This is a genomic window from Kitasatospora sp. NPDC001132 (assembly GCF_053598415.1).
This window is the reverse complement of sequence record NZ_JBSFKF010000025.1, coordinates 55,212-111,648: the sequence shown is the minus strand read 5'-3', so window position 1 is coordinate 111,648 and position 56,437 is coordinate 55,212. Positions and strand designations below refer to the sequence as shown.

At 75.3% G+C, this 56,437-nt stretch carries 49 protein-coding genes; 27 read left to right on the top strand and 22 right to left on the bottom strand.

Going from position 1 to position 56,437, the window contains the following annotated elements; genetic code table 11:
* The first annotated feature begins 82 nt into the window (after positions 1 to 82).
* Both ACWDBE_RS28170 and nagB read left to right on the top strand, forming a co-directional pair.
* Positions 83 to 490 carry a hypothetical protein gene (locus tag ACWDBE_RS28170; protein WP_449793616.1) on the top strand — a complete coding sequence of 136 codons (408 nt, stop codon included), beginning with the start codon at positions 83 to 85 and terminating at the stop codon, positions 488 to 490.
* A gap of 297 nt (positions 491 to 787) precedes the next feature.
* Entirely contained in the window at positions 788 to 1,570 is a 783-nt protein-coding gene (gene nagB / locus ACWDBE_RS28165; protein ID WP_449793617.1) for a glucosamine-6-phosphate deaminase, read from the top strand.
* 242 nt (positions 1,571 to 1,812) lie between these two features.
* On the opposite strand, the gene ACWDBE_RS28160 is transcribed toward nagB, so the two are convergent.
* On the bottom strand, positions 1,813 to 3,423 hold the full coding sequence (locus ACWDBE_RS28160) for a YVTN family beta-propeller repeat protein (protein WP_449809448.1): 1,611 nt from the start codon (positions 3,421 to 3,423) through the stop codon (positions 1,813 to 1,815).
* Positions 3,424 to 3,688: 265 nt separating this feature from the next.
* Between ACWDBE_RS28160 and ACWDBE_RS28155 the strand changes: the two genes are divergently transcribed.
* From ACWDBE_RS28155 to ACWDBE_RS28135, 5 genes are all read left to right on the top strand, one after another.
* Positions 3,689 to 4,150: an RrF2 family transcriptional regulator gene (locus tag ACWDBE_RS28155; RefSeq protein WP_449790703.1), complete on the top strand. Its 462-nt coding sequence runs from the start codon at positions 3,689 to 3,691 to the stop codon at positions 4,148 to 4,150.
* Positions 4,151 to 4,223: 73 nt separating this feature from the next.
* On the top strand, positions 4,224 to 5,405 hold the full coding sequence (locus tag ACWDBE_RS28150; protein WP_449790702.1) for a globin domain-containing protein: 1,182 nt from the start codon (positions 4,224 to 4,226) through the stop codon (positions 5,403 to 5,405).
* Between the two features lie 187 nt (positions 5,406 to 5,592).
* A complete protein-coding gene (locus ACWDBE_RS28145; RefSeq protein ID WP_449809447.1) occupies positions 5,593 to 6,354 on the top strand; it encodes a (Fe-S)-binding protein in 762 nt (253 codons plus the stop codon).
* Positions 6,355 to 6,371: 17 nt separating this feature from the next.
* The gene (locus ACWDBE_RS28140; RefSeq protein ID WP_449809453.1) at positions 6,372 to 7,766 is read left to right on the top strand and encodes a lactate utilization protein B; all 1,395 of its coding nucleotides are present in this window, start codon (positions 6,372 to 6,374) and stop codon (positions 7,764 to 7,766) included.
* Positions 7,763 to 8,479 (top strand): LutC/YkgG family protein, encoded by a 717-nt coding sequence (locus ACWDBE_RS28135; RefSeq protein WP_449809446.1) that lies wholly within the window; start codon positions 7,763 to 7,765, stop codon positions 8,477 to 8,479. The genes ACWDBE_RS28140 and ACWDBE_RS28135 overlap by 4 nt, the downstream gene beginning before the upstream one ends.
* On the opposite strand, the gene ddaH is transcribed toward ACWDBE_RS28135, so the two are convergent.
* On the bottom strand, positions 8,466 to 9,293 hold the full coding sequence (gene ddaH / locus ACWDBE_RS28130; RefSeq protein ID WP_449790699.1) for a dimethylargininase: 828 nt from the start codon (positions 9,291 to 9,293) through the stop codon (positions 8,466 to 8,468). The genes ACWDBE_RS28135 and ddaH overlap by 14 nt on opposite strands.
* 336 nt (positions 9,294 to 9,629) lie before the next feature.
* On the opposite strand from ddaH, the gene ACWDBE_RS28125 reads away from it, so the two are divergent.
* Positions 9,630 to 10,412, top strand: coding sequence for an SGNH/GDSL hydrolase family protein (locus ACWDBE_RS28125; RefSeq protein ID WP_449790698.1), 783 nt, complete (start codon positions 9,630 to 9,632; stop codon positions 10,410 to 10,412).
* A 35-nt stretch (positions 10,413 to 10,447) separates the two neighbouring features.
* On the opposite strand, the gene ACWDBE_RS28120 is transcribed toward ACWDBE_RS28125, so the two are convergent.
* Positions 10,448 to 10,888 (bottom strand): ribosomal maturation YjgA family protein, encoded by a 441-nt coding sequence (locus tag ACWDBE_RS28120; protein WP_449790709.1) that lies wholly within the window; start codon positions 10,886 to 10,888, stop codon positions 10,448 to 10,450.
* A gap of 265 nt (positions 10,889 to 11,153) precedes the next feature.
* On the opposite strand from ACWDBE_RS28120, the gene ACWDBE_RS28115 reads away from it, so the two are divergent.
* Complete coding sequence (locus ACWDBE_RS28115) at positions 11,154 to 12,602, top strand: DUF2252 domain-containing protein (RefSeq protein WP_449790697.1); 1,449 nt, start codon at positions 11,154 to 11,156, stop codon at positions 12,600 to 12,602.
* Positions 12,603 to 12,621: 19 nt separating this feature from the next.
* On the opposite strand, the gene ACWDBE_RS28110 is transcribed toward ACWDBE_RS28115, so the two are convergent.
* From ACWDBE_RS28110 to ACWDBE_RS28100, 3 genes are read right to left on the bottom strand one after another with little or no spacing between them, the layout of a single operon-like run.
* A complete protein-coding gene (locus ACWDBE_RS28110) occupies positions 12,622 to 13,314 on the bottom strand; it encodes an alpha/beta fold hydrolase (protein ID WP_449790696.1) in 693 nt (230 codons plus the stop codon).
* Positions 13,311 to 14,867 (bottom strand): MFS transporter, encoded by a 1,557-nt coding sequence (locus ACWDBE_RS28105; protein ID WP_449809445.1) that lies wholly within the window; start codon positions 14,865 to 14,867, stop codon positions 13,311 to 13,313. The genes ACWDBE_RS28110 and ACWDBE_RS28105 overlap by 4 nt, the downstream gene beginning before the upstream one ends.
* Positions 14,864 to 15,427, bottom strand: a complete 564-nt coding sequence (locus ACWDBE_RS28100; protein WP_449790694.1) for a helix-turn-helix domain-containing protein — start codon at positions 15,425 to 15,427, stop codon at positions 14,864 to 14,866. Before ACWDBE_RS28100 ends, ACWDBE_RS28105 begins: the two co-directional genes overlap by 4 nt.
* A 231-nt stretch (positions 15,428 to 15,658) precedes the next feature.
* Between ACWDBE_RS28100 and ACWDBE_RS28095 the strand changes: the two genes are divergently transcribed.
* Positions 15,659 to 16,930 carry a DUF5685 family protein gene (locus ACWDBE_RS28095; protein ID WP_449809444.1) on the top strand — a complete coding sequence of 424 codons (1,272 nt, stop codon included), beginning with the start codon at positions 15,659 to 15,661 and terminating at the stop codon, positions 16,928 to 16,930.
* A 13-nt stretch (positions 16,931 to 16,943) separates the two neighbouring features.
* Here ACWDBE_RS28095 and ACWDBE_RS28090 read toward each other — a convergent pair whose 3' ends face one another.
* From ACWDBE_RS28090 to ACWDBE_RS28080, 3 genes are all read right to left on the bottom strand, one after another.
* Entirely contained in the window at positions 16,944 to 17,123 is a 180-nt protein-coding gene (locus tag ACWDBE_RS28090; RefSeq protein WP_449809443.1) for a hypothetical protein, read from the bottom strand.
* Positions 17,116 to 17,259, bottom strand: a complete 144-nt coding sequence (locus ACWDBE_RS28085; protein ID WP_392877974.1) for a hypothetical protein — start codon at positions 17,257 to 17,259, stop codon at positions 17,116 to 17,118. Before ACWDBE_RS28085 ends, ACWDBE_RS28090 begins: the two co-directional genes overlap by 8 nt.
* A 407-nt stretch (positions 17,260 to 17,666) precedes the next feature.
* Positions 17,667 to 18,200, bottom strand: coding sequence for a MarR family winged helix-turn-helix transcriptional regulator (locus ACWDBE_RS28080; protein ID WP_449790691.1), 534 nt, complete (start codon positions 18,198 to 18,200; stop codon positions 17,667 to 17,669).
* A gap of 84 nt (positions 18,201 to 18,284) precedes the next feature.
* On the opposite strand from ACWDBE_RS28080, the gene ACWDBE_RS28075 reads away from it, so the two are divergent.
* A complete protein-coding gene (locus ACWDBE_RS28075; RefSeq protein WP_449809442.1) occupies positions 18,285 to 19,610 on the top strand; it encodes an MFS transporter in 1,326 nt (441 codons plus the stop codon).
* 10 nt (positions 19,611 to 19,620) lie between these two features.
* Here the strand turns inward: ACWDBE_RS28075 and ACWDBE_RS28070 are convergent, their stop codons facing one another.
* A complete protein-coding gene (locus tag ACWDBE_RS28070; RefSeq protein ID WP_449790689.1) occupies positions 19,621 to 20,517 on the bottom strand; it encodes an alkaline phosphatase family protein in 897 nt (298 codons plus the stop codon).
* Positions 20,518 to 20,855: 338 nt separating this feature from the next.
* Between ACWDBE_RS28070 and ACWDBE_RS28065 the strand changes: the two genes are divergently transcribed.
* Positions 20,856 to 22,136 carry a serine hydrolase domain-containing protein gene (locus ACWDBE_RS28065; protein WP_449790688.1) on the top strand — a complete coding sequence of 427 codons (1,281 nt, stop codon included), beginning with the start codon at positions 20,856 to 20,858 and terminating at the stop codon, positions 22,134 to 22,136.
* A gap of 71 nt (positions 22,137 to 22,207) precedes the next feature.
* Here ACWDBE_RS28065 and ACWDBE_RS28060 read toward each other — a convergent pair whose 3' ends face one another.
* Positions 22,208 to 24,577 (bottom strand): ATP-binding protein, encoded by a 2,370-nt coding sequence (locus ACWDBE_RS28060; protein WP_449809441.1) that lies wholly within the window; start codon positions 24,575 to 24,577, stop codon positions 22,208 to 22,210.
* Positions 24,578 to 24,895: 318 nt separating this feature from the next.
* Positions 24,896 to 27,565 (bottom strand): BTAD domain-containing putative transcriptional regulator, encoded by a 2,670-nt coding sequence (locus ACWDBE_RS28055; protein WP_449809440.1) that lies wholly within the window; start codon positions 27,563 to 27,565, stop codon positions 24,896 to 24,898.
* Positions 27,566 to 27,840: 275 nt separating this feature from the next.
* Between ACWDBE_RS28055 and ACWDBE_RS28050 the strand changes: the two genes are divergently transcribed.
* Positions 27,841 to 30,738, top strand: a complete 2,898-nt coding sequence (locus tag ACWDBE_RS28050) for a BTAD domain-containing putative transcriptional regulator (RefSeq protein ID WP_449790685.1) — start codon at positions 27,841 to 27,843, stop codon at positions 30,736 to 30,738.
* Between the two features lie 37 nt (positions 30,739 to 30,775).
* On the opposite strand, the gene ACWDBE_RS28045 is transcribed toward ACWDBE_RS28050, so the two are convergent.
* The gene (locus ACWDBE_RS28045) at positions 30,776 to 31,408 is read right to left on the bottom strand and encodes a sigma-70 family RNA polymerase sigma factor (RefSeq protein ID WP_449809452.1); all 633 of its coding nucleotides are present in this window, start codon (positions 31,406 to 31,408) and stop codon (positions 30,776 to 30,778) included.
* A gap of 277 nt (positions 31,409 to 31,685) precedes the next feature.
* On the bottom strand, positions 31,686 to 32,063 hold the full coding sequence (locus tag ACWDBE_RS28040; RefSeq protein ID WP_449790684.1) for a hypothetical protein: 378 nt from the start codon (positions 32,061 to 32,063) through the stop codon (positions 31,686 to 31,688).
* A 520-nt stretch (positions 32,064 to 32,583) separates the two neighbouring features.
* Here ACWDBE_RS28040 and ACWDBE_RS28035 point away from each other — a divergent pair.
* The 7 genes from ACWDBE_RS28035 (at position 32,584) to ACWDBE_RS28005 (ending at position 41,226) form a co-directional block, all read left to right on the top strand.
* The gene (locus tag ACWDBE_RS28035; RefSeq protein WP_449809439.1) at positions 32,584 to 34,116 is read left to right on the top strand and encodes a flavin monoamine oxidase family protein; all 1,533 of its coding nucleotides are present in this window, start codon (positions 32,584 to 32,586) and stop codon (positions 34,114 to 34,116) included.
* On the top strand, positions 34,113 to 35,534 hold the full coding sequence (locus ACWDBE_RS28030) for a glutamate-cysteine ligase family protein (RefSeq protein ID WP_449809438.1): 1,422 nt from the start codon (positions 34,113 to 34,115) through the stop codon (positions 35,532 to 35,534). The genes ACWDBE_RS28035 and ACWDBE_RS28030 overlap by 4 nt, the downstream gene beginning before the upstream one ends.
* A gap of 176 nt (positions 35,535 to 35,710) precedes the next feature.
* Positions 35,711 to 35,950, top strand: coding sequence for a hypothetical protein (locus ACWDBE_RS28025; RefSeq protein WP_449790681.1), 240 nt, complete (start codon positions 35,711 to 35,713; stop codon positions 35,948 to 35,950).
* A gap of 138 nt (positions 35,951 to 36,088) precedes the next feature.
* Positions 36,089 to 37,291, top strand: coding sequence for an MFS transporter (locus tag ACWDBE_RS28020; RefSeq protein ID WP_449809437.1), 1,203 nt, complete (start codon positions 36,089 to 36,091; stop codon positions 37,289 to 37,291).
* Between the two features lie 254 nt (positions 37,292 to 37,545).
* Positions 37,546 to 38,283, top strand: a complete 738-nt coding sequence (locus ACWDBE_RS28015; RefSeq protein ID WP_449809436.1) for a class I SAM-dependent methyltransferase — start codon at positions 37,546 to 37,548, stop codon at positions 38,281 to 38,283.
* A gap of 299 nt (positions 38,284 to 38,582) precedes the next feature.
* Positions 38,583 to 39,908 (top strand): MFS transporter, encoded by a 1,326-nt coding sequence (locus ACWDBE_RS28010; RefSeq protein WP_449809435.1) that lies wholly within the window; start codon positions 38,583 to 38,585, stop codon positions 39,906 to 39,908.
* A 214-nt stretch (positions 39,909 to 40,122) separates the two neighbouring features.
* Positions 40,123 to 41,226 (top strand): NAD(+)/NADH kinase, encoded by a 1,104-nt coding sequence (locus ACWDBE_RS28005; protein WP_449809434.1) that lies wholly within the window; start codon positions 40,123 to 40,125, stop codon positions 41,224 to 41,226.
* 62 nt (positions 41,227 to 41,288) lie between these two features.
* On the opposite strand, the gene gndA is transcribed toward ACWDBE_RS28005, so the two are convergent.
* The 4 genes from gndA to ACWDBE_RS27985 all read right to left on the bottom strand — a co-directional run bounded on the left by gndA (position 41,289) and on the right by ACWDBE_RS27985 (position 45,227).
* Positions 41,289 to 42,728, bottom strand: coding sequence for an NADP-dependent phosphogluconate dehydrogenase (gene gndA, locus ACWDBE_RS28000; protein WP_449809433.1), 1,440 nt, complete (start codon positions 42,726 to 42,728; stop codon positions 41,289 to 41,291).
* 285 nt (positions 42,729 to 43,013) lie between these two features.
* Positions 43,014 to 43,415, bottom strand: a complete 402-nt coding sequence (locus ACWDBE_RS27995) for a pyridoxamine 5'-phosphate oxidase family protein (protein ID WP_449790676.1) — start codon at positions 43,413 to 43,415, stop codon at positions 43,014 to 43,016.
* Between the two features lie 88 nt (positions 43,416 to 43,503).
* Positions 43,504 to 44,145, bottom strand: coding sequence for an MBL fold metallo-hydrolase (locus ACWDBE_RS27990; RefSeq protein WP_449790675.1), 642 nt, complete (start codon positions 44,143 to 44,145; stop codon positions 43,504 to 43,506).
* Entirely contained in the window at positions 44,142 to 45,227 is a 1,086-nt protein-coding gene (locus tag ACWDBE_RS27985; protein WP_392915596.1) for an S-(hydroxymethyl)mycothiol dehydrogenase, read from the bottom strand. The genes ACWDBE_RS27990 and ACWDBE_RS27985 overlap by 4 nt, the downstream gene beginning before the upstream one ends.
* Before the next feature lie 689 nt (positions 45,228 to 45,916).
* Here ACWDBE_RS27985 and ACWDBE_RS27980 point away from each other — a divergent pair.
* From ACWDBE_RS27980 to ACWDBE_RS27970, 3 genes are all read left to right on the top strand, one after another.
* Positions 45,917 to 47,149: a cytochrome P450 gene (locus ACWDBE_RS27980; RefSeq protein WP_449809432.1), complete on the top strand. Its 1,233-nt coding sequence runs from the start codon at positions 45,917 to 45,919 to the stop codon at positions 47,147 to 47,149.
* Positions 47,146 to 47,403, top strand: a complete 258-nt coding sequence (locus ACWDBE_RS27975; RefSeq protein WP_449790672.1) for a ferredoxin — start codon at positions 47,146 to 47,148, stop codon at positions 47,401 to 47,403. The genes ACWDBE_RS27980 and ACWDBE_RS27975 overlap by 4 nt, the downstream gene beginning before the upstream one ends.
* A gap of 147 nt (positions 47,404 to 47,550) precedes the next feature.
* Positions 47,551 to 48,771 carry an MFS transporter gene (locus ACWDBE_RS27970; protein WP_449809430.1) on the top strand — a complete coding sequence of 407 codons (1,221 nt, stop codon included), beginning with the start codon at positions 47,551 to 47,553 and terminating at the stop codon, positions 48,769 to 48,771.
* A gap of 9 nt (positions 48,772 to 48,780) precedes the next feature.
* Here the strand turns inward: ACWDBE_RS27970 and ACWDBE_RS27965 are convergent, their stop codons facing one another.
* From ACWDBE_RS27965 to ACWDBE_RS27955, 3 genes are all read right to left on the bottom strand, one after another.
* The gene (locus ACWDBE_RS27965) at positions 48,781 to 49,695 is read right to left on the bottom strand and encodes a LysR family transcriptional regulator (RefSeq protein WP_449809429.1); all 915 of its coding nucleotides are present in this window, start codon (positions 49,693 to 49,695) and stop codon (positions 48,781 to 48,783) included.
* A gap of 19 nt (positions 49,696 to 49,714) precedes the next feature.
* Positions 49,715 to 50,953: a phosphotransferase gene (locus ACWDBE_RS27960; RefSeq protein WP_449809428.1), complete on the bottom strand. Its 1,239-nt coding sequence runs from the start codon at positions 50,951 to 50,953 to the stop codon at positions 49,715 to 49,717.
* 89 nt (positions 50,954 to 51,042) lie between these two features.
* Positions 51,043 to 51,900: a PhzF family phenazine biosynthesis protein gene (locus ACWDBE_RS27955; protein WP_449809427.1), complete on the bottom strand. Its 858-nt coding sequence runs from the start codon at positions 51,898 to 51,900 to the stop codon at positions 51,043 to 51,045.
* A gap of 181 nt (positions 51,901 to 52,081) precedes the next feature.
* Here ACWDBE_RS27955 and ACWDBE_RS27950 point away from each other — a divergent pair, with 181 nt between their 5' ends.
* The 4 genes from ACWDBE_RS27950 to ACWDBE_RS27935 all read left to right on the top strand — a co-directional run bounded on the left by ACWDBE_RS27950 (position 52,082) and on the right by ACWDBE_RS27935 (position 55,401).
* Complete coding sequence (locus tag ACWDBE_RS27950; protein ID WP_449809426.1) at positions 52,082 to 52,648, top strand: hypothetical protein; 567 nt, start codon at positions 52,082 to 52,084, stop codon at positions 52,646 to 52,648.
* Between the two features lie 111 nt (positions 52,649 to 52,759).
* A complete protein-coding gene (locus tag ACWDBE_RS27945) occupies positions 52,760 to 53,563 on the top strand; it encodes an MBL fold metallo-hydrolase (RefSeq protein WP_449809425.1) in 804 nt (267 codons plus the stop codon).
* Between the two features lie 7 nt (positions 53,564 to 53,570).
* Positions 53,571 to 54,002 (top strand): nuclear transport factor 2 family protein, encoded by a 432-nt coding sequence (locus tag ACWDBE_RS27940; protein WP_449790665.1) that lies wholly within the window; start codon positions 53,571 to 53,573, stop codon positions 54,000 to 54,002.
* 136 nt (positions 54,003 to 54,138) lie between these two features.
* Positions 54,139 to 55,401, top strand: a complete 1,263-nt coding sequence (locus ACWDBE_RS27935) for an NAD(P)/FAD-dependent oxidoreductase (RefSeq protein ID WP_449809424.1) — start codon at positions 54,139 to 54,141, stop codon at positions 55,399 to 55,401.
* A 30-nt stretch (positions 55,402 to 55,431) separates the two neighbouring features.
* Here the strand turns inward: ACWDBE_RS27935 and ACWDBE_RS27930 are convergent, their stop codons facing one another.
* Positions 55,432 to 56,430, bottom strand: coding sequence for a right-handed parallel beta-helix repeat-containing protein (locus ACWDBE_RS27930; RefSeq protein ID WP_449809423.1), 999 nt, complete (start codon positions 56,428 to 56,430; stop codon positions 55,432 to 55,434).
* Positions 56,431 to 56,437 lie beyond the last annotated feature (7 nt).

The window sequence follows — 56,437 nt, the reverse complement described above, 5'->3', positions numbered from 1 at the left end:
ACGCACACACGCGGCCTCCACGATGTGTGCAAGACTCATCTCAAGGAGTGAGATTCCCTTAATTTCCAAGGAGGTTCGCATCATGCGCGCTCGGATCGCAGCTGTGGCATTGGCGGCAGCAGGGATCACCGCCCTGGCCGCAGCTCCGGCGACAGCCGCCACCACCACGACCGGAACCGACGCCGCGGTCTGCGCGTCGGTGCTCAACCGGCCCTGCATCTCGCACCAGGCCGACGGCGAGGGCATCGTGGGCGTCGCCCAGGTCAGCGCCGACCCCGGTCAGTTGACGATGGTTCGGGTGGACGTCCGCACCCAGTCCGCCTGGGGCAGCCCGTGGGAGACGGTCGCCACCGCGACCACCGTGCAGTTCGGCTCCGCCAAGGCGGTCACCCCGCGGGTCACCGCGACCGCCCCGCGCGTGATCTGCGCGACCGCCGGCCCCGCGCTGGACGTCACCAAGCAGAGCACCACCTGTACCAACCCGTTCTGACCGCGGGGCCACCGAGGCACCGCACCCGCCACCCCCACCACGCCGTCCGTACGACCGGGCAGCCGTCCGGACGGCCCGGGGGCGGGAAGCAGTGAACAGCAGGACCAACGGGGCCGTTCGGCCGGGACCTCCCCTCCCGGCCGAACGGCCCCCACCGTTCCCACCAGGCAGAAGGCGCGACAGTCGGAAGATCACCCGGGTCCGGCCCCGGGTGGACCTGGGGCACCCCCACACGGCAAACTGGTCTAGACCTCGGAGGTCTAGACCTCAGACTCGCCTCAGAACGGTGGACCCAGTATGGAAATCGTGATCGTCCCTGACGCCCGTGCGGCCGGCGAACTCATCGCCGCGGCGATCACCGATCTGCTGACCGACAAGCCCGACGCCCTGCTCGGCGTGGCGACCGGCTCGACGCCGCTGCCGATCTACCAGGCCCTGGCCGAGCGGGTCCGCGACGGCCGGCTGAACGCCGCCGAGGCGCGCATCTGCCAGCTGGACGAGTACGTCGGCCTGCCCGCCGGCCACCCGGAGTCCTACCGCTCGGTGGTGCTGCGCGAGGTCGTGGAGCCGCTCGGCCTGACCGAGGAGTCCTTCCTGGGCCCGGACGGCAACGCGTCCGACATCGCCGCGGCGGCCATCGCCTACGACCGCGCGCTGACCGAGGCCGGCGGCGTCGACCTCCAGCTGCTCGGCATCGGCACGGACGGCCACATCGGCTTCAACGAGCCCTGCTCCTCGCTCTCCTCCCGGACCCGGATCAAGACCCTCACCCGGCAGACCCGCGAGGACAACGCCCGCTTCTTCGACAGCATCGACCAGGTCCCGCACCACGTCATCACCCAGGGCATCGGCACCATCCTGGAGGCCCGCCACCTGGTCCTGCTGGCCACCGGCGAGGCCAAGGCCGAGGCCGTCGCGCTCTCCGTCGAGGGCCCGCTGTCCGCGGCCGTCCCCGCCTCCGCGCTCCAGCTGCACCCGCACGCCACCGTGGTGGTGGACGAGGCCGCCGCCTCCCGCCTCAAGCTCGCCGACTACTTCCGCGACACCTACGCGGCCAAGCCGGCCTGGCAGAAGCTCTGATCGTTCCGACAGTCCTGAGCGTTCCGACGGCTCCGAGCGTTCCGACGCCGTGACGGCCGGGGCGCCGGCCACCGAATCCCCTCGGTGGCCGGCGCCCCGGCCGTTTGCCAGGTGCTTCGGCGCCTGCGGAGCCGGTCGGTGTTCGCCCGCCCGGCAGCGCCGGGCCGCGCCAGGCCGCGTCGGGCCCAGCCGAAAGGTTTCGGCGGGGCCCGACGCGGCTGCCCGGACGCGGCCGGTAGGCGCTACTTGCAGGTGACCAGCAGGCCGAGGACGGCGCTGCAGCTGCGGGTGGCCCGGCTGGTGGCGGGCGACGGGTCGGCGGGCACCCCGGCGGTGCGGGCCACGGTGACGTCCCAGCTGCGGAGCAGCGAGAACAGGCCGACCGTGATCGAGAAGTGCCGGGTGGTGCTCGCGCCCTTGGCCAGCGGCGCGGTCAGCGCGCAGCCGAGCTTCCCTCCCGCGATCGTGCAGTCGCCGGAGGTCGCACTCAGCCCGGCGGGCAGGTCGGCGGCGACGGTGGCCGTGGTCACCGGGTCGGGGCCCTGGCCGGTGAGGGTGAGGGTGTAGTCGACCCGGCTGGAGAGCAGCCCGGTCACCGGGGTCGCGGTGAGGGCGACGCCCAGGTGGGCGGCGGGGGCGGTGTAGGTGAAGCGGTCGGCGGCGACGACGGCGCTGGTGCCGCCGGGCGCGGTGACCCGGACGTCCACCGGCCCGGTGACGGTGGTGGCGGGGGCGGTCGCGGTGCAGCTCGCCTTGGTGCAGCTGAAGGAGGTGGCGGCGCCGGCCGCGCCGAAGGTCACGCCGGTGGCCCCGGCCAGGTCGGTCCCGGTGATGGTCACCGCGGTGCCGCCCAGCCCGGAGCCGCCGTTCGGGCTGATCGCGGTCACGTCCGGCACCGGGAGCGGGAAGTTCACCACGTCGACGGCGTTGCCGGTGAAGTCGGCGAGGTAGCCGTGCCGCCCGTCGGCGGTCAGGGCCAGGCTGTACGGGCTCGCGCCCACCGGGACGGTCGCGGTGACCGTCCGGCTCGCGGTGTCCACCACGCTGAGGGTGTTGTCGGCGTAGTTGGAGACGTAGGCCGCCGCGCCGTCCGGGGAGAGGGCCACGGCGTAGGGGCCGGAGCCGACTGCGACGGTGCCGAGGACCGTGCCGGCCGCGGTGTCGATCACCGCGGCGGTGGCGTCGTCACCGTCGGCGGCCCACAGCCGGGTGCCGTCCGGGCTGAGCGCGAGGCCGAAGGCGCTGTGGCCGACCGGGACGGTGCCGCTCACCGTGCCGGCCGCGGTGTCGACCACGGTGACCGCCTTGGCGCCGGAGGCGGCGACGTACAGCCGGGTGCCGTCCGCGGAGAGGGCCAGTCCGTGCGGTTCGGCGCCGACCGGGACGGTCGCGGTCACGGTGGCGGACGACGTGTCCAGCACGCTCACGGTGCCGGCGGCGGCGTTGCTCACGTAGGCGCGGGAGCCGTCCGGGGAGAGGGCGAGGCCCCAGGGCTGGGCGCCGACCGGGACGGTCGCGGTGACGGTGTCGGTGGCGGTGTCCACGACGCTGACGGTGTTGTCCAGGTGGTGCGTCAGGTAGGCCCGGTGCCCGTCGGGCGAGACGGCCACGGCGTACGAGCCCGTCCCGGCGGTGAAGGTACCGGAAACGGTGTTGCTCGCGGTGTCCAGCACGCTGACCGCGCCGCTGCTCTGGCTGGTCACGTAGGCGTGGCCGCCGTCCGGCGTCAGCGCGACTCCCGCCGGGTACGGCGCCACCGCCACGTGCGCGGCGACGCCCGGCGGCGGCGTGACGGCCTCGGCCGTCGCGGGCAGTGCCAGCAGCGCGGCCGTGGTCGCGGTTATCGCGGCCACGGCCGTCCGGGTACGGCGGGGTGTGCGGGCTGTTCTCACGGATCTCTCCAGCTGCTCGGCGGTACGAACGGTGCGGATGTGGTGGTGTTCGGAGCCGGGGGAAGCGTAAGAGCCGCCCTGACATTCCGTCAGGGAGTGATTACTAATGTCGCCAACTGTTCAGATTCGATCGCAAGCACCCCCGGCGAACCGGTGTGTCGAGGGTCTCGATCGAAGTCGTGCAGAAAATTGGAGTCGGAGACTCGCATTCGATAGCGTTTCGAACGTGAGGCTGACCAAGAGCACCGACATCGCCCTACGGATCGCCATGCGACTGGCCGTCCTGGACGAGGGCGACACCCCGACCACCCGCGAGGTGGCCGAGTCGGTCGGCGTGCCGTACACCCACGCGGCGAAGGTGGTCAGCCGGCTGCAGCACATGGGAGTGGTGGAGGCCCGACGCGGTCGCGGCGGCGGGCTGACGCTCACCTTCGCCGGGCGGACCGGTTCGCTCGGGCTGCTGCTGCGGGAGCTGGAGGGGGTCGGCGACGTGGTCGGCTGCGAGGACGATCCGCCGTGTCCGCTGCGGGCCGCGTGCCGGCTGCGCGGGGCACTGCGGGGCGCCCAGGAGGCGTTCTTCGCGGCGCTCGACCACCTCTCGGTCGCCGATCTGGTGGCCTCCCCCACCGGTCCGGTCCTGCTCGACCTGACCACCGCACCCACCGGGGCCGCCGGACCCACAGGCTGATCAGCCCACCCGGGGCCGCGTACCACCCTGCGGCCTTTAATACGCATCTCAGATACCAATGAGGAGCCGTCTGATGCTGTCCGCGAAGTCCGCCGAGGTCATCGAGGCCACCCTGCCCGTCGTGGGCGCCGCCATCGGTGACATCACCCCGCGCTTCTACGACCGGATGTTCGCCGCGCACCCGGAGCTGCTGCGCGACCTCTTCAACCGGGGCAACCAGGCCAACGGCAGCCAGCGCGAGGCCCTGGCCGGCTCGATAGCCGCCTTCGCCACCGCGCTGATCGCCGACCCGGACCAGCGGCCGGACGCGATGCTCGCCCGCATCGCCCACAAGCACGTCTCCGTCGGCATCGGCAACGACCAGTACAAGATCGTCCACGAGCACCTGTTCGCCGCCATCGTGGAGGTGCTCGGCGAGGCCGTCACCCCCGAGGTCGCCGCCGCCTGGGACGAGGTCTACTGGCTGATGGCCAACGCGCTGATCGCCATCGAGGACCGGCTGCGCGCCGAGGTCGCCGCCGGCGGTGACCCGGCCGACCTGTGGCGCACCTACACCGTCGTCGCCCGCGTCCAGGAGACCGAGGCCGTCACCACCTACCTGGTCCGCCCGACCGACGGCCGCCCGGTGCCCGCCTTCCGCCCCGGCCAGTACGTCTCGGTGCGCACCGAACTGGCCGACGGCGCCCACCAGATCCGCCAGTACAGCCTCTCCGGCGGCGCCGACGGCGCGCTGCGCTTCAGCGTCAAGCGCGAGGACGGCGGTGAGGTCTCCGGCCACCTGCACGACCACCTGAAGGCCGGCGACTCCATCGAGCTGGCGCCCCCGCTGGGCGACATCGCCCTGGCCGACGGCGACGGCCCGGTGCTGCTCGCCTCCGCCGGCATCGGCAACACCCCGATGACCGCCATGCTCGACCACCTGGCCGCCACCGGCTCCACCCGGCGGATCGTCTCCGTCCACGGCGACCGCGACCAGCTGAGCCACGCCTTCCGGGCCGAGCTCGCGCAGCTCACCAGCGCGCTGCCGAACGCCACCTCGCACGTCTTCTACGAGCAGCCGCTCGGCGAGTGGCCGGCCGAGCGCACCGGCCTGGTGGACCTCTCCACCGTCGAGGTCCCGGCCGGCACCACCGCCTACCTCTGCGGCCCGCTCCCCTTCCTGCGCGCCGTCCGCGAGCAGCTGCTGACCGCGGGCGTCCCGGCGGCGGACATCCACTACGAGGTGTTCGGCCCGGACCTGTGGCTCGGCGCCTGAGTCCCGGCCCCCGGGCCTGAGCCCGGGGCTCGGCACCCGAGGTCCCACCGCGGCACCGGTCCGCTCGGTACGATCACGAGCGGACCGGTGCCGCTCGGCGTCCGGCACCGTCCGTGCGCGCGTACGTCCGTACGTCCGCCGGGAGTTCGACAGGAGTTCGGCAGCAGTTCGGCAGGAGGGAGCCCGGATGCGGGTCGCGCTGTTCGCCACCTGCGTCAACGACGCGCTGTTCCCCGCCACGGCGGTGGCCACCGTCCGGGTGCTGGAACGGCTCGGCGTTGCGGTGGACTTCCCCGCCGGGCAGACCTGTTGCGGGCAGCCGCAGTACAACACCGGCTACCGCAGGGCCTGCGAGCCGCTGCTCCGACGGACGGCGAGGGCCTTCGCCGGGTACGACCACGTGGTGACGCCCTCGGGATCCTGCGTGGCGATGGTCCGGGACAACTACCCCCGGATCGGCGCCAGGGCCGCCACCGAGGGCCGGGGCACCGAACTCGCCGACCTGGCCACCGCGCTGGTGCCCCGAGTGGTCGAACTGACCGAGTTCCTGACCGACGTGCTCGGCGTCGAGGACGTCGGCGCGTACTTCCCGCACACCGTCACCTACCACCCGTCCTGCCACGGCCTGCGCCTGCTCGGCCTCGGTGAGCGCCCGCGCCGGCTGCTGGGCGCCGTCAGGGGCCTGGAACTGGTCGAGCTGCCCGGGGCGGAGGAGTGCTGCGGCTTCGGCGGCACCTTCGCGGTCAAGAACGCGGCGGTGTCGGCCGCCATGGCCGAAGACAAGACCGCCCACGCGCTGAGCACCGGCGCCCGTGTGCTGTGCGGCGCCGACAACTCCTGCCTGCTGCACCTCGGCGGCACCCTGCGCCGCCGGGGCGCGCCGCTGCGGCCGCTGCACCTGGCGGAGATCCTGGCCAGTACCGAGGAACACCCCTGGAGGCCGTCGTGAGTCACGCGTTCCTCGGCATGCCCGCCTTCCCCGAGGCCGCCGCCGGGGCCGTACGGGACGAGCGGCTGCGCACCAACCTGCGGCACGCCACCCACACCATCCGCGACAAACGGGCCCGGGCCGTCGCCGAACTCGCCGACTGGGGGCGGCTGCGCGCCGCCGGGAAGGCGATCAAGGACCACACGCTGCGCCACCTCGACCGCTACCTGGTGCAGTTGGAGGAGTCCGTCACGGCGGCCGGCGGCACCGTGCACTGGGCCGCCGACGCCGAGGAGGCCAACCGGATCGTCGCCGGACTGGTCAGGGCCACCGGCCGGACCGAGGTCGTCAAGGTCAAGTCCATGGCCACCCAGGAGATCGAGCTCAACGAGGCGCTGGCGGCCGAGGGGATCACCGCCTACGAGACCGATCTCGCCGAACTGATCGTGCAGTTGGGCGACGACCGGCCCTCGCACATCCTGGTGCCGGCGATCCACCGCAACCGCGCCGAGATCCGGGAGGTCTTCGCCGACCGGATGGCCTCCTGGGGCCGCCCGGCGCCCGAGGGCCTCACCGACTCCCCCGCGGAACTCGCCGAGGCCGCCCGGCTGCACCTGCGGGAGAAGTTCCTGCGCGCCGAAGTCGCCGTCTCCGGCGCCAACTTCATGGTCGCCGAGACCGGCACCCTGGTGGTGGTCGAGTCCGAGGGCAACGGCCGGATGTGTCTCACCCTGCCGCGCACGCTGATCTCCGTGGTCGGGATCGAGAAGGTCGTGCCGACCTGGCGGGACCTGGAGGTCTTCCTCCAGCTGCTCCCCCGCTCCTCCACCGCCGAGCGGATGAACCCCTACACCTCGCTCTGGACCGGGACGACGGCGGGCGACGGCCCGTCCGAGTTCCACCTGGTGCTGCTGGACAACGGCCGCACCGCCGCGCTCGCCGACCGGGTCGGCCGCCAGGCGCTGCGCTGCATCCGCTGCTCGGCCTGCCTCAACGTCTGCCCGGTGTACGAGCGGGCCGGCGGGCACGCCTACGGCTCGGTCTACCCCGGGCCGATCGGCGCCATCCTGACGCCCCAACTGCGCGGCACCGCGAGCCCGGTGGACGCCTCGCTGCCGTACGCCTCCTCGCTCTGCGGGGCCTGCTACGAGGTCTGCCCGGTGGCGATCGACATCCCCGAGGTACTGGTGCACCTGCGCGAGCGGGTCGCCGAGCAGGGCGGACACCCGCTGGAGCGGGCCGCGATGGCGGCCGCCGGGTTCGTGCTGGACCACCCGGCGGCGCTCACCGCCGCCGAGCGGCTGGCCGGCCGCACCCGGCGGCTGCACCCGCGCCGGCTGCCCGGGCCCGGACGGGCCTGGAGCGACACCCGGGACCTGCCGGAGGTGCCGGCCGAACCGTTCCGCGACTGGTGGCGGAGGAACCGCAGATGACCACGTCCGACCGCAATCCGCCCGAACGGCCCTCCACCTCCCGCGAGTTGGTCCTCGGCCGGATCCGGGCCGCGCTCGGCGACACCGCCGCCGTCGCCGAACAGCCACTGCCCCGCGACTACCTGGCCGCACACGTGCCGACGGACGACCCGGCGGCGCTGCTCGACCTGCTGCACCGCAACCTGGCCGACTACCGGGCCCTGGTGCACCGCTGCCCCGAGGACGAACTGCCCGGGAGGATCGCCGGGTTGCTGGTCGAGCGGGGCAGCCGGACGGCCGTGGTGCCCGCCGGGCTGCCGCCCGCCTGGCTCACCGAGGCCGAGGCCGAGGGGATCGAACTCCTCCCGGACGACGGGACGTTGACCGCCGCCCGACTGGACGCGGTGGACAGCGTGGTGACCGGCTGCGCGCTGGCCGTCGCCGAGACCGGGACGATCGTGCTGGACGCGGGCCCCGGCCAGGGGCGGCGGCTGCTCTCACTCGTCCCGGACCACCACGTCTGCGTGGTGCGGGTGCCGGAGCAGGTCGTCGCCTCGGTGCCGCTGGCGCTGCCACGACTCGATCCGGTACGGCCGCAGACCTGGATCTCCGGGCCGTCCGCCACCAGCGACATCGAGCTGGACCGGGTGGAGGGGGTGCACGGGCCGCGCACCCTGGAGGTGCTGCTGGTCACGGCGCCGGGAAGCTCCGGGCGGGCCCTCACTCCGGCCTGAGCTCCAGGGTGCAGCACTTCGCCCCGCCGCCGCCCTTCAGCAGCTCCGAGACGTCCACCGGGACGGGCTGGTACCCGTGCTCGACCAGACGGCCGGCCAGGTTCTTGGCGGCCTCCGGCAGCAGCACCCGGCGGCCGTCGGAGACCGCGTTGAGCCCGAACACCTCGGCGTCGGCGCGGTCGGCGAGGATCGCGTCCGGGTAGAGCGCGCGCAGCACCGAGCGGCTGTCGGCGTCGAAGGCCTCCGGGTAATACATGACGTGGTCGTCGCCGAGCACCGCCAGTGCGGTGTCCAGGTGGTAGAAGCGCGGGTCGACCAGGGTCAGGCTGACCACGGGGACGCCGAACAGCTCCCCGGCCTCGGCGTGCGCGGCGCGCGAGGTGCGGAAGCCCGTCCCGGCGAGCACCCGGCGGCCCACCACCAGGTGGTCGCCCTCGCCCTCGTTGACGTGCCCGGCGCGGCGCACCTCGCGGTAGCCGCGCTCGCGGAACCAGGCCTGGTAGGCCTCCGACTCGGCGGCCCGCTCCGGGTGGCGGAAGGTGGCGACCAGGGCCCGGCCGTCCAGCACGGTGGCGCCGTTGGCGGCGTACACCATGTCGGGCAGGCCGGGAACCGGGTCGATCAGCTCGACGGTGTGGCCGAGCCGGCGGTACGTCCAGTAGAGCCGCTCCCACTGCCGCAGGGCGAGCGCGGTGTCGGTGGGCTGGGAGGGGTCCATCCACGGGTTGATCGTGTAGTCCACGGTGAAGTGCGTCGGCCGGCACATCAGGTAGCGCCGCGGCCGGGCGTGGCGCTCCGGAGTCTGCGTGAGCATGGCTCAACCATCCTTGGATCGCGGGGAGTTCGTCGCACGGAGTTCGGGGCTCCCGGGGCCGAACACCTTCGTTCCCAAGGCGGCTGCCCCGGCGGAACCGTTCGCACACCCGGACGGGCGCCCCCGGCGGTCGCACGCCCCCGCGCACCCGGCGCAGGCACCGGCGCATCGGACCGCCGGGGCCGTTCCGCGGGCATCCGGTGGCAGCCGCCGTGGCCGGGCGGCAGCCGCCGGGCGCCCGGCGGAGAGGGCCGAGAGGTCACGTGGCCCATCTCACGTGCCGCCGGGGTCACCTACGGTGGCGTAGGTCACTTGATTGGGTGAACTATCTCCTTCATGCCGAATCTCCAGGAGACCCTTGACCTCGATTCGTATGCCGCCCTCGGGGACAGCTTCACCGAGGGCCTGAACGATCCCGGCGTCGACGGCAGGTTCGCCGGGTGGGCCGACCGCCTCGCCGGGCTCCTCGCCGCCGGACGCCCGCCGGGCGCCTTCCGCTACGCCAACCTCGCGGTGCGCGGCCGACTGCTGGACCAGATCACCGCCGAGCAGGTGCCGCAGGTGCGGCGCCTCCAGCCCGACCTGGTCACCTTCTGCGCCGGCGGCAACGACATCCTCCGGCCGGGCGCCGACCCGGACGAGGTCGCCGAGCGCTTCGAGGCCGCCGTCGTCCAACTCACCGAGAGCGCCGGAACGGTGCTGATCTGCACCGGCTTCGACACCAAGGACGTGCCGCTGCTGAAGCACCTGCGCGGCAAGATCGCCACCTACAACGGGCACATGCGCGCCGTCGCCGACCGCAACGGCTGCAAGGTGGCCGACCTGTGGTCGCTGCGCGCGGTGCAGGACCGCCACGCGTGGAGCGAGGACCGCCTGCACCTGTCCCCCGAGGGCCACCAGCGGGTCGCCCTGCTGGCCGCCCGCTCGCTGGGCCTGCGCACCGAGCAGGACCCGGAGGCCCCGTGGCCGAACGCCCGCGCGCTCAGCCCCGCCGACCAGCGGCGGGAGAACATCCAGTGGGCCCGTGAGCACCTGCTGCCCTGGGTCGGCCGGCGCCTGCGCGGCGAGTCCTCGGGCGACCACCTCGAGCCCAAGCGACCGGAGCTGCTGCCGCTCTGACGCCAGGTCAGGACGGTCGGCCCGGGCGGACCCGTTCAGGCGGCTCCCGCTCCGCCGGCCGCTGCGACCCGTGAGGTCCGCAGCAGCCGGTGGAGCAGGCCCGCACAGCCCGCGCCGACCAGGTACCAGAGCAGGTCCGGCGGGTTGAAGGTCGAGCCCAGCACCAGCCGGGCCGCCGTGCTGTGCCGCCCCCAGGCGTCCGGCAGACCGGTGAGCTGGAACAGTTCCACGGCCCAGCTGAGCGCGGCGGCCAGCAGGGCGGCCCGGCCGGGGCGCACCCTCGGCACGGCCAGCACCAGCAGGGCGTACAGCAGGACTGTGTAGAGCGCGTCCCCGGCGCACTTGGCGAACTCCCCGCCCGGCACCGCGCGCACGCCCAGCCCGGCCACCACCGTCAGCACGGCGGCGCACCCCGCCGCCAGGCGCGTACGCCGGTGCGCCCGAAGACCGTTCCCCCCGAGATCGTTCACCCGCACCACGCTACCCGGCACCTCCCCCTCCCCCGAACGCACGCTGCCCCGGGGGCCTTCGCCCTCTCCGCCGCGCCCGCAAGTCCTCCCCGCCCCCGCCGCACACCGCACACCGCACACCGCACACCGCACACCGCACACCGCACACCGCACACCGCAAGCGGACCGCCCTCCCCCGGAACCACCGCGCCACCCCGTACGTCCATCCCCCCGAACGAACGTCCGCGCAGGTCGCGGACGGGGTGAGGACCGGAAGGGACGGGCTGGGACAGTGGCGCACGTGGGTGGGGCCGAGGTGGTCGAGGCGCAGTCGGGACCGACGGCGGGGCGGGACGAGCGGACCCGGCGCGGGTTCGCGGTGGCCGGGTTCGCCTCGGCGCAGGACGGGCAGGCGCGGGAACGCGGCAAGGAGCTGCGGACACGGGTGCCCCGGGAGCGGCATGCGGAGTTCACGCCCGCGCCCGACCGGCCGACGGCCGTGACCGCGCTGGAGGCCTCCAACACCGGCCGAATAGCCCAGCTGGTGCCGATCCGGGTCGGCCGGATGGCCGCGACCCCGTTCGCCTTCCTGCGCGGCTCGGCCGGACTGATGGCCGCCGACCTCGCGGGCACCCCGGTGACCGGGGTGAACGCGCAGCTCTGCGGGGACGCGCACGCCGCGAACTTCGGCCTGTACGGCGATGCGCGCGGCCAGATCGTGCTGGACATCAACGACTTCGACGAGACCGTCCGCGGCCCTTGGGAGTGGGACCTCAAGCGGCTCGCCGCCAGCCTGGTACTGGCCGCCCGGGAGACCGGGGCGAGCGAGGCCACCGCGCGCGAGGCCGCCCAGCACGTGGCGGGCTCCTACCGCCGGACCGTGCGCACGCTCGCCAAGCTCCCCGGACTGGACGCCTGGAACGCCATCGCGGACGAGCAGTTGGTCTCCTTCGCCGAGGCGCACGACCTCGCCGAGGTGCTGCGGAAGGTCGGCGCGAAGGCGCTCGGCAACACCAGCGCGCGGTTCGCCGCCCGCAGCACCACCCGGACCGCGGACGGCGGTTGGCGCTTCACGGCCGCTCCCCCGGTGCTCACCGAGGTGACCGACGCGACCGCCCGCGCCGTCGCCCACGCGCTCGGCCCATACGTCGAGACGGTGCCGGCGGAAGTGCGCACCCTGCTGTCCCGCTACCGGGTGCAGGACGTGGCGTTCCGAGTGGTGGGCACCGGCAGCGTGGGCACCCGCTCGTACGTGGTGCTGCTCACCGACCACCGCGACCAGCCGCTGGTGCTGCAGGTGAAGGAGGCCCGTCCGTCCGTGCTGCTGCCGTACCTGCCGGCCGGGGCGCAGTCGGAGCCGGACGGGCACGAGGGCCGCCGGGTGGTGCTCGGCCAGAAGCACATGCAGGTGGTCAGCGACACCCTGCTGGGCTGGACGACGGTGGACGGACTCCCGTACCAGGTACGGCAGTTCCGTAACCGCAAGGGCAGTGTCGACCCGGCCGCGCTGCAGCCCTCGCAGTTGGACGACTACGCCCGGATCACCGGCGCCCTGCTGGCCCGGGCGCACTCGCACACCGTCGACCCGGGCCTGCTGGCCGGGTACTGCGGCAAGAGCGAGGCGCTGGACGAGGCGGTCGCCGCCTTCGCGGTGGCCTACGCGGACCGCACCGAGGCCGACCACGCGGACCTGCTGACGGCGGTGCGCAACGGGCGGCTGCCCGTCGAGCACGGCGTCTGATCCGCCCGGCCCCGGCGGTTCAGCGGGCCAGGAACGGCGCCACCGCGGCGACGAACTCCGCCGGCCGGGCCGCGTGCACCAGGTGCCCGGCCTCGACGGTGACCAGGCGGCAGTCCGGGATCAGCCGGGCGAGTTCGGCGATCCGCTCCTGCGGGATGTGGCTGGCCGGGCCGCCCGCCACCGCCAGCGTGCGGGCGGTGATCCGGGCCAGGCCCGCCCGCCAGGCCGGGTCGGGGTCGTCGAGCTGGGCCCGGACCGCCCGGACCATCGCCCAGTCGAAGTGCACGTCCGGGTCCGGGTCCTCGGGCAGCGCGCTCGCCGGGCGCGGGTACAGCGCGGGGATGTCCTCCAGGACCAGCCGGTCGATCCGCTCCGGCGCGGCCTGGGCGAGCAGGTAGGCGACGGCGCCGCCCATCGAGTGGCCGACCAGGTCGACCCGGGCGAGGCCGAGGGCGTCGAGGAAGGCCCGCACGTCGTCCCGCATCGCCTCCAGGGAGTAGGAGGCGGTGCGGGAGCTGTCGCCGTGGCCGCGCAGGTCGAGCGCGTACACGCGGTGGGCGGGGGCGAGGTCCGGCAGGACGGTGTCCCAGTCGGCGGCGCGTTCGCCGAGGGCGTGCAGCAGTACCAGCGGCGGTCCGCCGGGCCGTCCGCTCTCGCGGTAGGCGAGCGTCGCTCCGGGCAGGTCCACGGTCCGGTTCCGTACGTCGGTCATGCCCGCCACGGTACGGGCCGGTCTCGGCTAGCGGACCGGCGTCGCCCTCGGCTCACCGCGACCGGTTCGTCCTCGCGCTGCTCCCGCGCCGCGGCCCGGCCGGCGAACACCGAGGTCAGGACGGCGAGTCCGGCCACCGCGGCGCACACCACGCTCGCCGTCAGGTAGGCGGAGCGGTGCCCGCCGCCGCCGGCGGTCTCCCGCAGGTAGACCCCGGACAGTGCCGAGACCGCGACGGCCGCCGCGATCCGCTGGGCCATCTGCAGGATCGCCCCGCTCACCCCGGCCGCCTCGGCCGGCGCGTGGCGCAGCACGTACGCCTGGTTGGTGGAGCCCATCAGGCCGATCGAGGCGCCGCCGAGCAGTTGTAGCAGCGCCAGCAGCCAGGGCAGGACGGCGACGGACGCCCAGTGCGCGAGCAGCCCGCTGAGCAGTATGGCGAGCGCGGAGCCGGCCATCGCGGCACTGACGGTGCGCCGGCCGTGACGTTGGACGACCCGCCAGGCCAACGCGGAGGCCACGCCCATCGCCACGGCGGAGGGCAGCGCGACCAGCGCGGCTCCCATCGGGGAGAGGCCGAGGCCGTCCTGGAGGAACATGGTCAGGACCAGCGAGGCGGCCAGCGAGGAGCCGAACTGGGCCATCGCGGTGGCCGTCCCGAGCGCGTACGGTGCGGAGCGGGTGAGAGCCGGGTGGATCAGTGGCCGGCCGCCGGCCCGGGCGTAGCGGCGCTGCCACCAGGCGAGCGCGCCGAGCAGCAGCAGGGCGGCGGCGGCGAAGGCGAGCCAGCCGGTCCAGCCGGGCGGCCGGACGAAGGGCAGCATCAGGGCCAGGGTGAGCGCCGCGACCAGCAGCAGCCCGACGACGTCGAGGTTGGCGTTCCGCGCGCTGGGGCGGGGTTTCGGCAGGTGGCGGGCCGCCAGGGCGACGGTGGCCAGGCCGAAGGGGACGTTGAGCAGGAAGGTCAGCCGCCAGCCGTGCTCGGGGCCGGCCAGGGCCAGTACCGCGCCGCCGATCGGCGGGCCGAGCGCAAAGGCGAGGCTGCCGGTGACGGCGTACATGCCGAGGGCGCGGGCCCGCAGCTGTCCGTCGAAGACGTCCTGGAGGGTGCCGATCATCTGGGAGTTGACCAGGCCGGCGCCCGCGCCCTGCACCAGCCGGGCGGCGATCAGCACGCCGGGTTCGGTGGCGGTCGCGGAGACCAGGCTGACCAGGGTGAACAGGGCGAGGCCGGTGACGAAGAACCACTTGCGGCCCCTGACGTCGCCGAGCCGCCCGCCGGGGATCAGTGCGAGGCCGAAGGCGAGCGAGTAGCCGGCGACGATCCACTGGAGGTCGGCGGGCCCGGCGTGCAGGGTCTCGCGCAGGGCGGGGATGGAGGTGTTGAGGACGGACTGGTCGAGCAGCGTCGTGAAGCCGCCCGCGACGCAGACCAGCAGGACCCGGCGCCCGGCGGCGTCGAAGCGCTCCTTGGGCTGCTGGGAGTTCCCGGACCCTTCGGGGGCCCTGCTCCTCCCGGGCTCCTCGGCTATCGGGCCGGTGGCGGCGCTCACGGTTCGACCACCACCAACGCGTACCGGGCCTCGCCCGGGCCGAGGCTGCGGAAGCGGTTGGTGGCGCCGACGTAGCGCAGGCAGTCGCCGGGGCCCAGCGGCTGCGGTTCGCCGTCCACCGTCAGCTCCAGGTTCCCCTCGAACAGCCAGAGGTGGTGCTCCCGGCCGGGCGGGCAGGCGCGGTCGTAGGCGATGTCCGCGCCGGCCGGCAGCCGGCCCTCGATGATCTCCGCCCGCAGCGAGCCGTGCGGCGGCGAGACCGACCGGCGGACGAACCCGGTCGTCCCGTCCCGCCAGACCTGCTGCTCCCCGGCGCGCACCAGCCGGTCCGGGCCGGACTCCACCTCGGCCAGCAGCCGCGACATGGTCCGCCCGTACACGGCGCACAGCCGCCCGAGCAGCGCGGCCGTCGGACTGACCTCCGCCCGCTCCACCCGTGACAGCGTCGACCGGCTGACGTCCGCCAGCCGGGCCAACTCCTCCAGGGTCCACCCGTGTTCCAGTCTCAGCTCGGCGAGCCGCTGTGCCAGCCGCTCGTCGCCGGCCGTGTCGATTCCCATATTCGTGATGCTATCCCGGATCTGAGATCCACTCACCGGGCGAGGGCCGCCGGATCCGTCCGCCCGGAACCTCAGGAGTGACGCGATCCCCCGGAACCCCAGGAGCGGTGGGCGACCGTCGTCCCGCTCGAAGCCGCAGCTTGACGGGGCCTCGGCCCGCGAGGGGCGCCGATCATATGATGTGCGCCGAATCGTGGCCGGTCGGCGGCCCGTGAGGCGAGGGGGACCAGCGTGTTCGGCATCATCAGACCGTGTAGGCATCGATTGTCCGAGCGCCTCCAGACCTCGTGGATGGCCCACCTGTGCGGGCTCTGCCTCGCGCTGCGGGACGACCACGGGCAACTCGCCCGGACGGCGACCAACTACGACGGCCTGATCATCTCCGTGCTGGTCGAGTCCCAGGCCGCCCGGGAGGACTCCTCCTGGCGCCGCACCGCCGGGCCCTGCCCGCTGCGCGGCATGCGGACCGCCTCCGTCGCCAAGGGCGAGGGCGCCCGCCTCGCCGCCGCCGTGTCCCTGGCACTCGCCTCGGTCAAGATCCGCGACCACGTCGAGGACCGTGACGGCGTCTTCGCCCGCCGCCCGGTCGCCGCCGGGGCCCGGGCCGTCACCCGGCGCTGGGACCGGAAGAGCGCGGGCAGCGCCTCGATCGTCGGCTTCGACACCGCCGTACTGCTCGACGCGGCCTCCCGGCAGGGCGAGCTGGAGCGCTCGCTGCGGCCCGGCGGCTCCGTCCTGCTGGTCACCGAGCCCACCGAGACCGCCACCGCGGCCGCCTTCGCGCACACCGCCGTGATCGCCGGGCGCCCCGGAAACGCCGCCCCGCTCGCCGAGGCCGGGCGGCTGTTCGGCCGGCTCGCCCACCTCCTGGACGCCGCCGAGGACCAGGCCGCCGACGTGGCCTCCGGCGCCTGGAACCCGCTGACCGCCACCGGGACCGACCGCGCCGAGGCCGAGCGGCTCTGCCGGGACGCCGTGCACGGCATCCGGCTCGCGTTGGGCGAGGTCGAACTGACCGACCGCGCGCTGGTGCACGTCCTGCTCGCGCACGAGACCGAGCGCGCGGTGGAGCGGGTCTTCGGCCCGGCCCGGCACGGGGCGAGCTGCCGCCGTCCGGGCTCGGCGGGCGATGCCGCGGCCACGGGTGCGGCGGGCGGCACCACGGGCGAGCACCCGCACCAGGCTCCGCCGCGGGAGACGCCCCCCGGCCAGGCGCCGGTTCCGCCGTGGGTGCCGCAGGGCCCCGGCTTCACCCCGCCCGGCGAGAAGCCGCCGAACCCGCGCAACCTGCTCGCCGGGTGCGCCGTGTGGGCGCTGATGGCCTGCAGCTGCCAGTTGCTCTGCTGCGACCACAACGACCCGTTCAGCCGCGAGCGCCGCGAGGGCTTCTGCCAGCGGCACGACTGCGACTGCTCCGGCTGCGACTGCTCCGGCTGCTGTGACTGCTGCAACTGCTGCGACGGGGACTGCTGCGGCGGGTGCGACTGCGGGTGCGACTGCTGACGCGGCCGGCCGGTCAGCCCCGCCGGGCTGCGTCGGCCTCCCGCTCCTGACCGGCCGCCACCGGCCCGGGGTGCCCCCGCAGCACTCCGGGCCGGTCCGCGTTCCGGTCCTGCCCGGCCTCGCCGCGCCGCCAGAGCGGCAGGACGGCCACCGGCATCACCGCCGACGGGCACAGCTCGGCGCACTCAGGCATCGCGCCCCGCCGCCTTCCGGTCCACCGCCAGCGAGTCCTCCAGCCGCGCCAGCAACTGCCGGAACCGCTCGGTGTCCTGCTCCGTCATCCGCCCCTCGGGCAACGCCCCCGGCCACTCGGCCGCTCTCTCGTCCATGGGCCCGAGGCTAGGCGGCGACGATCAATGGGAGATAAACGCGTGTTGACGCGAAATGTGCTTGCCCGTGCGGTCCGCCCCGAACGCAGGGCGGTTGTCCGGGGCGGCCGGGCGAGGTCCTACCGGGCCGTCGTCGCCTCCAGCAGCAGCCGGGCGGCGTTCCATGAAACGGCCGCACACCGAGCACAGCCGCTCCAGCGCGCAGTCGGCGCTGCGCCCGCGGTCGGTCAGCGCGAACTGCGGCACGTCGCCCTGCCAGGGCGTGATCGCCGGCACCGGGTAGCCCCGCCCGTCCCGGGGGCCGCGCCCCCACGTCGTCGGGCACCGGCACGAGTTCGAATCGCACGCCCCTATCGGCACCAGGGACGGCCCCCGCCGGTCGACCCCGGCCGCCGGGGCGGGTGCCGCTACTCCTCGCCCTCCTGAGCGAGCATCACCTTCCGCAGCAGGTCGGCCAGGGTGCGCCGCTCATCCTCGGACAGCACTCCGAGCAGCCGCCGTTCCTCCCGGCCCACCACCTCCAGGGCCTCCTGCCAGGCGGCGCGCCCGGCCTCGGTCAGCACGATGTCGACCTTCCGGCGGTCCTCCGTGGACGGCGTGCGCAGGACGAAGCCGCGGCGCTCCAGGGTCTCCAGCCGGCCGGTGACCGAGGCCGGGGCGAGGTTGAGGTCGGCCCGCAGGTCGGAGGGGGCGGCGTGGCCGCCGCGCCCGGCGAGCACGTGCAGGGTGTCGAACTCGTGCTTGTGCAGGCCATAGTCGGCGACGCCCTGTTCGCGGACCCGGCCGAGGTGGCGGGTGAGCCGGGACATCCGGGTCACGGAGGCCTCGATGTCCGGGTCGAGGCCGGGCAGCACCGGCTGCCAGCGGTCGACGTGACCGTCCGTCCAGTCGCGGGACGCGGCGGGCTTCTCGGTTGGGCGCTCGGGAGGATGCTCGGCCATGCGAGGAGTCTACAAACCACCACAGAAACGACGGCATCAAAATATTCGTTGCCGAAATTTCGCTGCCGAAATAAAGTGCGGAGCGTGACACGACACCCCTTGCGCCTGAGCGGCTTCCGCCTGCTCTTCATCGGCCGGACGGTCTCCACCCTCGGCGACGCCGCGGTCCCGGCCGCCCTGGCCATCGCCATCACCCGCGCCACCGGCTCCTCCGCCGCACTCGCCCTGGTCCTGGGCTGCGCGATGGTGCCCAAGCTGCTCCTGCTGCCGGTCGGCGGGGTGATCGGGGACCGCTACAACGCGCGCCTGGTCGCCCTCGCCACCGACCTCGTCCGGGCCCTCGCCCAGTTGCTCGTCGGCCTCGAACTGCTCGGCGGACACCCGAGCCTGCCGCACATCGCGGCCGCCTCGGCCGTCGGCGGCATCGCCTCCGCCTTCGCCATGCCCACCGCCTCGCCACTGGTCGCCGCCACCGTCCCGGGCGAACTGCGGCTGCGCGCCAACGCCCTGCTCGGCACCGCGACCGGAGCCGCCCGACTCGGCGGACCGGCGCTCGCCGGCCTGCTGGTGTACACCACCGGGCCCGGTTGGGCGTTCGTGCTGGACGGCGCGTCCTTCGCGCTGAGCGCCGCGCTGCTCTCCCGCCTGCGCGTCGACCACGTGCCCGCCGAGCCGCGCTCGCTGCGCCGGAACCTCGTCGAGGGCTGGAGCGAGGTGCGCTCCCGGGACTGGTACTGGACCAGCCTGATCGCCCACGGGGTGTGGAACGGCGCGAGCGCCGTGCTGCTCACCCTCGGCCCGCTGATCGCCGCCACCCGGCTCGGCGGGGACGGCGCCTGGATGGCGCTGACCCAGGCGGGAGCGGTGGGCCTACTGGTCGGCTCGCTGATCGCCGGACGGCTGCGGCCCCGCCGCCCGGTCCTGGCCGGAAACCTCGCCCTCGCGCTGTTCGGGCTGCCACTGATCGCGCTCGCCCTCCCGACCCCGGCGCCGGTCGCGGTGGCCGCGCAGGCGGTGGCGATGGCCGGGCTGGGCTTCCTCAACCCGCTCTGGGAGACGGTGGTCCAGCAGGACTTCCCGCCGGGGACGCTGGCCCGGGTCACCTCGTACGACTGGCTGCTCTCGCTGGCCGCCGCCCCGCTCGGGTACGTCCTGGCGCCGCTGGCCGCCGACGCCTGGGGCGAGCGGGCGCCGCTGCTGGCGACGGCGGCCCTGGTGACGCTGTGCTGCGCGGGCACGGCGGCGGTGCCCGGCGTCCGGCGGTACGGCGCCCGGGCGGCGGCCGGAGCCGAGCCCGTGACCGCACCCGGGCCGGTGGCCGTCCGGCCACCGGCCCGGGATCGGAACCCGGCTCAGCCCCAGGCCGAGGCCCAGCCCCAGGCCGGGGCTCGGGCCGGGATCAGGTCCTGATCGCCGCGGGTCAGTTCCAGATGCCGGTGATGTCGGCGGCGGAGGCCGCGTTGCCCGCGTGGCCGGTGGTGCCGACCAGGTCCTCCAGGGTGCGCAGCACGTTGTAGTGGTTGTAGGTGGTGGAGCTGCTGCTGCCGGGCGTCACGTGGGCACCGTAGACCACGGTCGGGATCCGGTTGCCGGACAGCGAGTTGTCCTCGTCGAAGGTGACGACCAGCAGGCTGTTGTGGGTCTGCGCCCAGGCGGCGTACGCCCCCAGGTTGTTCTTGATCCAGGTGTCGCCGGTGCCGACCGAGCAGTCGTGCATGTCGCTGCAGAGGTTCGGCACCACGAAGGAGACGTTCGGCAGGGTGCTGTAGTCGGCCGGGAACTGGGCGAAGGTCTTGGCCGAGTTGAGCGGGACGTTGCCGAAGCCGAACCAGGGGTTGTGCTTCTGCGCGTACTTGCCGCTGCTGCACACGGTGCTGCCCTCGCTGGGCAGGGTCTCGTTGTAGCTGGCCCAGGTCTTGCCGGCGGCGATCACCTCGGACGCCAGGTTGGCGCTCTGGAAGCCGCCGACCTTCACGCAGCTGTCGTCGACCCGGCCCTGGGTGGAGCCGGAGAACAGCGCGTAGTAGTTCGGCTCGCTCGGGTGGGTGATGCCGTACGACTGGGTGAGGTTGGCGCCGCCCGCGATCAGGGTGTTGTTGAGGTACGGCGCGCTGCTGCTGCCGACGACCTGGGAGTAGGCGTGGTTCTCCATCACCACCACGACGACGTGGTCGGGCGTGGGCAGGGCCGCCGCCTGCGCGGTGGTGGCGGTCGCCGCCCAGAGGCCGGCGGAGGCGGCCAGCAGGGCGACGGCGGAGCCGATCGCGGTCGCAGTGCGACGGGAGCGGGGGCTCATGGCTTTCGTGGACGAAGTCATGACAATTCCTTGGGTGGGAGACGGCCCGGTGAACGGGCCCGGGACGGGAGGTGCCTGCCGCCGGGATGCGGCGTTCCGGTGCGGCGCCTGGGGTGCGACCGGCGCGAAAGGCGCCCGAACAGCATGGGGCTCCGCCGCCGACATGGGTAGTCGGCGGCAGGTGAAACCTTGGCCCCGGCGTGGGAAACGGACGGTGAGACCGGTCGGGCCGCCGCTGACAACGGAGAATGCGGGCGAATCGGTTCACATTGCCACCGGCCGCCGGGACGGTGATAGTGATCTCCGACCGACGCGGTCCGACACCGCGTCAGCTGACGAGAGAGCCGAGGAACATGGCGATGACCAGCCTTCTGCGTCCGCTCGCGGTGGCCGCCGCCGGCGCCGTCCTCGTGGCGACCGGCGCCCTGCCCGCCGCGGCGGCCGGCCGGGCCACCACCGACGCGACCGCCCCCGACCTCGCCGGCGTGCGCGCCGCCCTGGAGGCCACCACCGCGGCCGGGGCCCCGGGCGCCTTCGCGGTGATCCGCGACCACGGCACCATCGACCGGACCCGCTCGGTGAACGTCGGCCTGGCCGACCTGGACGGGACCCCGATGAACTCCTCGTGGAGGTTCCGGGTCGGCAGCAACAGCAAGATGTTCACCGCCGTTCTCGTGATGCAGCTGGTGGAGGAGGGCCGGATCGACCTCGACCGGCCGCTGCGCGAGTACCTGCCCGAGGGCACCCTGCCGGAGGGCTGGACCATGACGGGCCGCCAGGTCATGGAGCACCGGGCCGGGATCTTCGACCACACCGACGACCTGCTGGAGCAGGCCGGCGAGGAGACCACCGGCGCGTTCGAGGCGCGCATCCGCACCACCGTGTACGACCCGCGCGAACTGGTGGCGATGTCCGTCAAGCACGGCGTGCAGTACACCCCCGGCACCCGCTACTCCTACTCCAACACCGACTTCGTGCTGATGGGCCTGGCCGTCGAACACCTCACCGGCCGGCCGTTCCCGGAGGTGTTGAACGAGCGGATCATCCAGCCGCTCGGCCTGCGCAGGACCTCCTTCGTGGTGCCCGAGCAGACGATCCGCGGCGCCCACGTCACCGGCTACCTCACCAACGACGACCGGACGAAGCCGCTCCTGGACTCCACCGAGCAGACCGGCTCCTGGGTGTGGAGCGCCGGGGCCGTCATCTCCACCGCCGAGGACCTCGACCGCTTCCTCGCCGCGCTGACGGCCGGCGGCAACGGCGGGCTCGTCTCGGACGCCTCGCTCCGGCAGATGACCGCCGCCCTGCCCACGCCCACCGCGAAGATCTCCTACGGCCTGGGCCTGCGCCGCATCTCGCTCTCCTGCGGGGACGTGTACGGGCACGGCGGCATCGTGCAGGGCTTCAACAGCCAGTCCTTCACCACCCCGGACGGGCGGCGCAGCGTGGTGGTCTTCGCCAACGCCTCCAACAACGGCTCGGTGACGCAGGGGCTGATGAACACCCTGGAGCCGGCTTTCTGCGGCAAGCGGCCCGCCGCCGAGTCGCGGACGGCGTTCGCACCGGCGTCGACGCCGGCCGCCGACCCGGCCTCGGCACCGGTGAACTCGCTGCCGGTGGTGGAGGACATCAGGATCTGACACCGGCCGCTCGGCCCGCACCCGCGCCCGCGCCCGGTACGACCGGGAGCGGGCACACCGGTCGGTGCCGGTCAGTGCCGGGCACTCGCCGAGCGGGGTCCTTCCGCGCTCAGGTCGGTGAGCGCCTCGGTGAGCAGCTCGCGGGCCTCCTCGGCGCGGCCCTGCTCGATCAGCGCGGTGCCCAGTTCGGTCAGCGTCTTGGTCATGCTGTCCGGGCGGCCCACCGCCTCGAAGTGCAGCAGGGCCTGCCGGTAGGCCTTCTCGGCGGCCGGCCACCGCTTCAACGCCGCCCGGTCCAGGCCGAGTTCGTGCGCGGTCATGGCCGCGAGCAGGTGGATCAGCGGCGAGGACCAGCGCTCCACCAGCTCCAGCGCCCCGGCCAGCGCCCGCCGGCGCGACTCCACCGCCTCCTCCGCCCGGCCGGACTCCCGCAGGCAGTTGGCGGCGCCCCGCAGGGTGACCAGCCTGCCGATCATCGCCGAGCGGCTGGGCACCTCGGCGAAGGCGTCCGCCGCCCGGTGGAAGGCGTCGGTCGCCTCGCGGTGCCGCTGGAGGTAGCGCAGGCCCGAGGCGAGGTAGGTGAGCGCCCAGCCCTCCTGCTCCCGGTCACCGACCGCGCGGGCCAGCTCCAGTCCCTCGGCGGCCAGTTCGATGCCGCGCTGGTAGCGGTGCAGGCAGGTGACGTGCGTCCAGGCCAGGTAGTTCACGTGCACCGCCTCGACCCGCCGGTCCCCGATCGCCCGGGCGGCGTCCGCCGAGAGCTGGAACACCTCGGCCCAGATGCCCCAGCTCAACAGCCGGTCCGAGAACCAGTGCATCGCCTCGGCGGTGTCCACCACCTCCCGGTACCGGCCGGCCCGCTGCGCCTGGTGCAGGGCCGCCAGCCACTCCGGGTGCTCGTACTCCAGCCAGGCGGCGGCCTCGGTGAGGTACGCGGGTGCCGGGCCGTCGGTGCCGGTCCCGGCCGTGGCGTGGTCCGGGTCGAACCGCAGTCCGTAGTCGGCCGCCCGGCCGAGGATCCAGCGGCCGGCCCGGGTGCGGACCTCGGCCAGCTCCTGGGGCGTCTCGTCGGCGGCCAGCCGCTCGCCCGCGTAGAGCCGCACCAGGTCGTGCAGGCGGTAGCGGTCCGGGGTGGCGGCCCGCACCAGTCCGGCGTCGACGAGCTGCTCCAGCACCAGCTCGGTGCGGGCCGCCGACCGGCCCGCGTAGGCCGCGGCGATCTCCGCGGTGAAGTCCTGGCCGGCCGTCAGGGCGCAGCGCCGCAGGACGAGCTGCGACTCCTCGGGCAGCCGCCGGTAGGACAGCTCGAAGGCCGGGCGGACGGCCAGGTCGCCGGTCTCCAACAGGTCCAGCCGGTTCTCCTCCGCGGCGAGCTGGCGCACCAGGTGGGCGACCGGCTGCTGTGGGCGGGCGACCAGGCGCTGCCCGGCGATCCGCAGCGCGAGCGGCAGGTAGCCGCAGAGCCTGGCCAGCTCGGCCGTGGCGTCGGGGGCGGCCTCGATCCGTTCCCGGCCGGCGATCCTGGCCAGCAGGCGGGCCGCCTCGACCGGGGAGAGCACGTCCAGGTTCAGCCGGTGCACCGACTCCAGGCCGGGCAGCACGTTGCGGCTGGTCACGATGGTCACGGCCGGGCCCGAACCGGGCAGCAGCGGGCGCACCTGGCCCTCGTCGGCGGCGTTGTCCAACACGAGGACGAGCCGCCGCTCGCGGACCAGCGCCCGGTAGAGGCCGGCCCGCTCCTCCGTCCCGGCGGGCACCGCGGCGTCGGCGACGCCCAGGGCGCGCAGCACCTGGCCGAGCGCGTCCCGGGCGGACAGCGGCTGCGTGGACATGCCGCCGAGGTCCAGGGAGAGCTGGCCGTCCGGGAACCGCGGCGCCAGGGCGTGGGCGGCGTGCAGCGCGAAGGAGGTCTTGCCGAGGCCGGGCTGACCACTGACCAGCACCACGCGCGGGTGGGCCGGGTGCTCGTCCTGCGCCAGTTCTGCCAGCAGGGCGAGGGCGTCCTCGCGGGCGGTGAAGTCGGCGATGTCGCGGGGCAGCGCGAGGGCGCTCTGGCCGGCCTCGGCGGAGGCCACGGGCGGGGCGTCGGCCGTACCCGGCGCTTCGGCCGCACTCGGAGTGTCGGCCGCAGTCGGGGCCGAGGCGGCCGTGCGCGGGGCGGACCGGCGGGACCGGGCGGGGCTCGCGGCAGGTGTGAGGGCCTGCCGCGCCCCGCGCGGACGTCCGGACTGTGCGGCCCCGTCCAGCGCCCGCGCCTGCGCGTCGTCCAGCCCGAGCGCCTCGGCCAGGGCCCGTACGGTGCGGCGCTGCGGTCCGCGGGTGCGGCCGCGCTCCATGTCGCCGAGTGCGCGCAGACTGACCCCGGCGGCCGCGGCGAGTTCCTCCTGGGTCAGGCCCGCCGCCACCCGGTGCCCGGCCAGCAGACGGCTGAACTCGTTCACGTCCGTGTCCGTGCCGCCCCCGGCCGCCATGCCCCGCCCCCACTCGCTCGGTCCCGCTCAGTTCCGCACTTCTGCCTGGAGTCGCCTCCGGCGGTTTCGTTCCAGGCAGAAGTATGCCCCGGTGGCCGGGTTCCTCCTACTCGGCCCGATCCGATGGCGTCCTCCCAGGTCAGGAGGGTCGGGCGGGGACGGGACGGAGGAACGCGGGCGGTTCCAGGACGGGTGAACCGCCGGTAGTTCCGCCTGTGGTTCCGCCGACCGATCGGCGGTTTCCGCCGGCGGCGGCCGACGGACCGGAGCGGAGTTCGACGACACCCCCTACGCGAGCCGCCTCGCCTCCGCGCCCTCGGCCGTGCGGCCGAGGGCGTCCAGCAGGTCGGCGAGGAGGGTGTGGGAGCGGGTTTCGAGGGCCGGGTCGCCGACGGTACGGCCGAGGGCGACGGCGAGTCGGGCCGTGGAGAGCGCGGCGTCCCGGCGGCCGAGGGCGTGCAGGGCGCGGGCCCGGCTGTGGGTGGCGAGGACGGCCTCGGCGCCGCCGAAACGGGCGGTGGCGGCGCGCACCGCCTCGTCGGCGTGGCGCAGGGCGGGCTCGGGGTCGCCGGCCAGGACCAGCGCGTCGGCGAGGTCGGTGAGCGCGCGCACCAGCAGGTGGTCGGTGGCCGAGGTGCGGGCGGTGGCCACCAGGTCGCCCAGCATGGGTACCGCGCGCTCGTACCGGCCGGCCCGCAGCAGGGCGGCGGCCACCCGGCTGCGGCAGTCGTGGCGCAGGGCCCGGTCACCGGCCAGGTCGGCGGCCGCGAGGGCTCGTTCCAGCTGGTCGGCGGCGGTGCGGTGGGCCGCGCGGTCGACGTGCAGGACGGCGAGGTCGGTGGCGAGCCGAGCGATCGCCGCCTCGTTTCGGTCCGCGTGCGCGGCGCGCAGCCCGGCCTCGGCCACGGCCCGCCAGTGTGTCCGGTCGTGGTCGGTGGTCTCGTACAACCGACAGGCCCGGTGGGCGAGTTGCCAGGCCGCGGTGGGTCGGTCCTGGTGCTCGGCGCAGAGCACCACCGCGCGCAGGGCGCTCTCCTCGCGGCGGAACCAGTCGTCCGCCCGGCCGCCGGTCGCCGTGCCCTCGGACGTCCAGCCGGCGGTGACGTCGAGGTAGTGGGCGATCAACCGGTCGAGCGCCAGGAACCGTTGCTCGCAGGCGAGTTCGGAGGCCCGCGCGGCGGCGTGCCGGCGGACCAGTTCGCGCCGGGCGTAGCGGCCGGGGCCGGTCTCCTCCAGCAGGTGCACGGCGTCGAGCCGGGTCAGCAGGGTGCGGGCGGTGGCGGGCGGAAGGTCCGCGAGGGCGGCGGCGGTGTCGGTGCCGATCTCGGCGCCGGGGTGCAGACCGAGCAGGGTGAACAGCCGGGCGGCGTCGGGGGCCAGGGTGCGGTACGTCCGGTCCAGCGCGGCGGTGAGGCCGAGCGGGCCGCGCGGGGCGCCGGTGCCGGAGAGGGCGGCCAGGCCGCTCTGCTCGTCGGCGAGTTCGGCGGCGAGGTCGGTCGCGGACCAGTCGGGCCGGGCGGCCAGGTGGGCGGCGGCCAGCCGCAGCGCGAGCGGCAGGTGGTCGCAGCGCTCGGCGAGTTCGGCGACGGCCTCCGGCTCGTCGGCCGTGCGGTCGGCGCCGAGGGCGCGGGCGAGCAGGGCGGCGGCCTCGTCGGGGCCGAGCACGCCCAGCGGCAGCGGGATGCCGCCGGTGCGGACCAGCAGGTGGCGCAGCCGGCTGCGGCTGGTGACGATCGTGACCGGGGCGGGCTCGCTGTCGGTGGCCGGCGGGTCGGGCAGCAGCGGGGCGAGCTGCGGGTAGTCGGCGGCGTCGTCCAGGACGACCAGCATCCGCCGACCGCCGGTCAGTTCGCGGTAGCGGCGGGCGCGTTCCTCGGGTTCGGCGGGCAGCGCGTCCGGGGCGACGCCGAGGGCGGTGAGCAGCTCGCCGAGCACCTCGGCGGGTTCGCGCGGCCCGTCCGGGTCGAAGCCGCGCAGGTCGGCGCGGAGGATGCCGTCCGAGAAGTGGGCGGCGCCGCGCCGGGCCGTCCAGTGCCGGACCAGGCTGGTCTTGCCGACTCCGGCGGGGCCGGTGACCAGGATCGGGCGGCCGTCCCGGGCGGCGGGCAACACCTGGTCCAGCCGGGCGAGTTCGGCGCTCCGGCCGACGAACCGGGGGTCCGCGGCGAGCCAGGGGTCGGTGGCCGGCCGGGCAGCGGCCGGCCGGGCAGCGGCCGGCCGGGCACCGGACTGCTCGCCGGCCCGGCGCAGCTCCGGACCGGGCGGCCCGGTGAGCCGGGCCACCGCGCGCTCGTACCGCGCCCGGGCCTCGGCGCTCCGCCCGTCCTGCTCCAGGCAGCGCACCAGCCGGGCGGCCAGCTCCTGCCGGGCGGGGTGGCCGTCGGCGGCCTCGGCGAGTTCGGTGGCCAGCTCGCCGCCCCGCCCGTCCCGGAGCAGGCCGTCGGCCAGCCGCTCCAGGGCGCGCAGCCGCAGGTCGGTCAGGTGCGGGAGGGTCCGTTCGCGCAGCAGGGCGGAACCGCAGTCGGCGAGCGCCGGGCCGCGCCACAGGTCCAGGGCGGCGCGCAGTCGCAACAGTGCCCGGTCCGCCGTGGCGTCCTCCCCCGGGCCGGCGGGCTCGGGGAGCAGCACGCCCGCCTGTTCGCAGAGCCGGCCGAAGTGCAGCACGTCGACCCGGTCGGGCTCACCGGCCAGCAGGTACCCGGCCCCTCGGGTGCCCAGTTCCAGGCCGGAGCCGTCCAGCAGTCGGCGCAGCGCCGTGACGTGGCCCTGCAGGGCGGCGCGGGCGGTGGGCGGGGCGCTGCCCTCCCAGACCAGCTCGATCAGCTCCTCGGTGGCCACCGTCCGGTTCAGCCGGACGGCGAGCGCGCTCAGCAGCGCCCGGCGTTTGGGCGCCGAGGGCGTCACCGCCGTCCCGTCCTCCCGCCGCACCGCCATCGGTCCGAGCAGATCGATGTGCACGCGCCCGTTCCCCTCCCCGCCGTCGATTCCCGGCCGGATCGAGGATAGGGCCGACCGGCCCTGCAGTCGGCCGTACGGTACCCGGCGGGTACGACACCGGGCGCGGCGTCCGTCGGCCCGTGCAACCCCCGGCTGCCGCGGTGGCATCCCCTCAGGGAGGGTGTGGCCTGCGGTGGGAGCCCCGTCCGGCACGGACGGGGCACGATGTCGCACTACACTGCTCCACCCCGAGGCTTCGGGTGTGATGTGCGGTTCGCGGTGAAACGGGGTCACTGGTGCGGATTCGGCTGCTCGGGCCGGTGGAGTTGCGGGTCGGGGCAGAGGGCTTCGACGGCGTGGCGGGCGCGCAGCGGAGGGCCGTACTGGCCCTGCTGGCACTGCGGTTGGGGCGTCTGGTCGCCATGGAGCAGCTGTACGAGATGCTGTGGGACGAGCAGCCGCCGCCGAGCGCGCGGGCGGCCGTGCAGGGGCACGTCGCCGCGCTGCGGAAGGTGCTCGCGGACACCCCGTTCGAGCTGCACACCCGGGACTCCGGCTACCTGCTGGACGGGCCGGTCGGCGCGGTGGACGCGCTGCGCTTCGAGGAGCTCGCGGCCGCGGCCGACCGGCAGACCTGGCTCGACAACCGCACCGCAGCGGTCGCGCTGCTGGAGGAGGCACTGGGGCTGTGGCGCGGCGAGCCGCTGGCCGACCTGCCCGACACCCCCCTGCGCGCCGCCACGGTGGACCGGCTGGAGCAGTCCCGCACCTCCGTCCTGGTCCGCTGGGCCGGGCTGCGGCTGGGCCAGGGCACCGGGGCGTCGGCCGTGCCCCTGCTGGAGCAGGGCGTACGGGTGGACGGACTGCGCGAGGAGCTGGTGGCGCTGCTGATGCGCTGCCTGCACCAGGCGGGCCGGCCCGCCGAGGCGCTGACGGCCTACCACCAGGCCCGGGTACGGCTGGCCGACGAGCTGGGCATCAACCCCGGCCCGGCGCTGCGGGCCGCGCTCGCCGAGGTGCTGGCCGACGACCGCACGGTGGAGCTGCCGCCGGCCGCCGAGCCGGCGCCGCCGACCCCGCAGGCCCCGCCCGTCCCGCGCCGACTCCCTCGCCGCGACCCGGACTTCGTCGGCCGTCTCGCCGACCTGGCCCGCCTGGACCGGGCCTGCGGGCCCGACCGTTCCGGTGAAGGCCCGGTGCTGGTGGTCGGCCCGGCCGGCGTCGGCAAGAGCGCGCTGGTCACCGCCTGGGCCCACCGGGCGGCCGCCCGCTTCCCGGACGGCGTGCTCCACGCCGAGCTGCACGGCCTCGCCCCGACCGACCCGGACACCCCGGCCGGCCCGGACACTCCGGCCGACCCGCACACCCCAGGTGCCCCTGGCTCGCCGGACGCCCCGGCCCGGCCCGAGGCCGTGCTGGCCGGCTTCCTGCGCGCGCTCGGCGTACCCGAGGAGGACATCCCCGCCGACCGCGCCGCCCGGGCCGCGCTCTACCGCGACCGCACCAGGGGCCGGCGGCTGCTGGTGCTGCTGGACGACGCCGCCGACGCCGAGCAGGTCGCCGACCTGCTGCCCGCGGGACCGACCGGCACCGCCGTGGTCACCGGCCGGGGCCCGCTGGAGGGCCTGGTCGCCCTGGAGGGGGCCGGCCTGCTGCGCCTGGCCGCGCTGCCCGAGGACGACGCCCTGCACCTGCTGGAACGCGCCCTGACGCCGGAGCGGCTGCGCGCCGAGCCGGAGGCCGCCGCCCGGCTCGCCGGGCTCTGCGACCACCTGCCGCTCGCCCTGCGGATCGCCGCCGCCCGCCTCGCCGCCCGGCCGGACTGGACGGTCGCCGGTCTGGTCGCCGAACTCGCCGACGAGCGCGCCAGGTTGGCCGTCCTGGACGCCGACGGCACGCTCTCCGTCGCCGGCCGGCTCCGGCTCACCCACCGCCGGCTCTCCGAACCCGCGGCCGAGCTGCTGACCGCCCTGGCCGAACATCCCGGCCGCGAGGTGGACGCCCAGGCGAGCGCCGCCCTGCTCGGCAGCGACACCGCCACCGCCCACCGGGCGCTCGGCGAACTGACCTCCCACCACCTGCTCACCGACACCGCCCCGGGCCGCCACGCCCGGGCCGACCTGGTCCGGCTGTACGGCGCCGGCCTGCTCGCGGAACGGCCCGAACAGCACCGTCGGCTGCTCCGCGAACGCCTGGCCGACCACTACCTCACGGCCCTGCGGCACTGCGGCTCCTTCCTCGACCCCGGCCAGGAGGACACCGCCCCGCCCACCGGTCCGGCGCAGGCCGTGCCCGCCGCCGTCGACATCCGCACCGCGCTCGACTGGTTCGACGCCGAGGAACCCGCGATCTCCGCGCTGATCGCGTCCCCCGACACCGATCCGGCCCGCACCTGGCGGCTCGCGCTGACCTGCGGCTCGCTCTACTACGGCGCCAGCCGCTTCACCGACTGGCTCGCCGGCGCCCGGCTGGGGCTGGCGGCGGCCGAACGGTGCGGCGACCCGGTCGCGGTCGCGCTGCTGCTCACCTGCCGGGCCCAGGCCCTGGTCGCGCTGGAACGCCGGCCGGAGTCCGCGGAGGCGGCGCGCAGGGCGGTGGCCGCCGCCGAGTCCGCGACCGGGCCCGCCGCCGCGTCCGCGCGCGTCCGGGCGCTCGCCACGCTGGCGCTGGTCACCGCGATGCTCGGCCACTGCGCCGAGGCCGAACGGCTGGCGGCCTCCGCCACCGCGCTCGCGCTGGAGTCGGGCGACCGCCGCCGGCTGGTCGACGCCAAGGTGCACCAGGGCTGGGTGAGCCTGGCCGTCGGGGACCGGGAGGGCGCCCAGCGCCGGTCCCGCGAGGCCCGGGAGCTGCTGCCCGCCACGCCCGTCACCCAGGTCCACCTCTGGTCGCTGCTGACCGAGGCCCAGGCCCTGCCGCCGACGGTCCGCGACGACGCCGCCGACCTCGCCTGGCACCGGCTGCTCGCCGCCTGCGAGGAGGCCGGCCTGCTGTACCTGCACGCGGTGGCCGAACAGGCCTACGCCGCCCACCTGACGGCCCGGGGCCGGGAGCCGGAGGCCGGAGGACGGCTTCGCAGGGCGCTGGACCGCTTCCGCGCGCACGACCGGCAGGCGGGCTACCTCAGCGAGTTCACCGCGGGTCTGGAGGAGTCGCTCGACCTCCGCGCCGACCGGCGGCCCGCGCACGACTGAGCCGCGCGGCCCGGGGCCGGTGCCACCGCCGGCCCGGTCAGCCGGTGGCCGAGGCGGCCCCGTGCTCCGGCGGGGCGTACCCGTGCTCCGCCGCCAGCACCGGGCGCAGCGCCCGGATCGCGTAGAAGTTGCGGGACTTGACCGTCCCCGGCGGCACCCCCAACCGGGCGGAGGCCTCGAGCACCGAGCGGTCCTCGAGGTGCAGCTCGACCAGCACCTCGCGGTGGTGCTTCTGCACCCGGCGCAGCGCCAGCGCGATGTCCCGGGCCACCACCACCCGCTCGTACGGGTCGTCGGCGAGCGGCCGGTCCTCCACCGGCTCGCCGATCACCTCCTTGGCGCGGGCGGCGGCCATCCGGTAGTGGTCGATCGCGATCCGCCGGGCCACGGTGAACAGCCAGGGCCGGCTCGCCGCCGGGCCGGCGGCCAGCGCCTCCGGGTGCTGCCAGGCACGCAGCAGGGTCTCCTGGAGGATGTCCTCGGCCTTGCCCCGGTCCCCGCCGGTGGCCCGCAGCAGCGAGCGCAGCAGGTAGCCGCCGTGCAGCCGGTGGATCTCGGCGAGCGTGTCGGGGTCGAGGGTAGGACGGGCCGGGGCGCCGGCACCTTCCGGCGTGTCCGCGGGGCCCCCGGGCGGCGGGGTGGCGGACGTTGACTGGACGACGGGCGGCATCGACACGCGCTACCTCTCAGGTCGGGCAAGGGGCGCAGCACGGGCAGGGGTCGCAGCACGGGCAGGAGTGCTGGGCACCGGCCGGACATCCCCGGCGGTGGCTGCACCAGCACACTGCCGGAGGCCGCCAAGTCCGCGCCAAGGATCGGCCAACGCCTCCGCGCGCAGCGCTCGGCCCGGCCGCGGACGCCACCGTTGGCGGACGCCGACGACCGTTGGCCGGCCGTTAGCGGCCGTGCGCCGCGGCTCCGGCGGGGCACCGCCGACCGGGGGCCGGTCAGCCCTCGGCGAGCACCCGGAGCAACTCCCGCACCCCGTCCTCGCCCCGGTGCTCGATCAGCATCGCGACCCAGGTCGCCAGCCGCCGGCGCTCCGCCGCCGACCACCGGGGGGCCGACGGGTGCTCGTCCACCACCAGCGCCGTCGCCAGGCCCAGCAGCCCCGGCGCCGGCCGCGGCCACAGCCGGCCCTCCGGCACCGCGCGCAGCGCCAGCCGCCGGGCGACCGCGATCACCTCCCCCGCCGCCGCCTCGGGCACCGCCAACGCGGCGGGCCCGGCCACGCTCGGCGTTCCCGACCGCACCAGGGCCGCGATGAACTCCCGGGCCTCCGGTCCGTCCGCGGCCGTGCCGGGTCCCTCCCCCGTCCCGTTCACGGGGCTCACGCTCCTTCCGACTCCGTCGCACTCACTCGCACTCGGTGCTGTCCGATGGCACTCGGCGAGCGCCGGGTGCCACCGAACGAAGGTACCGATCGGTAGCCGGTCGAGCGGAGGGTTTTCCGATGCGGTCCCTCCCGAAGTGGCAAGGGGCGCTCCGTGCACCCCGTCCCGCTCAACGAGCCCTCCGCCACCAGCGGTTCAGGTGAACCGGAGGAACTCCTTCAGCCGTGCTCCCGGCCGTACGGTCCGGCCGGAGCCGGGGCCCGGCCCGGCCCGGCATGGCCATGCCCGCCGACCGGCTGGGGCATCCGGGTGAGGACGCCCCTCCGAAGGCCCCGCGATTGGACGGACGGACCCCGGGTAGAAGCCCGCAGGGCCGCCGCGGTCGCTCCGTCCCCGTCAAACCCCCGCCCGTCACCTGCCCGTCACCCGCATCGGCGCCGCGAAGTGGCATCCGACGGCGGCCTGGCCAAGGCTGGGCCCGGGGGTCCCGCCTCAGATGGGTACGGTGCCGATGTTCGAATCGAGCTTTGCGTTCCCCCGCTCGCTGCTGGAACCGGTCGCAGGTGCCCGGGGGCGGGTGGCCGTGGTCGGAGCCGGCGTCGCCGGGCTGGTGTGCGCGTACGAGCTGCAGCGCCGGGGCTTCGACGTCGTCGTGTACGAGCGGGCGAACCGGCCGGGCGGACGGGTGCGCACCCACCGGTTCTGGGACGGCACCCATGTGGACCTCGGCGCCATGCGCATCCCCGGCAACCACCACTGCGTGCTGCACTACGTCTCCCGGTTCCGGCTGGCGACCCGCCCGTTCGTCAACTCCAACCCGCGCGCCTACTACCACCTGCGCGGCCGGCGGGTCCGGGTGCACGACGTGGCGTCGCTGTTCCCCGCGTACGAGCTGCGCCCGACCGAGCGCCAGGCCCCCACCCCGGTGCTGGACCACCTGCTCGGCTCGGTGTGGCGCACCCTGACCGTGGAGCAGCAGCGCCGCACCCTGGAGGGCCACTGGGACGACCCGGCGCTGGAGCGGGCGGCCTCGGTGTCGCTGTGGCAGTTCGTCCACGAGCACCTGTCGCAGGACGCCTGGGACCTCTTCGGCCACGCCAGCGGCCTGGCCCACTACGAGCAGTCCTCACTGCTGGAGGTGCTGGTCGACTACTTCGGCCTGTTCCACCGCGGGCAGATCGAGCTGGTCGACGGGCTGGACACGCTGATCCACGCCTTCGTCGATTCGCTGCGCCCGGGCACGCTCCGGCTCTCCACCCAGGTCGACGAACTGGCGCTGACCGCTGACGGCGTCCGGCTCCACGGCCGGCGGATCGGCGCCAGGCTGCACGACGACGTCGACTACGTGGTGTGCTGCGTCCCGGCACCCGCGCTCGACCAGATCACCGTCACCCCGGGCCTGCCGCACGCCCAGCGGCACGCCATCCGCGGCATCAGCTACGCCAGCAGCATCAAGACCGTCCTGCACCTCACCCGCCGCCGCTGGGAGCTGGAGGACGGCATCCACGGCGGCGGCAGCTTCACCGACCTCCCGATCCAGCAGTGCTGGTACCCCTCCGACAACGCGGTGCGGAGCAAGGACGGGGTCAACGGCAGCGGCGGCCCGCACTGGGTCGCGCGTGACCCGCTGCGCTCGGCCGAGCCGACGGCCCTGCTCGGCGCGTACCTGTGGGGTGCCAACGCCCGCCGCTTCGCCGCGCTGGAGCCGGCCGAGCGGGACGCGCTGGTGCTGGAGTGCCTGGAACGGCTCCACCCCGGCATCACGGCGGACGTGGACGACATCGTGCACTGCAACTGGGACGTGCAGAGCGGCATGGGCGGCGGCGCGTTCGCCCATCTCACGCCCGGCGAGCACAGCCGCTACCTGAGCGTGCTCGGCTCCCCGTACCCGGCGGAGCGGCCGCGGGTCTTCTTCGCCGGCGAGCACCTGTCCGGTGCCCACGCCTGGTGCCAGGGCGCGGCGCAGTCCGCCCTCGGCGCGGTGGGCGCGCTGCTCGACCGGGCGGGGCACCCCCGGGTCGTCACCCGGGTGGGGGCGGTGTGACGGTCGCCGACCCCGGCCCGGCGCCGGGCACCGCATCCGGCCCCGCAGTCGCCCCGGAACCGGCCCCGGCCCCCGCCCCGGCACTGGGCCGCGCCGAGTTGCTCGCCCCGTTCCGGCCCGGCCGTGGCGAGCTGGTCGGCATCGAGGTCGAGTGCGGCCTGGTCGACCCGGCCACCGGGCTGGCCGCCCGCTACGCCGGCGAGAACGGTGTGCTGGCCGTCCTGGAGGCGGTGCTGGCCCGGTGGGGCGGCGAGCCGCAGGAGGACACCGGGCGACTGACCGGAGTACTGCTCCCGGACGGCAGCCAGATCACCCTCGAACACGGCGGCCAGCTGGAGTACTCCTCCACGCCCGCGCCCTCGGTGGCCGAGGCGGTGGACGACATGCGCGCCGCACTGGAGCAACTCGCCGACCTGGTCGGCTCGTTCGGTCTCGCCCTGCTGCCCGGCGCCTACCTGCCCTTCGACCGGCTCGCCGACATGCAGTGGGTGCCGATGACCCGGGGCGCCATCATGCGGGACTACTTCACCGGACTGGGCGAGCCCGGCAGCCGCGCCCGGTACGTGATGGCGCTGTCGCTGTCCACCCAGGTGACCCTGGACTACCTCTCCCCCTCCGACTTCACCCGGAAGCTGCGGATGCAGATGGCCGCAGCCCCGGTGGTCTCCGCGATGCTCGTCAACTCACCACTCCAGGGGGGGAGTTCCTCCAGCGGGCGACTGTCCCACCGGTGCTGGGCCTGGCAGCGGATGGACCCGCGCCGGGGCGGAGTGCTGCCGCCCGCGCTGCGCCCCGACGTCACCGTCGAGTCCGTCGTCGACTGGGCGCTCGGCATCCCGCTGATCCACTACCGCACCCCGGACGGCCGCTACCACCCGGCGCCCCCGGAGCTCACCTTCGACGAACTGCTCCGGCACGGCTACCCGGACGGCTCGCGCCCGACCCCGGCGCACTGGGCCGCCCACCTCAACCAGCTCTGGACCAACACCAGGGTCCGCAACACCCTGGAGCTGCGCGCCTCGGACGGCCCGCCGTACCCGTCCATCCCCGCCGTCCCCGCGCTCTGGGCCGGGCTCAGTTACCACCCCGAATCCTGCGACGCCGCCTGGGAGTTGCTCGGCCGCCACACCCTGCACGACCACCGGGCCGCACTCGCCGAACTACCCGCCCTCGGCCTGGCCACCCGGCTCGGCGGCGAACCGGTCCGCCCGCTGGCCGCCGAACTCCTGCGGCTGGCCCGGGCCGGCCTCGCCGCCCGGATCGCGGCCGGCCTCGAACCGCCGCACGTGCTCGGGTACCTGGACCCGCTGGAGGAGGTCCTCGCCACCGGCCGGACCTTCGCCGAGCAGTGCCTCGAACGCTGGCACGGCGAACTGCGCCGCGACCCTGCCCGCTACGTCGCCGCGTACCGGGTCTGAGGCAGCGGCGGACCACGGCGGACCGCCCGCGGACCACTTGGAGGGAACCTCCGCGTCAGCAGGTCGTCAGCGGTGTGTCAGCAGTGCGTCAATCCGGGCCCCGGCGGGCGCGGGCGGGCGGAAGCTGGACCCCATCACACCTGCAAGCCCCGCAGGTCGTCCCGGAGGTGAGCCGCATGTCCGTCCCCGCCACGTTCCATTCCGTCCTCCCCGACGTGCGCCGCCACGGCCTGCGCACCGCCGTCACCCGGGTGCTGGACCGCCTCGCCGCCAGCCCGCTCGACAACACCGTGCTCGGCGCGATCGGCACGCCCCGCCCGTCCGCCCGCCCGGCCGGGCCGCGCGCCCGGTGGCACCTGGTGTCCCGGCCGGACGGCACCACCGCCCTCGAAGCCGCCTGGCACCCGGACCGCTGAGGCCACCGGGCGCCCGTTCGTGCCCGTCCGCGACGGCGGCGGCCGGTCGCGGACGGGCGCCGGGCGCGGACAGCCATTCGGCGCAGTGCTCCCCCGCGCGGCACGGCCCCGGTCCGGGGCCGCACCTATGGTGGGCGAATGACCGATCGTCGGACCGTCCGGCCTGGTGTCGCCCGGCTGGGCCACCTCGTCGCCGCCGCCGCTTTCGCCGTCTGCATGACGGGCACCACCCTGCCCACCCCGCTCTACGGGCTGTACCAGGAGAAGCTCGGCTTCTCCGAGCTGACGGTGACGGTCGTGTTCGCGGTGTACGCCTTCGGCGTCATCGGCGTGCTGCTGCTGGTCGGCAACGTCTCGGACACCGTCGGGCGCCGGCCCGTGCTGCTCTGCGGGCTGGCCTGCTCGGCCGCCAGCGCCGTGGTCTTCATGGCCGCCGACAGCGTGGCCGTGCTCTACCTGGGCCGCCTGCTGTCCGGGTTCTCGGCGGGCCTGTTCACCGGCACCGGCACGGCGTACGGGCTGGAGCTCGCCCCGCCCGGGCACCGGGCCCGGGCGGGCTTCGTCGCGACCGCCGCCAACATGGGCGGACTCGGCTGCGGACCGCTGCTGTCGGGCGTGCTCTCGCAGTACGCGCCGCACCCGCTGGTGCTGCCGTTCGCCGTGCACCTGGGCCTGGTCACCGTCTCCTTCGCGCTCACCCGGCTGCTGCCGGAGACGGTCGCCGGGGCCCGCCCGCTGCGCACGGCCCGGCCCGACCGGCCGAGCCTGTCGCCGGAGGTCCGCCGGGTGTTCGTGCCGGCCGCGGTCGCCGCCTTCGCCGGCTTCTCCCTGCTGGGCCTGTTCACCTCCGTCAGCCCCGCCTTCCTCGCCACCGACCTGGGCGTCCACAACCGCGCGGTGGTCGGCCTGGTGGTCTTCACGGTCTTCTTCGCCTCCACCCTCGGCCAGCTCCTGGTGCCCCGGCTCGGCACCGCCCGGGCGATCCCACTGGGCTGCCTGGTGCTGATCGCCGGGTTGGCGCTGCTGGCCGGCTCGCTCGCCCGGGAGGTCCTCGCCCTGCTGGTGCTCAGCGCCCTGGTGGGCGGCGCCGGCCAGGGCATGGGCCTACGCGGGGCGGTGGGCGAGGTGGCGGCGGCCGCCGCCACCGAGCACCGCGGCGGCGCCCTCTCCGCGCTGTTCGTGGTCGCCTACTTCGGCATCTCGATCCCGGTCATCGGGGTGGGCCTGCTGACCGGGCCGCTCGGCCTGGCCCAGGCGGGCCTGGTCTTCGCCGCCTGCATGGGCGTGCTCGCCGCCGCCTCCGGCCTCTACCTGCTGCGCCAGGCGCGCACCGCGAGCTGACGCGCGCACTGCCCCGCACCGGCCCGTGCGCCGGCCCCCACTGCTCCGCACCGGCCTGTGCGCCGGCCCGCACTCCCCCGCACCGGCCCGCGCGCCGACCAGCACGCCGCAGGCCGTCCCGCGCGCCGCCGTACGCGCCGGCCGTACGCAACCCGCGCGCGAACGCCGCCGGCCGCCCGTACGCGCTTGCCGCCCACGCCGGGGACCGATAGACACGAGCCAGACACCTTGCGTGACATCCGGAGGTTCCCGCCATGGCCGTGACGAGTCGCTACCTGGGCGCCTGGGAGCGTTTCTGGCGCGATGCGCCCGAGGAACCGGGCTCGGTGATCTGGGACGCGGAACCGGCCCTCGGCGCCGAACGCCACCTCACGCTGTTCCGTCCCCACCTGGCCGACCCCGCGCTGCCCGTCGTCGACCTGGGCTGCGGCAACGGCACCCAGACCCGCTTCCTCGCCGAGCGCTTCCCCGTCGTCCTCGGAGTCGACCTGTCCACCGCCGCGCTGGACCTCGCCCGGCGGGGCGACCCGGCCGGGCGGGCCGAGTTCACCCGGTTGGACGCCACCGACACCGAGGCCGTCCGGGAGCTCCACCACCGCCTCGGCGACGCCAACGTGTACGTGCGCGGGGTGATCCACCAGAGCGAACCGGCCGACCGCCCCGCGGTGGTCGAAGCCGTTCGCATCCTGCTCGGGGCGCGCGGTCGGGCCTTCGTGTTCGAACTCGCCGAGGCGGCCAAGGACGTGCTGGCCGAGCTCGTCCGCGGGCCGGCCGGACCGCCCCCGAAGCTGCGCCCCGTGTTCTCGCACGGGCTCGCCCCCGCCGGAGTCGCCGACTCGGCCTTCCCCGAGCTGTTCCACGCCGCCGGCCTGGACGTCCTCGCCACCGGTGAACTGCCGCTGGCCACCACGGAGTCCGGCCCCGACGGCACCCGGATCGAGCTGCCCGCGCACTGGCTGGTCGCCGGGCCGCGCGGTTCCGCGCCGGCCTAGAGGGCGTGTCTGACAATTCGCGCCAGACGTGCGACGGGAATCGTCGGACACGCCCCGGCCCGCAGGGCCGGGCGCGCGGAAACCCGACGATCCACCGGCTTTCGGCCATCCTCCGTGTCCGGTCGGACCCTCCGGACGGGCCGCGCCGACGGCCCGGCCGTTCCCGATCTCCGCTGGTCAGCATCCGGCGCCCGGCGAACCACTCAAGTCCCCTGGAGCACCGGGAGATTGGCGCAATCGTGCAGGAGCGGCGGCAAAGGCGGGCAGGCGGACGACCCCGCCGTGTTTTGCTTCCCCGCATGGGATCTTCCACGGCCGAGGGGTCGTCCGTACCGGCGGAGTCCGGCCCGCCCACGACAGCGCCCCCGGCCCCGGAACCCGTACCGCTGCGCCGGCACCGTCCGCTGCTGCTGCTCGTCACGGAGCAGCTGAGCAGCTCGGTGGGACGCCAGGTCACCGCACTGGCGCTGCCGCTGCTGGCCATCGCCCACCTGCGCGCCGGCCCGCTCGGCTCCTCCGCGCTGCTGGCGATGACCTACCTGCCCGGCGTCCTGCTCAGCCCGCTGATCGGCGTCGCCGTCGACCGGGCCCGGTTGCGCCGGATGCTGGTCTCGGTGTCCTGGCTGCAGCTCCCCGCCATCGGCAGCGTGCCGCTCGCGGCCGCGCTGGACGGCCTGACCTGGCCGCACCTCTTCGCCGCGGCCGCCGCCTCCGGGGCGCTGGGATCCGCCCAGAGCGTCGCGCTGCAGTCCTGTCTGCCCCGGGTGGTGCCCGCGGAGCGCCTGCTGCCGGCCAACTCCTCGCTCACCGGGGCGAGGACCATCGGCCTGATCGGCGGGCCGGCGCTCGGCGGCGTCCTGATCGGCGTGGTCGACCCGGCCCCCGCGCTGCTGGTCGAGTGCGCCGCCTACCTCGTCGGCGGGGCCCTCTTCCTGGCGCTGCCGGCCGCGCTGAACCGGCCCGCGCACGAGGCGGGGCACGGCGCGCGGTCCCGACTCGAAGCCCTGCGGGAGGGCCTCGCGGTCATCCGGCGGGAGACCCTGCTGCGCCGCCAGGCCCTGGCCGCCGCCGGGCTCAACCTCGGCGGCGGCGCCGGCGCCGGACTGTTCGTGCTGTACGCCGACCGGGAGCTGCGGCTGCCCGCGTGGCAGCTCGGCGCGGTCTACGCCGCGTACGCCGTCGGCATGGGCACCGGCGTGCTGGTCGCGGCCTCCGTGACCCGGGCGCTGGGCATGGCCCGGGCCATCCGGCTGTGCGCGGTCGGCGCGGGGGCCGCCCTCTTCCTCATCCCGGCGGCCTCCCTGGGCTTGTCGTTCCCGGTGCTGGTGCTCTACCAGCTGCTGTTCGGACTGCTGGCCACCATCTGGTCGATCGCCATGACCACCGGGCGCCAACTCGTCACCCCCGCGAACCTGTTGGGCCGCGTCAACGCCTTCCTCCAGGCGGTGCTGACCGCCACCCTGCCGGTCGGCGCCTTCGTCGGCGGGTGGCTCGCCGCCCGGGTCGGCATCGTGCCGGTGCTGGTCGGGGCGGCAGCCGTCGCGCTGGCGGGCGCGAGCAGCCTCTGGTTCCCGCGCGACGTGCTGGCCGGGATCGAGCGGGCGGCCGAGCAGAAGGCCGCCTGAGCCCCGTCGCCCTTCGTACCGGACCGCGGGGAACCCGACGACACCGGGCCCAGGGAAACCCGACGGCACCGGCCCTTTACGGGCCCGACGGCACCGGGCCGTGGGAGCCCGACGGCGGGGCCGGTCCGGGCCCTGGGGCGGGGGCGAGTCGCCGGGGCTGCCGGCCCGGGCGCATCCTGGAGAGGACCCCACCCCTCGCCCGGGAGGACGCGCCATGGCGGTCCACCGCCTCGGACTCGTCGTGCACAAGGGGCGGCCCGAAGCCGTGGCCGCCTCGGGCCTGGTCCGGGCCTGGTGCGACGACCACCGCGTTCCGTGCGCCGAGATCGACGTGTGGAACGCGGGCGTCCAGCGACACAGCGCCGGGGCGGAGATGGCCGCCGCCGGGAATCCGGACCTCATCGTCACGCTGGGCGGCGACGGAACCTTTCTGCGCGGCGCGCGCCTGGCGGCGCACAACGGCTCGCTGCTGCTCGGCATCGACTTCGGGCACGTCGGCTTCCTCACCGAGGTGCCCGCGCGGGACGTGCTCCAGGCCCTGGACGCCGTCCAGGAGTCCCGCACCACGGTCGAGGAGCGGATGCTCCTCACCATGCGGGCCTCCCGACCGCTGTCGCCGCCCGAGGACGAGGGCCCGGCGCAGTTCTACGGCCGCCGGCCGGCCCTGCCCCCGCCGCAGGTGCGCCCGGACTGCGACGCCGGCGGGGGCTGGGGGGTGGCCCTCGACCTTCTCGGGCTGAACGAGGTCGTCGTGGAGAAGTTCGCCCGGGACGGCCGGGTCGCCGCCGCGGTCTACTTCGCCGGGCGGCTGCTCGCCTCCTACGCGGGCGACGCGCTGCTGGTGGCGACCCCGACGGGCTCGACCGCGTACAGCTTCGCCGCGGGCGGGCCGGTGGTCTCGCCCCGGGCGGAGGTCCTCGTCTTCACCCCCGTCGCGGCGCACATGGTCTTCGAGCGCTCGGTCCTCACCGCACCGGACGAGCCGATCGCCATGCGCCTGCTGCCGCATTCCGGCAGCGCGGCGGTCAGCGTGGACGGCCAGCTCCGAGGCGTGCTGGACCCCGGTGACTGGATCGGCGTCTACGCCGCGCCGACCCGGCTGCGGGCGGTCCGGCTGGGGCCGACCGACTTCTACGGCCGCCTGCGCCGGCGGCTGCGGCTGACCGACGCGCCCGCCGCCGCCTCCGACGGCGAGGTGCCGTCGGCCTGGCCGCTGACCGCTCCGCCGCCGCACGACCTGGACCACCTCAACCTGCCCACGCTGCAGGAGGGCAGGAACCTCCCGTCCGTGGTGCGCCGGACCGACGGCGGGGCCTGACCCGCCGCGCCCCCGCGGGAAGCGGCCCGAGCGGGCCGCGCCTACGCGGCCGCCCCGGGGCCCTACGCGCTCACCTCGGGGCGGCCGGGCTCGGCCCAGCGGGTGTGGAAGCTGCCCGGACGGTCCGTGCGGCGGTACGTGTGGGCGCCGAAGAAGTCGCGCTGCCCCTGGATCAGGGCGGCCGGCAGGTGCTCGCTGCGCAGGGTGTCGTAGGAGGCGAGCGCGGCGGAGAACGCCGGTACGGGGATGCCGTGCTGGGCCGCGCCGGCCACCACGGTGCGCCAGGCCGCCTGGGCGTCGGAGACCTCCGCCGCGAACCGCTCCTCGGCGAGCAGGCTGACCAGGTCGGGGGCGGCGGCGTGGGCGGCGCGGATCCGGTCGAGGAAGGCGGCCCGGATGATGCAGCCGCCGCGCCAGATCCGCGCCACCGCGCCCAGGTCGATGTCCCAGCCGTACTCGGCCGCGCCGTCGCGGATCATGGTCCAGCCCTGGTCGTAGGCGATGACCTTCGACGCGTAGAGGGCCTGCTCGACGTCCCGGGTGAAGCGCTCGGCCTCGTGCGGGCGCAGCTCCTGGCGGGTGCCGCCGGGCAGCGTCCGGTAGGCCGCGCGCAGCTCGGACCGGGAGGAGGCGACCCGGGCGAAGGTGGCCTGGGCGATGGCGGTGACCGGGGAGCCGAGGTCGAGGGCGGTCTGGACGGTCCAGCGCCCGGTGCCCTTCTGCTCGGCGGCGTCCCGGACGATGTCGACGAAGGGCCGGCCGGTGGCGGCGTCGGTGTGGGCGAGGACCTCGGCGGTGATCTCGATCAGGTAGGAGTCGAGCCGGCCCTTGTTCCAGTTCCGGAAGATCTCGGCGATCTCGGCGGGGGCGTAGCCGCCGACCTCCCGCAGCAGGTGGTAGGCCTCGGCGATGAGCTGCATGTCGGCGTACTCGATGCCGTTGTGCACCATCTTCACGAAGTGGCCGGCCCCGTCGGTGCCGATGTGGGTGCAGCACGGGTCGCCGGCCACGTGGGCGCTGATCTTCTCCAGCATCGGGCCGAGGACGGCGTAGGACTCGGCGGAGCCGCCGGGCATGATCGAGGGGCCGTGCAGCGCGCCCTCCTCCCCGCCGGAGACGCCGCTGCCGACGAAGTGGATGCCGCGCTCGCGCAGCGCCCGCTCCCGGCGGCGGGTGTCGGCGAAGTGCGCGTTGCCGCCGTCGATGATCATGTCTCCCGCCTCCAGCAGCGGGGCGAACTCCTCGATGACCTCGTCGGTGGGCTGACCGGCCTTCACCATGATCAGCAGCCGGCGGGGACGCTCCAGGGCGGCCACCAGCTCCTGCGGCGACCGCGCCGGGACGAACGCGCCCTCGTGGCCGAACTCCTCGATCAGCGCCTCGGTCCGCCCCGCGGTCCGGTTGTGCACCGCGACCGTGTAGCCGTTGCGGGCGAAGTTCCGCGCCAGGTTGCGGCCCATCACCGCAAGCCCCGTCACGCCGATCTGTGCGGATGCCTCCATGGCGGCTGCTTCCTTCCTCGGGGGTTCCCGGCGGGCCGGAAGGGCCGCGCCGCGGCCTGTGCCGGCCGTTTCCACCCGCCGGCGCGCTGCGCGCACAGCACCGGGCGCCCGGGGCGGGCGATCTACATGCTCACCGGCGGCGCCCGGCGCCCGCGCGGGGAGCTGGCCCGTTCAGGTGCCGCCGGGATCGGCCGGAGCCGCGCGGAACGCTCGTTCCGGAAGCGGGAACGAGCGTTCTCGGGAGCCGTCGTTCCCAGGAACGGCCACTCCCGGGAGCGGGCTTCCTCAGGCCCGGCCGAGGACTCGGTCGACGGCGATCTCGATGACCACCCGGTCCGGGTTGACCCGCGGCTCCCGGTAGCGCTCGGCGTAGCGGCGCTCCGCGTCGGCGACCTGCTCGGGCTCGTCGCGGACCACCGCCACGCCCTCCAGGGTCGACCAGCGGGCCCGGTCCACCTGGCAGACCGCGACCCGCAGGCCCTCGGGCCCGGCCTCGGCGACGTTGCGGGCCTTGCGGCTGGTACGGCTGGTGATCACCCGGGCGGTCCCCGTCTCCGGCTGGTACGTCACACCGACCGGCACCACGTGCGGCGTGCCGTCCGGGCGGATGGTGGTCAGCGTGGAGATGTGCCGCTCCCGCCAGAAGGCGAGGAAGGATTCGTCGAGGTCGCGCGGGTCGTGGGCCATGGTCGCGATGGTACGGCCCCCGCGGAACGCTCGTTCCGCGGGGGCCGTACGGGCCGGGCGGGCGGTACCGGGGTGCCCGCCCGTTCCGTCAGTGACCGCGCGCGATCCACTCCGGCAGGGCCGGGGCCTCGGCGCCGATGGTCGTCGGGTCGCCGTGGCCGGTGCGCACCACGGTCTCGGCCGGGAGCGTCAGCAGCCGCTCGCGGATCGAGTCGACGATCGTCGGGAAGTGCGAGAACGACCGGCCGGTGGCGCCGGGGCCGCCCTGGAACAGGGTGTCGCCGGTGAAGACGGTGCCCAGTTCAGGCGCGTACAGGCAGACCGCGCCCGGTGCGTGGCCCGGGGTGTGCAGCACCGTCAGCTCGGTGCCGGCCACCTCGATCCGCTGGCCGTCGGCCAGTTCGCCGTCCGGCAGCCGCTCGGGGTGGGTCAGCTGCCACAGCGGAAGGTCGTCGGGGTGCAGCAGGATCGGCGCACCGGTGCGGGCGGCGAGGGCCGGGGCCGCGTCGATGTGGTCGTTGTGCGCGTGGGTGGAGACGATCGCCAGCAGCCGGCGCCCGCCGAGCGCGGCCTCGATGGCCTCGGCGTCGTGCGCGGCGTCGATCACCACCGCCTCCTCGTCGTTCCCGACGATCCAGACGTTGTTCTCCACCTCCCAGCTGCCGCCGTCGAGTTCGAAGGTCCCGGCGGTCACCAGCCGGTCGACGCGCACCGTGCCGCTCTCGCTCACAGGACCACCACCGAGCGGAGGACGTCGCCCTGGTGCATGCGCTCGAAGGCCTGCTCGACCTTGTCGAGCTCGATGGTCTCGGTGACGAAGGCGCCGAGGTCCAGGCGGCCCTGGAGGTAGAGGTCGATCAGCATCGGGAAGTCCCGCGAGGGCAGGCAGTCGCCGTACCAGGAGGACTTCAGCGCGCCGCCGCGGCCGAAGACGTCGAGCAGCGGCAGTTCCAGCGTCATCTCCGGGGTCGGCACGCCGACCAGGACGACGGTGCCGGCCAGGTCGCGGGCGTAGAAGGCCTGCTTGTAGGTCTCCGGCCGGCCGACCGCCTCGACCACGACGTCCGCGCCGTTGCCGCCGGTCAGCTCGCGGATCGCCTCGACCGGGTCGGTGGTGCGGGAGTTGACGGTGTGGGTGGCGCCCAGCTTGCGGGCGGTCTCCAGCTTGCGGTCGTCGATGTCCACCGCGATGATCTTCGCCGCGCCCGCCAGCCTGGAGCCCATCACGGCCGCGCCGCCGACGCCGCCGCAGCCGATCACCGCGACCGAGTCGCCCCGGCCGACGTTGCCGGTGTTGATCGCGGCGCCGAGGCCCGCCATCACGCCGCAGCCCAGCAGGCCGGCGACGGCCGGCTCGGCGGCCGGGTCCACCTTGGTGCACTGGCCGGCCGCGACCAGGGTCTTCTCGGCGAACGCGCCGATGCCCAGTGCCGGGGACAGCTCCGTGCCGTCCAGCAGCGTCATCTTCTGCTTGGCGTTGTGGGTGTTGAAGCAGTACTGCGGGCGGCCCCGCTTGCACGCACGGCACTGGCCGCACACCGCGCGCCAGTTGAGGACCACGAAGTCACCGGGCTCGACCTCGGTGACGCCCTCGCCGACCGACTCCACGATGCCCGCGGCCTCGTGGCCGAGCAGGAACGGGAACTCGTCGTTGATGCCGCCCTCCCGGTAGTGGAGGTCGGTGTGGCAGACGCCGCACGCCTGGATCCGGACCACCGCCTCGCCCGGGCCAGGGTCCGGCACCACGATCGTGGTCACCTCCACGGGAGCGCCCTTGGCGCGCGCGATGACTGCCTTGACCTGCTGGGGCATCCGATTCCACCTCCGTCGGCCGGTGCGACTCTGCACCGGCGTGACCTGCGACAAAAGACTGCAAGACGAACTGCCCACGAAGCGTATCGCCCACCCGCCGACCACCTGCCGAGCGCCCGGGGCGATCCGGTGTGACGCGGTGTGATACGGCTCACCGGACCTGTCGGCGGCGGCTTCGACGCCGTCCGACGCCCCGGCGCTCCCGGCACTTTCGGCACTTCCGGCGCCGTCGCGTCGGCTCACGGGCGCTCAGCCGGCATGTGCCCGCCGGGTATCCGCCGAGGGCCCGACGACAACCCGGCGCGGCGGAGGCGACGGGGGCGCACAAGTGGCACTGAGCGCCTGTCAGCCCGTCCCGAAGTGCCCGGAAAGCACCGGCGTTGGCTGGAAGTGGCGCAGACGGGCGCCCGCCGCCCACGTACGGTCGTAGCTGAGACGGTCCACGCGACCACGCTCAGCACACCCGCACCACCCGTCGGCGCGCGACCGCGAGCCGGCCGCGCCGGGTGCGTACCGACCGTGCGCGCCCGCACATTTCGCGCCACCCCCTCCGCAGGAGCCCGACCGAACCCGGCCCGTGTCGAGCCGCCAGCCGGCCGCATCACCCGTCCCCCGCCCCGCACCATCCCCGGATTCACCCTCCGTCGGGTCGCGTTCCGCGGCCCACCACCCTGGAGTCTGGAGTACGGATGTCCACCGAGAACAGTGCGACCAGCGCCGGCCCCGCCCCGCTCCCCCCGCTCCCCCCGCTCCCCCCGCTGCACTGCATCCGCCTGCTCGAACCCGGTCCGCCCCGCCTCGCCGCGCTGCCCACCGGCACGCCGGTCTGGCTGGTCAGCCGACACGCGGACGTGCGCCAGGTACTGACCGACCCGCGGCTGGGCCGCGCCCCGCTCTACGCGCCGGACGCCCCGCCGATCACGGTCACGCCCAACATCCTGGACGACCCCGACGGCATGCTGAACATCGACGGCACCGAGCACCAGCGGCTGCGCCGCACCGTGCAGCGCGCCTTCACCCCGCGCGCGATCGAACGCTGGCGGCCCTGGGTGGCCTCGGTGGTCGAGTCGCTGATCGACGAGCTGATCGACCACGGCTCCCCGGCCGACATCATCGCCGCCTACTCCCGCCCGCTGCCGGTCGCGGTGATCAGCCGGCTGATGGGCCTGGACAACCTGGACGGCAAGCGGCTCGCGCACTGGAGCGACCACGCGTTCTCCACCACCGCCTACAGCGCCGAGGAGATCGTCACGGCGATGACCGAGTTCGCCGCCTTCGGCGCCGAGGTGATCGCCGAGCGCAGGGCCGCCCCCGGCGAGGACCTGGTCAGCGGACTGCTCGCGGCCGCCGCCGAGGACGGCTCGATCACCGAGGGTCAGCTGGTCCTGCTGGTCATCGGCCTGGTCGTGGCCGGGCACGAGACCACCATGACCAGCCTCGGCAACGCCCTGGTCTACCTGCTCCAGGACGGCCGTGAGGCCTGGCAGCGGCTCGCCGCCGACGAGGCCAGCGCCACGGTCGCGACCGAGCAGCTGCTGCGCGCCATCCCGCTCGGCGACCGCCAGGAGCACATGCCCGGACTGCTGCGCCGCACCGTCGAGGACGTCGAGATCGGCGGCGTGGTCATCCCGGCCGGCAGCGTGGTCGCCGCCGACCCGGCCGCCGCCAACCACGACCCGGAGGTGTTCGCCGGGGACCTGCCCGCCGAGCTGTTCTCCCCGCTGACCGGCCCCACGCTCACCTTCGGCGCCGGACCGCACCACTGCCTGGGCGCCTGGCTCGCCCGGATGGAGCTGGAACTCGCCCTGCACCGGCTGGCCCGCCGCCTGCCCTCCTTGCGGCTGGCCGGCCCGGTCGAGCGGATCGACTGGCGGCGCGGCCTGCTCACCCGCAGCCCCAACTCCCTGCAGGTGGCCTGGTGACGGGCCGCGCGGACACCGAGCCGGTGGTCGTCCGGGTCGACCGGGACCGCTGCATCGGCTCCGGGATGTGCGCCCTCAGTGCCCCCGACTCGCTGGCCCTCGGCGCCGACGGGCTGGCCGCGCCGCTGGCCGCGTACGCGGACGGCGGCGCGGAGTTGACGGACGGACTGAGCGAGGCGGTGGACTACTGCCCGGTCGAGGCGCTCAGCCTCCACTCGGCCCGCGGCGGCTACCGGATCGCCCCCGCGGAGTGAGTCCGACCCGGTGGTGCCCGCCGCGCCGAACCGCGGCGGGCACCACCGGGAACGCCTCGGCCGGCCGGGCGATCGATGAGCCCTGCTCATCGGTCGATGAGTTCATCGATCTTGTTCGGCCCTTCCGCCGGCTGGTGAGCTGGCCGCATGACAAACGCCGAAACCCTGGCCCCACCGGCCGGTTCACCGACCGCGCCGCACCGCTGGTCCCCGGTCCTCGCCGTCTCGCTCGCCACCTTCACCGTGGTGTCCTCCGAGATGATGCCGGTCGGCCTGCTCACCCCGATGTCCCACAGCCTCGGGGTCACCGACGGCGTCACCGGCCTCTCCCTCACCGTCACCGGCCTGATCGCCGCCGTCCTCTCCCCCTTCGCGCCACTGCTCGTCGGGCTGCGCGACCGCCGCACCGTCCTGGTCGCCTTCATGCTGCTGCTCGGCCTGGCCGACGCGGTGACGGCGATGGCACCGAACTTCGCGGTGCTGACCGCGGGCCGCGTCCTGCTCGGCACCGCCATGGGCATCGTCTGGGGCCTCGCCGCGAGCCTCGGCCCCCGCCTCGCCGACGGGCCGCGCATCGCGCTCGCCATGACGCTGATCTTCTCCGGCGTCTCCATCGCCTCGGTCCTCGGCGTCCCGCTGGGCACCTACCTGGCCGCTCTCCTCGACTGGCGCGCCGCGTTCTGGGCGCTCGCCCTGCTCGGTGCCGCCTCCGCCGCCGTGCTCGCCGCCACCCTGCCCCCGCTGCCCGTACCCGAACGCGGACGGCTCGGCGGACTGGCCGGCGCCCTGCGCCACCGGGGCGTCGCCGCCGGGACCGCGATCACCGCCTTCGTCGTGCTCGGCCACTTCGCCGGCTACACCTACGTCCGCCCGGTCCTCGAAGCCGACGCCGGCCTGAGCAGCGGCGCGATCGCCGCCTGCCTGCTGGTGTACGGACTCGCGGGCGTCGCCGGGAACTTCACCCTCGGCCCGCTGTCCGGGCGCCGCCCGAAGACCGCCGTCACCCTCGCACTCACCGGCGTCACCCTGGCCGCCGCCCTGCTCACGCACGCCACCGGCGTCGTCGCCGTGCTGCTCGTCCTGGTCGTCTGGGGCGCCTCGTACGGCGGGGTGTCGGTCTCCACCCAGACCTGGGTCCGCATCGCCGATCCGGCCCGGATCGAGGCCTCTGCCGCGGTCTGGGCGGGCGTGTTCAACGCGAGCATCGCGCTCGGCTCCTTCGCCGGCGGCCTCGTCGTCGACCGGGCAGGGACCCACGCCGTACTGCTCACCGCGGCCGCGCTGGCGGCCGCCGGGCTGCTGCTCACCCTGCTCTCCCTGCTCTCCCGGCCGCACGACGGCGGGCCGAGCGGGCGAAGCGGGCGGTAGCCCCGCGGCTCAGTCGACGTGCCCGGCCAGCAGCTCGACGAACCCGGCCGCCAGCCGGTGCGGGCGCCGCTCGTGCTGCACCACCTGCAGCGCGGTCGGCTCCAGGTCGGGCACCGGCAGGAAGCGGATGTCCGGCCGCCGGACGTACGTCGTGCTGCGCTCGCAGAGCAGCAGGCCCTGGCGGGTACCGGCCACCATCGACAGGCCCGCCTGGAGGGTTGCCGCACCCGCCGAGTAGGCCAACTCCCGCCCGTCCGGCGTCCGCCGGGGCGCGTTCGCCTGCCGCCAGTACTCGGGCGCCGGGCCGCGCGGCTCGATCAGCGGCATGGCGGCCAGCTCGGCGGCGCTCACACCGTCCGCCCCGCCGGGGCGCCGCGCGGCGGAGACCGCCACGTACACCGGCTGCCGGGAGAACTCCATCAGCACCTCGAGCCCCGGCTCCCGGCACGGGGCGAGCACGATCGCCAGGTCGACCTCGCCGCGGGCGAGGTGCGAGAACGGGTCCGCCCACGGCAGTTCGACCAGGTGCGCGGCGCCCTCCGGCAGGCTCGCGACCACCCGGGCGACGGGCTCGTACACCGCGCACTGGAAGCCCAGCCGCAGCGGCCTCGCCGTCGCGGCCCCGGCCCGGGCGGCGTCGTAGCCGTCCCGGAGCCGTTCGAAGGCGGGCACCACGTGCTCGGCCAGTGCCCGCCCCAGCTCGGTCAACTCGACCCGGCGGCTGGTCCGTCGGAACACCGGGGCACCGATCCGGCTCTCCAGGCGCTTGATCAGCTGGGAGACCCGGCCCTGCGAGACGCCGAGGCGCTCCGCCGTCCGCCCGAAGTGCAGCTGGTGGACGAGGACGGAGAAGCACTCCAGCTCCTGCAGCGGCAGCTCGGGCAGGACGGCGGAGGCTGCGAGGGCTGAGGGCGGTCGTTCCACCTCGGCAGTCTACGTCCGGCTACCCGGCCGCTCCGCAGGCCAGTACGGCGCGCAGCTCGGCGGCCGGATCGCCCTCGTGGTACGGGCGTTCGCTCGGCTCGATGTGATCCAGGAACTCCTGGTAGCGCAGGGCGTAGGACAGGTGGTAGAGCGGCTCGGCGAGTTCGAGGGCGCCTCGCGGGTCGGAGCCGGGGGCGTGGCGCCGCCAGGCCTCCGTCCAGACCCGGGTGTGGTGCTGCCAGGCCTCCTCGCCGAGGTAGGCGCGGGGGCGCAGCCCGTCCAGGGCTGGGTGGCCGAGGCAGGAGTCGGCGTAGTCGACGACCACCGTGCCGGTGCCGTCGGAGCGCCAGTTGCCGGGGTGGAAGTCGCCGTGCAGCAGGGTCTCGGGCAGGCCGCAGTCGGCGAGCCGGTCCAGCAGGCCGGGGAGGCCGGCGGCGAAGCCGGCCAGGCCGTCCAGCTCCTCGGACGTCAGGTCGGTCTCCTCGGCGAGCCGGCCCAGCAGGGCCGTCAGCTCGGCGGCCAGGGCGCGGGGGGTGCGGTCGCGCAGGCCGGTCAGGTCGGCCGGGCGATCGGCGAGCGCGGCCTGGGCGGCGACCAGCCGGGGAACGACGTCGGCGACCGTCCCGGCGGACGGGCTCCAGCAGTCCTCGCCGGGGACGTGGTCGAGCAGCAGCCGCCCGCCGCGGGGGTGGGCGGCGAGGACGGTCGGGACGAGCGCGCGGTCGACGCCGCCGAGCAGCGCGATGACCGCGGCCTCGTCGGCGTTGAAGGCGGGCGTCGTGGTCTTCAGCCAGGCGTCGACGCCGCCGGCGGTGGGGAGGCGGAACAGACCGGAGAGGTTCCAGGTCCGGATCTGCCGCGCGGGCGCGGCCGGCGCGCGGCCGACGGCGGCCAGCTCCGTCTGCGCCCAGGCCAGCGCCTCCCGCAGACCCGCGGGCGTGGCCCAGGCGGCGCGGCGTTCGGCGGGCCCGAGCAGCGCGACCGTCCCGGCTTCCGGGGGGCGGGAGTCGAGCGCCTTCGGCCGCTCCAGCGCCTCGGCGTGGTAGCGCACCCGCCCGCCGTGGCCCGGCTCCTCGCTCCGCCCGTCGACCAGCCGCGCCACCATCACCGGCACGCCGGCCGCCTCCGTCGCCCGCGCGACCACCTCGTCCACGGAGGACCACCAGCCGAGCTCCACCTCGAAGGGGCCCAACTGCCCGAAGTACTCGTCGCCGTAGGTGAGATCGACCGTCGCGGTCCGGTTGCTCGCTCGCTGCATCGCAGCAGCTTCGCCGACGGGGTCGGGGCGACGCCACCGGTTTTCCGGCCGCGCCGACCGGGTCGGATCCGGTGCGCCCGGGGCTAGCGCTAGGCGATGGCCACCGCGGTGCCCGAGACCCGCACCCGGGTGTCCTCGGCGCGCAGTTCGACCCGCAGCAGGCCCGGGCGGCCCAGGTCGGCGCCCTGGTGGAGCGTCAGCACCGCCGGGGCCTCCACCGCGCCGAGCTCCCGCAGGTACGCGCCGAAGGCGGCCGCGGCGGCGCCGGTCGCCGGGTCCTCGACCACGCCGCCGACCGGGAACGGGTCGCGGACGTGGAAGACCTCGGGGCCCTCCCGCCAGGCGAGCTGCAGGGTGGTCAGGTCACGGGCGCGCATGAAGTCGGCGAGGCCGTCGAAGTCGTAGTCGAGCCGGGCCAGCCTCTCGCGGGTGGCGACCGGCAGGACGAGGTGCCGGGCGCCCGCGTAGGCGACGCGGGGCGGCAGGGCCGGATCGAGGTCGGCGGCGGACCAGCCGAGCAAGGCGAGCGCCTGCGCCACGTCGGCCGCCGGCACCTCCTCGACCTTGGGCTCGACGCTGGTCAGGGTGGCGCGCAGCAGCCCGTCGGCTCCGCGCTCGACCTCGACCGGGACCTCCCCGGCCGCGGTCTCGAAGACGTACTGCCCGGGGCCGGTGCGCTCGGCGACGGCGACGGCGGAGCCGACCGTCGCGTGGCCGCAGAACGGCACCTCGGCGAGCGGGCTGAAGTACCGCACGCGGTAGGACCCTTCGGCCGGGCCGGCGGTCAGGAAGGCGGTCTCGGAGTACCCGACCTCGGCGGCGATGGCGAGCATCCGCTCGTCGGTCAGCCCGGTGGCGTCGAGCACCACGCCTGCCGGGTTGCCGCCCTCGGGGCGGGTCGCGAAGGCGGCGTAGCGGAGGATCTTGGGAGCGGCGTCGTCGGTCATGACCGGACGAACGCGCCGGGTGCGTGGGCTGTTCCCGTCGGCGCCGCGGGTGTGCCGCCCGGGCGCGGCCACCGCACCGGTCGCGCGCGCCCGCGCTGCCGGGCCCGGCCGGGCCCGGCGACCGGCGGTGGGGCCGGTCGATCGGACGCGGCCGTCCCGTCCCGGTGGGATGATCTGCAGCATGGCCCTGACCCCGCACCAGCGGCATCTCCGTGACCGGATCATGGCCGCCGAGGTGACCGCCCCGCCGGAGCCGTGGCGGCCGGTGGGCCGTGGGGCGCTCGCGGTCGGCGGGCTGCTCGGCATCGGCTTCGCCGTCCACCCGGAGAGCGGCCACGACCTGGTGCTGACGGTCTCGCACGGCGGCCACGGCCTGTTCGACGCGGTGACCGGCCTCAAGCTGGCCCGTGACCACGAGCCCGCCGAGGACCCGGACGGCCCGGACCTCGCCTGCCCCGGACTCGGCCAGGTCACGGACGTGCGCGTCCCGGTGGCGGGGCTGTGGGGCGGCGGGCTGCACACCGCCGCCGAGGGCGGCTGGCACGTCAGCGTGGCCGCCCCGGAGTGGCCGCACCACCGGGTGCTGCTCGCCAACGGGCGGGGGCCGTCGGATGGCGAGCACGGCGAGAGCTGGTGGCTGGTCCTGGACGCCGACCGGTCCACCTTGCGGGCGGCCGGCTTCTCCCCGACGGGCCGGACCCTCGCGGTGGCCACCAGCAGCGACCTCACGCTCTGGACCCGCGGCTAGCACCCGCCCCGCCGCTCCTTCCCGGGCCCGTCCGGCTTCCGGATGCGAACGGCGCGCCGAGCGCCGATGCTGGCGGCGAGGCGTGCGCGGCCCGAGGAAGGAAGCCACAACGTGAGTGCTCTCGACTTCGAGATCATCGACAGCCCCGACAGCTCGCTCAACAAGACCTCCGTCCTGGTCACCGGCCCCCACGACGCCCTGCTGGTGGACGCCGGGTTCACCCGCTCCGACGGGCGCCGGCTGGTGGAGCGGGTCAGGGCGAGCGGCAAGCGGCTGACCACCGTCTTCGTCAGCCACGGCGACCCGGACTTCTACTTCGGCGCCCAGGAGGTCCAGGACGCCTTCCCGCAGGCCCGCTTCGTGGCCACCGCCTCGACCGTCGAGCGCATCCAGGAGACGTACGAGGCCAAGCTTCGCGCCTGGGCGCACCTGGGCCCCGAGCTGCCCACCCGGCTGGTGCGGCCCGAGGCGCTGCACGGGGACGAGCTGGTCTTCGAGGGCCACCGTTTCGAGCTGCGCGGCGCCGACTTCCACCTGCCGGACCGGCACTACCTCTGGCAGCACCACCACCGCGCCGTGCTGGCCGGGGTGCTGCTCTTCCAGGGCCTGCACGTGTGGACCGCCGACACCCCGACTTCCGCCCAACGGGCCGCCTGGATCGACCTGTTGGACGGCATCGAGGCACTGCATCCGACCTGGGTCGCGGCCGGCCACCGGATCGCCGGCGCGTCCACCGACCTGAACGCCGTCGACCACACCCGCGCCTACCTGCGCGCCTTCGAGACCGAGATCGGCCGGGCCGCGAACGCGGACGCCGCCAAGGAGGCGCTGGAGCGGCGGTTCCCGGAGCTGGGGCTGCGGATCGCGGTGGACATCGGTACCAAGGTCGTCATGGGCGAGATGGCCTGGGGGTGAGCGGGCAGTGATCGAGATCCCCCGGGACGTCTCCTCCTTCGCCGAGTCGCCCGCTCCCGCCGACGTGGTGCGCCGCCAGTACCTGGCCTCCGCCCGGGGCGACCTGGCGGCGCTGCGCACCACCCTGGCCGAGGACGTGGAGTGGACCGAGATGGCCGGCTTCCCGCTGGCCGGCACCTACCGCACGCCGAAGGGCGTCACCGCCAACGTGATGGAGCGGCTGGCCGCCGAGTGGGACGACTGGACGGCGCACGACGACACCTACGTGGTCGACGGGGAGACGGTGGTGGTGCTGGGCCGGTACACGGCCGTCCACAAGGCCACCCGGAAGCCGCTGGCGGTCCGGGTCGCCCACCGCTTCACCGTGCGCGGCGGCCGGATCGTCCGCTTCGAGCAGTTCACCGACACCGCGCTGGTCAGGGACGCGATGACGGCGTGAGGCCCGCCGTGGCCCGCCGTGGCCCGCGTTCACCCGTACGGGCGAGCGCGGCGCGGCGCGCCAGGCGCGGTCTCGACAGACCACCCGGACGGCGGCAGGCTGGGCCCGACCACGGCCGGAGAACGAGGAGTCGAGCATGGCGGGCACGGACACCGGGACCACCGGAGCGGGCGGGCGGGAGCGCCCGGTCGTCATCGTCGGGGCGTCCCTGGGCGGTGCGAAGGCGGCCGAGGCACTGCGCGAGGCCGGGTACCGGGGCGGCATCGTCCTGATCGGCGAGGAGCACGAGCGCCCGTACGAGCGGCCGCCGCTGTCCAAGGGCTACCTGCAGGGCAAGACGCCCCGGGAGAAGATCTACGTCCACCCCTCGCAGTGGTACGCGGAACACGACGTCACGCTGCGGATGGGCACGGCGGTGGCCTCGATCGACCCGGCCGGGCACACCGTGACGCTCGCCGACAACGGCCAGGTGGAGTACGCCAAGCTGCTGCTGACCACCGGCTCGGTGCCGCGCCGGCTGCCGGTGCCCGGCGCGGACCAGGACGGGGTGCTCTACCTGCGCCGGGTCGAGGACAGCGACCGGATCGAGGAGGCGCTGCGGCCCGGGGCCAGGATCGCGGTGATCGGCGCGGGCTGGATCGGGCTGGAGGTGGCGGCCGCGGCCCGGGAGGCGGGCGCCGAGGTGACGGTGCTGGAGGCGCTCGAACTGCCGCTGCTGCGGGTGCTCGGCCGGGAGGTCGCCCAGGTCTTCGCCGACCTCCACCGGGAGCACGGCGTGGACCTGCGCTTCGGCGTCAAGGTGGCCGAACTTACCGGCGACGGCGGCACGGTGAACGGCGTGAAGCTCGCCGACGGCACCACGGTGGCGGCCGACGCGGTGGTCGTCGGCATCGGCATCGCCCCCGCAACCGGCCTGGCCGAGGCGGCCGGCCTGGAGGTCGACAACGGCGTCAAGACCGACCAGCACCTGCGCACCTCGGACCCGGACGTCTACGCGGCCGGCGACGTCGCCAACGCCTTCCACCCGCTGTTCGGCAGGCATGTGCGGGTCGAGCACTGGGCCAACGCGCTCAACCAGCCGCAGACCGCCGCCCGCGCGCTGCTCGGGCAGCCGGACGCGGTGTACGACCGTGTCCCCTACTTCTTCACGGACCAGTACGACCTCGGCATGGAGTACGTCGGCTACGTCGAGCCGGACGGCTACGACCGGGTGGTGTTCCGCGGCGACCCGGCCACCCGCGAGTTCATCGCGTTCTGGCTCTCCGGCGGCCGGGTGCTCGCGGGGATGAACGTCAACGTCTGGGACGTCACCGACCCGATCCGCGAACTGGTGCGCTCGGGGCGGGTGGTGGACGCCGAGGCGCTGGCCGACCCGAACGTTCCGCTCGACTCGCTGTAGTCGGCGAGCCGAACCGGTCAGCCGGATCGGTCAGCCGACGGGGATGCCGGGGTTCACCAGGCCCCGGCCCCCGGTGACGGTGTTGCCCGCGCCGATCGTGACCTTGCACTTCGCCGCGTCGTAGGCGGTCACGTGGATCGCGTACCGGTCCGGCCCGGTGGCGCCGGTGAGGTCGGAGCGGTTGCCGCGGAAGACGGTGCCGCAGCCCCAGCCCGGCTGGAGGCTGTGGGTCTGGTAGCCGTCGTTCGTGGTGCGCCGGCCGGTGTTGTTCTCGATGACGTAGCCGTTGCCCTTCACGTCGACCCAGGAGTCGTCCGAGTGGCTCCCGGTGAGGCCGTCGCCGTCGAAGGTGTTGCCGGAGACCAGGCCGCCGGTGGTGCCCTCCTTGAGGTCGACGTTCTCTCCGCCGATGTTCGGGCCGAAGGTGTTGCCGGTGATCTGCACGTGGTCGCTGCGGTCGGTCAGGGTGTTGGCGGTGCCGACGTAGACGCCCTCGCCCATGCCGTCCCCGCTCAGGCCGGTGTCGTGGACGCGCGAGTCGCGCAGTGTGCCGTAGGCGCTGGAGTTGCGGAAGTGCACGCCCTCCATGGTGGTGTGGTGGACCGTCACGCCGTCCAGGACCACGTGGTTCGCGGAGTCGGCCATGATGCCCTTCTGGCCGCCGGTGACGGTCAGCCCCTGGACGGTCCAGTAGCTCGCGCCGTCGAGGTGGAGTCCGTAACCGCCGCCGGGGGCGGTGAGGACGGCCTTCGCCGAGCCGGTGAGGGTGATCCGGGCGGCCGCGGTGCCGGGGGTGGTGGCCTTGAAGTTGCCGGAGTAGGTGCCGTCGGCGAGCTGGATGGTCTGGCCGGGCGCGGCGGCGGCGAGCGCGCTCTGGAGCTGCTTGGTGGTGCCGACCTTGACCACGGCCGCCTCGGCCACGGCCGTGGGGGCGGCGGAGCCGGCGGCCACGGCCGTGGGGGCGGCCGAGCCGAGGGCGAGGACGGTGAGCGCGGCGAGGAGGACGGGGACTGCGGGACGCTGGGTCACGGACGGT

Coding starts and splice junctions, on each gene's coding strand:
- ACWDBE_RS28170 (WP_449793616.1), top strand. CDS start 83: ATGCGCGCTCGGATCGCAGCTGTGGCATTGGCGGCAGCAGGGATCACC.
- nagB (WP_449793617.1), top strand. CDS start 788: ATGGAAATCGTGATCGTCCCTGACGCCCGTGCGGCCGGCGAACTCATC.
- ACWDBE_RS28150 (WP_449790702.1), top strand. CDS start 4,224: ATGCTGTCCGCGAAGTCCGCCGAGGTCATCGAGGCCACCCTGCCCGTC.
- ACWDBE_RS28145 (WP_449809447.1), top strand. CDS start 5,593: ATGCGGGTCGCGCTGTTCGCCACCTGCGTCAACGACGCGCTGTTCCCC.
- ACWDBE_RS28140 (WP_449809453.1), top strand. CDS start 6,372: ATGCCCGCCTTCCCCGAGGCCGCCGCCGGGGCCGTACGGGACGAGCGG.
- ACWDBE_RS28135 (WP_449809446.1), top strand. CDS start 7,763: ATGACCACGTCCGACCGCAATCCGCCCGAACGGCCCTCCACCTCCCGC.
- ddaH (WP_449790699.1), bottom strand. CDS start 9,293: ATGCTCACGCAGACTCCGGAGCGCCACGCCCGGCCGCGGCGCTACCTG.
- ACWDBE_RS28125 (WP_449790698.1), top strand. CDS start 9,630: ATGCCGAATCTCCAGGAGACCCTTGACCTCGATTCGTATGCCGCCCTC.
- ACWDBE_RS28110 (WP_449790696.1), bottom strand. CDS start 13,314: ATGACCGACGTACGGAACCGGACCGTGGACCTGCCCGGAGCGACGCTC.
- ACWDBE_RS28100 (WP_449790694.1), bottom strand. CDS start 15,427: ATGGGAATCGACACGGCCGGCGACGAGCGGCTGGCACAGCGGCTCGCC.
- ACWDBE_RS28090 (WP_449809443.1), bottom strand. CDS start 17,123: ATGCCTGAGTGCGCCGAGCTGTGCCCGTCGGCGGTGATGCCGGTGGCC.
- ACWDBE_RS28085 (WP_392877974.1), bottom strand. CDS start 17,259: ATGGACGAGAGAGCGGCCGAGTGGCCGGGGGCGTTGCCCGAGGGGCGG.
- ACWDBE_RS28080 (WP_449790691.1), bottom strand. CDS start 18,200: ATGGCCGAGCATCCTCCCGAGCGCCCAACCGAGAAGCCCGCCGCGTCC.
- ACWDBE_RS28070 (WP_449790689.1), bottom strand. CDS start 20,517: ATGACTTCGTCCACGAAAGCCATGAGCCCCCGCTCCCGTCGCACTGCG.
- ACWDBE_RS28065 (WP_449790688.1), top strand. CDS start 20,856: ATGACCAGCCTTCTGCGTCCGCTCGCGGTGGCCGCCGCCGGCGCCGTC.
- ACWDBE_RS28045 (WP_449809452.1), bottom strand. CDS start 31,408: ATGCCGCCCGTCGTCCAGTCAACGTCCGCCACCCCGCCGCCCGGGGGC.
- ACWDBE_RS28035 (WP_449809439.1), top strand. CDS start 32,584: ATGTTCGAATCGAGCTTTGCGTTCCCCCGCTCGCTGCTGGAACCGGTC.
- ACWDBE_RS28025 (WP_449790681.1), top strand. CDS start 35,711: ATGTCCGTCCCCGCCACGTTCCATTCCGTCCTCCCCGACGTGCGCCGC.
- ACWDBE_RS28020 (WP_449809437.1), top strand. CDS start 36,089: ATGACCGATCGTCGGACCGTCCGGCCTGGTGTCGCCCGGCTGGGCCAC.
- ACWDBE_RS28015 (WP_449809436.1), top strand. CDS start 37,546: ATGGCCGTGACGAGTCGCTACCTGGGCGCCTGGGAGCGTTTCTGGCGC.
- ACWDBE_RS28010 (WP_449809435.1), top strand. CDS start 38,583: ATGGGATCTTCCACGGCCGAGGGGTCGTCCGTACCGGCGGAGTCCGGC.
- ACWDBE_RS28005 (WP_449809434.1), top strand. CDS start 40,123: ATGGCGGTCCACCGCCTCGGACTCGTCGTGCACAAGGGGCGGCCCGAA.
- gndA (WP_449809433.1), bottom strand. CDS start 42,728: ATGGAGGCATCCGCACAGATCGGCGTGACGGGGCTTGCGGTGATGGGC.
- ACWDBE_RS27995 (WP_449790676.1), bottom strand. CDS start 43,415: ATGGCCCACGACCCGCGCGACCTCGACGAATCCTTCCTCGCCTTCTGG.
- ACWDBE_RS27985 (WP_392915596.1), bottom strand. CDS start 45,227: ATGCCCCAGCAGGTCAAGGCAGTCATCGCGCGCGCCAAGGGCGCTCCC.
- ACWDBE_RS27980 (WP_449809432.1), top strand. CDS start 45,917: ATGTCCACCGAGAACAGTGCGACCAGCGCCGGCCCCGCCCCGCTCCCC.
- ACWDBE_RS27970 (WP_449809430.1), top strand. CDS start 47,551: ATGACAAACGCCGAAACCCTGGCCCCACCGGCCGGTTCACCGACCGCG.
- ACWDBE_RS27960 (WP_449809428.1), bottom strand. CDS start 50,953: ATGCAGCGAGCGAGCAACCGGACCGCGACGGTCGATCTCACCTACGGC.
- ACWDBE_RS27955 (WP_449809427.1), bottom strand. CDS start 51,900: ATGACCGACGACGCCGCTCCCAAGATCCTCCGCTACGCCGCCTTCGCG.
- ACWDBE_RS27950 (WP_449809426.1), top strand. CDS start 52,082: ATGGCCCTGACCCCGCACCAGCGGCATCTCCGTGACCGGATCATGGCC.
- ACWDBE_RS27935 (WP_449809424.1), top strand. CDS start 54,139: ATGGCGGGCACGGACACCGGGACCACCGGAGCGGGCGGGCGGGAGCGC.